Below are 56,196 nucleotides of genomic sequence, written 5' to 3'. Positions count from 1 at the left end.
GCTCACCGAGCTGCTGCCGGACGCCCCGGTGCTGCGCACGGGCGCGGGGCACGACGCGGGCATCCTCGCCGAGTTCGCGCCAAGCGCGATGCTCTTCACCCGCAACCCGAGCGGCATCTCCCACTCCCCCGAGGAGTACGCGGAGGACGCCGACGCCGATCACTCGGCCGTCGCACTGGCGGACGTGCTGGAGGGGATGCTGCGATGAACTCGTTCTGGGCGCCGAAGGCCTGGGTCGGCGGCGGGATCGTCGAACGGGTGCGCATCGACTGCGACGAAGCGGGCAGGATCGCGGCCGTCGCCACGGGGGTCGCCCCCGTCCCCGCCGATCGACGGCTGCGAGGAGTCGTCTTCCCTGGCGCCGTCAACGCGCACTCCCACGCCTTCCACCGGCTGCTGCGGGGCCGCGCCCACGCCGACGGCGGCAGCTTCTGGACCTGGCGCGAACTGATGTATCGGGAGGCGGCGCGCCTCACCCCCGAGAGCTACGAGCGCATCGCCACCGCGGTGTACGGCGAGATGGTGGCGGCCGGGTGGACGTCGGTCGCCGAGTTCCACTACGTGCACCACGCCCCGGGCGGGGTCCCCTACGCGGAACCGCACGCGATGGAACTGGCGCTCGCGCGGGCGGCCCGGGCGACCGGGATCAGACTGACGCTGCTGGACACCTGCTACCTCTCGAGCGGTTTCGGCGCGCCGCTGACCGACGAGCAGGCGCGTTTCGGCGACGGCACGGCCGAGCGGTGGCTGACCCGGTTCGAGTCGCTGCGCAACCGCGTCGCCGAGGAGTTCTCCGCCGACGAGGTGATCGTCGGCGCTGCGCTGCACTCCGTACGCGCCGTGCCCGTCCCCGCACTCAGCCTGATCTCAGAGCGCCTCGACCCGTCTGTGCCGCTGCACGTCCATCTGTCGGAGCAGCCCGCCGAGAACGAGGCGTGCCTCGCGGAGACGGGTCGCACCCCGACCGAGTTGCTCGCGGATCACGACCTGTTGAGCCCCAGGCTCTCAGCGGTGCACGCGACCCACCTGACGTCGCACGACATTGAACTGCTCGGCGACAGCGGCGCCACGATCGTGATGTGCCCCACCACGGAGGCCGACCTCGGCGACGGCATCGGGCCGGCCCGGGAACTGCACGACGCGGGATCGCCGATCGCGCTCGGCACCGATCAGCACGCGGTCGTCGACCCGCTCGTCGAAGCCCGCGCGCTTGAGCACGGAGAACGCCTCGCATCGGGCGAGCGCGGCCGGTTCTCACCGGCCGAGCTCGTCACCGCGATGACGGCCGGGGGGACGGCGAGCACCGGGCGCGAGGCGGGTGCCGCGGGGAGCGCGGGAGGCCGGAGACCAGGGAGCGCAGAAGCGAGGGAGAGCGGAGAGAGCACGGTCGGCGAGATCCGCGCGGGCGCGGTGTGCGACCTGATCGTCGTGGACCCCGACACGGTGCGCACCGCGGGCAGCGAGCCCGCGCAGCTGGTGATGTCGGCCACCGCGGCGGACATCACCGAGGTCGTCATCGGGGGGCGCCTACGCGCCCGGGGCTTCGGCATCGATGTCGGGGGCGGCGTTCACGCAGGGCCCGAGGTGCTGCTCGACGGAGCATTCACCCCGGTTGCGGAGCTGCTGCACGCCGTGACCTCGCGCTGACCGGTCAAGCGCCTCTGACGAGCAGTTCGGAGAGCTCGGAGGCTGCGGCCTTGAGCGCTTCGCCGTGGGCGGCCACCACGTCGTCGGGCATGCGGAACCGCGGGCCGGTCACCTCGAGCACGGCGACGCAGGCGCCGTCGACCGAATAGACGGGCGCGCCGAGCACGACCGAGTCGGGGTCGGCGACGGCGGCGTTCACGACGAAGCCGGTCTCGGGAATCCTGCCCTCGAGCACTTCTTCGACCACCGACCCCGCCATCGGGACGGTGCGCCCCTCCCAGCCGTCGAAGCGGACGTGCCGGATCGGCAGTGGACTCTGCACTTCGCGCAGGAACGTGCAGGTGTTCGCCGGGCCGGCCACCGCCAGATAACTCGACTCCAACGTGACCTGGGTCAACCGCTGCATCACCGCGGCGGAGAGGTCGATCAGATCCTCGGGTCTGGCGCCGTCGGCCGAGACGCGGGACTGCACGAAGCGGCTGCCGGTATCGTAGCGGCCATCCGCGGACCGGAAGACATAGCCCCAGGTCTCGAGCGCCCGCAGCATGCGCATCGTCGTGCTCGTCGGCAGGCCGCTCGCCCGAGCGATGTCGCTCAGCGTCAGCGGGCCGCTGTCGACCACGAGCGTCAGCACCTCGAGCGCGCGGTGCACCGCCTGCGGCCCGTTCGACGCATCGACCTCCGGCCCGCTCGCGGGCGTCGACTTCGCTGCCATTTCCGAGTTCTCCAACTGTTCGGGTGCCCGCGTCGGCGGAGTCCCCGCACCTAGTCTAACGGCGGCCATGCCGCACGACCGGCCGGAGACTCAGGATGCTGCGGCGACTGCGGTGAACGCTCGGACCTCTGCCGCGACCTCGGCGAAACCGTCGAGCAGGCTCTGCGCGACCTCGACGTCACCGCGCAGGTCGCGGTCGGACAGATCTTCGGGCAGCGCGCTCGCCAGTTCCAACAGCCGGCGCACCGCGGGCGACATCCCCTCATCTGAGACATCGCTGAGCCGCAGCGCGCGCACAGCGACCAGGATCTCGCACGCGAGCAGAGTCTCGAACGCCTCGATCGACCGTTCGAGCTTGCCGAGCGCGGTCGTCGCGAACGTGGCGTCGTCCTCCACGCCGCACGAGAGCACCACGCTCTGCACGGAGACCGGCGCAGCGCCCGCGAGGATATCGCCGAGCGCGCTGGCGGCGACGTACTCCGCGATCATCGTGCCCGAGTCACCGCCGCCCGAGGGAGCGAGGAAGCGCGGCAGCCCGGAGAACGCGTCGTCGTTGATGAAGCGCAGCCGCCCGACGACGAGCGGCGCCGACTGCGCGAGCGCGATCGCCGTCGCATCGAGCTCGTGCGCCAGCCAGTTCTCGAGGAACGCGCCGTGGTGCACGACGGTGCCCCGGTCCGTGAAGAAACGCGGATTCTCCTGAGCGCTGCTGCACAGCGTCTCGGCCGATTCGCTCAGCCGGCGCACCGCGCTGGTCGTCACACTCGCGGCCGGCAGGAAGCCGCGGTACGCGAAGGGGTCCTGGATCCTGGCCGGATCCCACACCGCTTCGCCGAGCAACGCGTTCAGCGTCTCGGCGTTCGCGGCCGAGGTCGGGCTCCCGATCGCGAGCGCGGCCTCGGGCGAGAACGCCTCGGGATTCGCGCGCGCGGCGAGCGCCGAAAGCGCGAACGCGGCGAGTCCGGCGCGGGTGAGCGTCTCCAGGCGGGCTGCGGCGAGCGCGGAACCGGCGAGGGTGAGCGCGCTCGAGCTCATGAACGGGAGTGCGCTGTCGGCGCGGATCGGTCCGATCGGCTCGAACCCGTCGACGCTCGTGGGCCGTTCACCGGTCAGCGCGAGCGCCGTGCCGGCCAAGGCTGGCAGGTCGGCGGTGCCGATGCTCCCGAAGCGTCTCACTTCGGGGAGGTGGTTGCCGGCGAGCATGCGTTCGAGTCCGTCGATCAGGATCGGGTCGATGCCCGAGCCGGGCTGCAGCAGTTGGTTCAGTCGCACGGCGAGCATGGCCCTGGTGGTCTCCGCCCCGAAGGGGGCGCCCGCATCGACGGCGTGGCTGCGCAGCAGGTTCATGCCGTGAGTGGTGGGATCGGCGGCCGCTGTGGTCAGGCGGTTCGCGCCGACACCCGTGGAGCGGCCGTAGACGGGCCGGGTCTCGGCGATCGTGTTCGCGGCCCGGTGATGCTCCGCGATGTCGCGCCGGGCGGATGCGCTCACCCGAATCCCGGCACCTCGGGCGATCGCCGCGATGTCGTGAACGGTGAGCTCGGTGGGGAGGGTGTAGGTCATCGTCGGCGCCTTGTCACAGATCGGAATATATTTCACAGCAATCACTAGATTATTACGATATGAAAAACTACACTTCTAACAAGTGAAAATCTAGTGCGGAATGGGTTAGCGTACAAGCACCACCCTCAACGCTGATCCCTCGCCGCCGATGTCCCTCGAAACACCGGATACGACCAGAGATAGAAAGACAAAGATGTCGCCACATCCATCGAGCACCGCACCCGCATCCCACCAGGCCGCTGCTCGCAGCCGGAGCACGCGCCGCAGCCAGAAAGCACATCGCGCATGATCGAGTTCAAGAACGTCGTCAAGACCTACGACAACGGCACCACGGCCGTGGCGGACCTCTCCTTCACGGCTCCCACCGGCAAGATCACCGTGCTCGTCGGCCCCTCGGGCTGCGGCAAGACCACCACGCTGCGCATGGTGAACCGCCTCATCGAGCAGACCTCGGGCACGATCCTGCTCGGCGACGAGGACAATGCCGCGGTCGACACCATCAAGATGCGTCGCAAGATCGGGTACGTCATCCAGAACGCCGGTCTCTTCCCGCACCAGACCGTGCTCGACAACGTGTGCGCTGTGCCCTACCTGAACGGCACCGACAAGCATGCGGCCCGAACCCGCGCGGCCGACCTGATCGAACTGGTGGGCCTCGACCGGGATTACGGCAGCCGCTACCCCTGGCAGCTGTCGGGCGGCCAGCAACAGCGGGTCGGCGTCGCCCGCGCACTCGCGGCCGATCCTCCGTTCATGCTGATGGACGAGCCGTTCAGCGCAGTCGACCCGATTGTGCGCAAGCAGTTGCAGGCGGAATTCCTGCGCATCCAGGCCGACCTCGCCAAGACCATCATCATGGTCACCCACGACATCGACGAGGCGCTGAGGCTCGGCGATCAGATCGTCGTACTCAAAGAGGGCGGCGTCCTCGCCCAGATCGGCTCCCCCGCCGAGATCCTCGCGAGCCCCGCCGATGCGTTCGTCGCCGACTTCCTCGGCGAGTCGCGGGGCTACCACGCGCTCAGCTTCGAGCGCATCGCCTCGCTCGCGCCCCAGCAGACGCCCTCGGCGCGTGTCGGTGAGCCGGTCGGCGCAACCGAAGGGGCCTGGATCGTGGCCCGCGACGAGTTCGACGCGCCGCTCGGCTGGACGCGGACGACCGCGGGCACAGCCTCCAGCGACCGCCTCGTGCCCGCCGCGACGGTCTCGCACAGTCGCGGCAACTACCGCGAATTGCTCGACGCGGCGCTCGCCAGCCCCAGCGGCCGGGCCATCGTGGTCGACGACCGCGGCTACTACCTCGGCACGCTCGGCTCCGACGCCGTGATCCACGGCGCAGTCGAATCGCTCGCAGAGGAGCGGTCTTCATGAGGCTCGACTGGATCGCCAATAACGCCGAGCAGATCGGCCAGCTCACGCTGTCACACCTCTGGCTGACGCTGCTGCCGACGCTGATCGGCCTGATCCTGTCCATCCCGCTCGGCTACCTGGCGTTCAACTACCGGCGGCTGTACACGTTCATCGTCGGCGGCACGAGCCTGTTCTACACGATCCCGTCCCTCGCGCTGTTCATCCTGATGCCGCAGATCCTGGGCACCAAGATCCTCGATCCGCTGAACATCATCGTCGCCCTCGTGATCTACACGATCGCACTGCTGGTGCGCGTCGTCGCCGACGGCCTCGACTCCGTCTCTCCCGACGTCGTGAAGGCGGCAGAGGGCATCGGCTACACGCGGATGCAGACCTTCTTCAAGATCCAGCTGCCCATCTCGGTGCCGACGATCCTCTCGGGTCTGCGAGTGGTGGTGGTCGCGAACATCTCGATCGTCACCATGGCGGCGGTGATCGGCATCGCCCAGCTCGGCACGCTCTTCACGATGGGGTTCACCCGCCGACTGTTCGTGCCCATCATCGTAGGCCTCGTGGTCTGCCTGCTGCTCGCGCTCCTGCTCGACCGGCTGCTCGTACTGCTCGGCAAGACGCTCACGCCGTGGAGCCAGAAGGGGGCCCTGTAATGGATATCTTCGGCTGGCTCACAGACCCCGCGCACTGGAGCGGAGCCGGGTCGATCCCGTATCAGTCGATGATGCACCTGATCTACTCGCTCGTCTCCCTGCTCGTGGCGGCGATCATCGCGGTACCGCTGGGCATCTTCGTCGGGCACACCGGCAAAGGCGAGAGCCTGATCATGGGATCGGTGAATGCGATGCGCGCGCTGCCCACACTGGGTCTGCTGATCCTGCTCGTGCTCATCATCTCTCCCGCATTCGCCAGCAACCTGGCATTCATCATCCCGTCGCTGATCGTGCTGGTACTGCTCGCAGTGCCGCCGATCCTCAGCGGGGTCGCCAGCGGCATCCGCGCGATCGATCGCTCCGTCATCGACGCCGCCCGCGGCATGGGGTTCTCCACCGTCGAGATCATCTTCAAGATCGAGATCCCGTGCGCACTGCCGTTGACGCTCTCGGGCATCCGCGGAGCCACGTTGCAGATCGTCTCCACCGCCACAGTGGCCGCCTACGTCTCGCTGGACGGCCTCGGACGGTTCATCCTCGACGGCCGCGCCGGCAACAACTACGCGGAGATGGCGGGCGGTGCCATCGTGCTCGCCGTGCTGGCGATCCTGCTCGAGGTCGCGTTCGCCCTGCTGGAGCGCCTGCTCGTATCACCCGGCCTCACCCGCCGCGTACGTCAGCAGAGGACCCCCGCAGCGCTCGATACCGAAACCGCTCTGCTGAACCTGGGCCGCGGATAGCCGCGGAGAATCGGACCCCCTCGAAAGGAAATCTCATGCGCAAGAAATTCATCATGACAGGGATCATCGCCGTCTCGGCGCTCGCCCTCACCGCCTGCGGCGGCGGCGGAGACCCGCTCAGCTCCGGCTCCGGCGACGGGGGCGGAAACGGAGGGTCCGACACGGTCATCGTCGGCTCAGCCGACTTCGCGGAGAGCCAACTGCTCGCCACCATCTATTCGCAAGCACTGCAGAACGCCGACATCGAGGTCGAGGAGCAGCTCAACATCGGCAGCCGCGAGATCTACCTCGAAGCGCTGCGCGACGGCTCGATCAACCTGCTGCCCGAGTACAACGGTTCGCTGCTCGCCGAACTCGGCGGCGAGATCGATCCGAGCGACCCCGAGGGGCTGCGCACGCAGCTCGACGAACTGCTCGCCCCCGATGAGCTGATGGTGCTCGACGAGTCCGAGGCGGAGAACGCGGACACGCTCGTCGTCACGCCCGACGTCGCCGAGGAGCACGACCTGAAGACCATCTCGGACCTCGAGCCCGTCGCGGGCGAGCTCGTGCTCGCCGGACCAGCCGAGTGGAAATCCCGTCACGAGGGCGTGCCCGGCCTGCAAGAGGTCTACGGGCTCGAATTCAAGGAGTTCAAGGTGCTCGACGCGGGCGGTCCGCTCACGCTTACCGCACTGCAGAACGGGCAGGCGCAGGTCGGCGACATGTTCAGCTCCGACCCCGCGATCGAGGCGAACGGCCTCGTCGCTCTCGAAGACGACAAGGGGCTGTTCCCTCCGGCCAACATCCTTCCGGTCATCAACGAGAACGTCGCGAGCGACGAGGTGGTCGAGGTGCTCAACTCCATCTCTGCCGCCCTCACCACAGAGAATCTGATGGCGATGAACGACCGTATCGCGAACGGCGACGACATCAATCAGATCGCCACCGACTGGCTCGAGGAGAACGGCATCTGAGCCGCCCTCGAGGAGCTCGCGAAGCGCAGCGGGGCCGGGCGTGCTGAACGCCGGGCCCCGCTGCGCTTCGCGGAGACGCTCTCCACCGCTTCACGCTCCCGGACACGGAATAGAGTCTCACCATGTCGCAGTCGAAGGTTCCCGCACTGGATCACGCCCTGCGGATCCTCGGGCTCCTCGCGTCTGTGCGCGGCCCGCTGCCCGCGAGCGCCATCGCGCAGCAGCTGGAGCTGCCCCGTTCGACGGTCTACCAGCTCCTCGCCACACTGGCCGAGCACGGCTACGTGATGCACCTGCCCGAGGAGCGGCGTTGGGGGCTCGGCCTCGCCACGGTGGAGTTGAGCAGCGCCTATGCGCGGCAGGAGCCCATCTCCCGACTCGGCCGTCCGCTCGTGCGACAACTCGTCGATCGGCTGGGGTTCAGCGGTCACCTCGCGCTGCTGCACGGTCAGAACGTCGTCTACGTGGTGGAGGAGCGCGCTCCCGGAGCACCGTCGATGATCACCGACATCGACGTCCGCCTCCCGGCGCACTCTACCGCGAGCGGCAGGGCGGTCCTCTCGGCCATGCCGAAGGCCCAGGTGAGAGCGCTGTTCCCCAACTCGTCGGCGTTTGCGGTCGGCATCGCCTCATCTGCCGATCCGATGCTCTCAACCGATCGCGCGCAACCGGTCGCGATCGACCGCTACTCGAGGCTCCGCCAGGTGCTCGATGACACCGCCGCCCGCGGCTACGCCCTCGAACAGGCTGCCGTCTCGCCCGGGCTCGCCTCCATCTCGGTCCCGGTGCTCGACCACCGGGGCTGGCCGGTCGCCGCCATGACCGCCACCTTCCCGCATCCGGCTACCGAGGAGGACACGTATCCGGCGATCGCGCGCGAGGTCAGCCGCGCCGCCGAGACGCTGTCGTCCCGGCTGTACAACAGAGGACCCCGGGAGCACTGAGGGGTGGCTTCAGACGACGCGCTCGCCGGCTCGCCACACCGCGGATACGAGCGGTAGACCCGGACGGTATGCGAGATGCGTCGCCGAGGGCGCTTCGAGCAGCTGCAGGTCGGCGCGCGCGCCCGCGCGGACGGCGCCGACCGCGGGCTGCACCGCACCTGCGGGGTCGGTCCAGCCATCCCGATCCATATCGAGGGCCATCGCACCGCCGAGCGTCGCGGCACGCACCGCCTCCTGGATCGTGAGCCCCATCTGCAGCACGGCCGTCGCGACGCAGAACGCCATGGACGAGGTGTATGACGTGCCCGGATTGCAGTTCGACGCGATCGCTACGACCGCGCCGGCGTCGAGCAGCCGGCGAGCGGGGGCGAGCGGCATCCTCGTCGAGAGGTCGCAGGCGGGCAGCACGGTCGCGACGGTGCCGTGCGCACCGCCCTGCGATCCCCTGCCGCCCCGGGCAGCGCTCCGCGATCCCGCACCACTCCACGACCCGGCGAGCGCTTCGATGTCCGCGTCGGAGAGGAAGCCGAGGTGGTCCACGCTCAGCGAGCCGTACTCGACCGCGAGCCGGGCTCCCGGCCCGTGGCCGAGCTGGTTCCCGTGCAAGCGGGTCGCGAGCCCTGCCGCGCGGGCCGCGTCGAGCACGCGCCGCGTCCCGGCCTCGTCGAAGGCGCCCGTCTCGCAGAACACGTCGACGGCGCTGACATACGGGGCGACCGCCGCGAGCATCGGCCCGGTGACGAGGTCGAGGTATTCCGCAGAGTCGGCACCCGCAGGTACGACGTGCGCGCCCAGGAAGGTGACGGCGTCGACCTGACGGCCGGCGAGGCGCGCGGCCCGCACCTCGTCACCGACCGTGAGCCCGTATCCGGTCTTCGTCTCGATCGTCGTGGTGCCGCCGCGGCGGGCCTCGGCGACCAGCCTGGCGAGATTCGCCTCGAGCTCGGGGTCCGACGCCGCGCGAGTCGCGTTCACGGTGACGTTGATCCCGCCCGCCGCATACGGCTCACCCGCCATACGGGCCTCGAACTCCGCCGTGCGGTCGCCGGCGAATACCATGTGCGTGTGAGAGTCGACCCACCCGGGCAGCACCGCGCGGCCGTCGGCGTCGAACCGTTCGTCGGCCGCTGGGGCCGACGACGACGCACCGACCCAGGCGACCCTGCCGCCCTCGACCACGACGGCGGCCTCGCGGATCCGCCCGCCGATCCCCTCGCCGAGTTCCGGGTCGTTCGTGGTCAGTTCGCCGATGTTCTCGATCAGCATGGCTCGTGCGTCCGACGCGGTTGGCTCGCTCATGGGTTCACTCTCTCATCGTGCGGGTCGGGTCGCTCCGAACGTGCGGCGGCGCGGGAGGAGCGGACCGAGCGGACGACCGACGACCTACCAGGCGCGGTCGGTGTTGCGGGTGGTCGGTGCGACGGGGATCCTGACCCCGCGCTCTTCGGCGACCTCGGCGGCGCGCTCGTAGCCGGCGTCGACGTGACGGATGACCCCCATGCCGGGGTCGTTGGTGAGCAGGCGCGAGAGCTTCTCGGCCGCGAGCTCGGTGCCGTCGGCGACCGAGACCTGGCCGGTGTGGATGGAGCGGCCGATCCCGACACCGCCGCCGTGGTGGATCGACACCCACGTCGCGCCGGACGAGGTCGCGGTGAGGGCGTTGAGCAGCGGCCAGTCGGCGATCGCGTCGGAGCCGTCGGCCATGGCCTCGGTCTCACGGTAGGGTGATGCGACCGATCCCGAATCGAGGTGGTCGCGGCCGATCACGATCGGCGCCTTGACCTTGTCCTCGGCGACGAGGCGGTTGAAGAGGAGGCCGGCCCGGTGGCGCTCGCCGTAGCCGAGCCAGCAGATGCGGGCCGGAAGGCCCTCGTACTCGACGCGCTCAGCAGCCGCGTCGAGCCAGTTGTGGAGGTGCGTGTTCTCCGGGAAGAGCTCCTTGAGCGCCTCGTCGGTGACACGGATGTCATCGGGATCGCCCGAGAGAGCGGCCCAGCGGAACGGGCCGAGGCCCTCGCAGAACAGCGGCCGGATGTAGGCCGGGACGAAGCCGGGGAACTCGAAGGAGCGGTCGTAGCCGCCTTTCCGAGCCTCGTCGCGGATCGAGTTGCCGTAGTCGAAGACCTCGGCCCCCGCGTCCTGGAATTCGACCATGGCCTTGACGTGCACGGCCATCGCGGCCTGCGCGTCCTTCGTGAACTGCTCGGGATCGGCCTCGGCCCGCGCGTGCCACTCCTCGACGGTGTAGCGGATGGGCAGGTACGACAGCGGGTCGTGCGCGGAGGTCTGGTCGGTCACGAGGTCGATGGTGATCTCGCCGGCCCGGTGGCGGCGCAGGATCTCGGGGAACACCTCGGCGGCGTTGCCGACGAGGCCGACCGACCAGCCGCGCTGCTCGTCCTTGGCCTGCTGCACCTTGGCGAGGGCCTCGTCGAGGTCTTCGACGACCTCGTCCAGGTAGCGCTTGCCCGCGCGGCGATCGAGGCGGGTCTTGTCGACGTCGACGATGAGGCAGGCGCCGTCGTTCAGGGTGACGGCGAGGGGTTGGGCGCCGCCCATGCCGCCGCAGCCGCCGGTCAGGGTGATCGTGCCGGCGAGCGAGCCCTTGCCCGCGACGCCCTCGATGCGCTTCTGGCCGATGAGCTTCCGGCCGGCGGCGGCGAAGGTTTCATAGGTGCCCTGGAGGATGCCCTGCGTACCGATGTAGATCCACGATCCAGCGGTCATCTGGCCGTACATCATGAGCCCCTCGGCCTCGAGCTTTCGGAACTCGGGCCAGGTCGCCCAGTCGCCGACGAGGTTCGAGTTGGCGATGAGCACGCGCGGCGCCCACGTGTTGGTGCGGAAGACGCCGACCGGCTTACCCGACTGCACGAGCAGGGTCTCGTCCTCCTCGAGGTCGCGGAGGGTGTCGACGATCGCGTCGTACGCCTCCCAGCTGCGGGCAGCGCGACCGGTGCCCCCGTAGACCACGAGGTCGTCGGGGCGCTCGGCGACCTCGGGGTCGAGGTTGTTCATGAGCATGCGGAGCGGGGCTTCCGTCTGCCAGCTTTTCGCGGAGAGTTCAGTGCCGCGAGGCGAGCGGACGGGGCGAGCACCTGGGAGAGCCATCGTTGGACCTTTCATGAAGTGGTGGCGAAGCCGTGCGCGGTGACGAACGGGGGTGAGCAGAGTGCTCCGAGACCGGCCGTCGATGCGTTGCTCCCATCTCACCCTGCCGAGTGCGCTGCGACAATGCCGTTTCCGGATCGACTGTCCGAGATACCGGACCTCGAGGGCGCGCCAGCGCCCTAACTCGGGATCACGAAGAAGCGCACGGCCGCATCGGGGATCGACCGGTGGGGCTGCGGTGTCAGGGCGGTGATCCCGGGGGTCAGCACCAGCACATCCTCCGCCCGGGGATGCTCCTCGGCGTCCACGGCTCGGGTCGCCTCGCCGCACTCGTCGTCGCCACGCAGAACTGCGAGTGCGGCCACAGCCCCCTCGGGCATGCGCCCGGTCTCACTCGCGGCGACGATCCGACCGGGGCGAGGTCCGCGCCCCATCAAGTTGAGCGCGCGGCATGGCCTCGGCAACCACTCCAACACCGCATCGGCGTCGCCCGAGAACTGCAGCGGTTTCCCCGGTTCGAGCTCGTGGACGTCGCCGTCGACGACGAGTGTGAGCGAACCGTCGAGCGGCATGAAGGTTCGCGCGATCCCGGGAAGCGGGGAGAACGGGCCGGGTGCATCGAGCCGCGCGATGCTGAGCCGCCAGGCCTGGGCGCAGTCGGGACTGAGCTCGCTCGAGGCCTCGAAGGAGACGAGCTCGGTCGTGACGCCGCCCCCGTTCGCCCACGGCACGGTCCGCGCGGTGGCGAGCTCTCGGAGAAGATACATGACCTCAGCCTATGAGCATCGCTGCGGTTCCCCTCAGGAGATCTCGGAGGTCCAGGAGATCGGGCTGCATACCCGGGTCTCGTAGACCGCTACGCGCGGAACTCCGCGATCCGCTCGGCGAGGCGCTCCAGCTGCTCGTCGACCCGCGCCCGGGCGGTGCCCCCGGCGCCGACGCGCGAGTTCACCGAGCCCTCGATGGTCAGCACCTCGCGCACGGCCGGGGTCAGGTGCTCGGAGATCGAGGCGAGCTCCTCGTCCGAGGGCTCATGCAGTTCGAGCCCGCGCTCCTCGCAGAAGCGCACCAGCTCGCCCGAGATCTCGTGCGCGTCGCGGAAGATGACCCCCTGCTTCACGAGCCACTCGGCCACGTCGGTCGCGAGCGAGAAGCCCTGCGGGGCGAGCTCCGCCATGCGCGCCGTGTCGAAGCTCATCGTGGCGACCATGCCGGTGAAGGCGGGCAGCAGCACCTCGAGCTGGGCGACCGAGTCGAAGACCGGCTCCTTGTCCTCCTGCAGGTCGCGGTTGTAGGCGAGCGGCAGCGCCTTGAGCGTCGCGAGCAGGCCGGTGAGATTGCCGATGAGGCGGCCCGACTTGCCCCGCGCCAGCTCGGCGATATCGGGGTTCTTCTTCTGCGGCATGATGCTCGAGCCCGTCGAGAAGCCGTCGTGCAGCTTGACGAAGCCGAACTCCTTGGTGTTCCAGAGGATGATCTCCTCGCTGAGGCGCGAGAGGTCGATGCCGATCTGGGCGCAGACGAACGCGAACTCGGCGACGACGTCGCGGGATGACGTGCCGTCGATGGAGTTCTCGAGCGGATCGCCGAGGCCGAGCTCCGCGGCGACGAGCCGGGGGTCGAGACCGAGCGAGGATCCGGCCAGCGCTCCCCCGCCGTAGGGGGATGCGCTCGCGCGCCCCGCCCAGTCGCGCAGGCGTTCGAGATCCCGGATCACGGGCCAGGCGTGCGCCGCCAGCTGGTGCGCGAGCAGCACGGGCTGGGCGTGCTGCAGGTGCGTGCGGCCCGGCAGGATCGCCTCCGGGTGCGCGAGCGCCTGGTTCAGGATCGCCTCGACCAGGTCGAGCAGCAGCTCCCGGAGCACGGCGGCGCGATCGAGCAGGTAGAGGCGCACGAGGGTCGCGATCTGGTCGTTGCGGCTGCGGCCGGCGCGCAGCTTGCCGCCGAGCTGCACCCCCGCGACCTCGATGAGCCCGCGCTCGAGGGCGGAGTGCACGTCCTCGTCCTCCTCGGCCGCGACGAAGCGGCCGTCCGCGACGCGGGCCGCGAGCTCGTCGAGGGCCGCGCGCATCTCGGCGAGCTCATCGGCGGTGAGGTACCCGCCGGCGGCGAGCGCCGACGCGTGCGCCTTGGATCCCCGGATGTCGTACTGCGCGAGCACCCAGTCGAACTGCGTCGACTTGCTCAGCGCCTGCAGCGCCGGCGACGGCCCGCTCGCGAAGCGCCCGCCCCAGAGCGCACCCGCCTCGGCTGCGCGGTTGCCGGTCTCGTCCTGCGTGTTCTCGTTCGCCTCAGTCACCCGACCAGCCTAGCGGTTCGCGCACTCCTCGATTCGGGGACGCTCGAGTGCGCTTCCGCCCTCTGGAACGCACGTACGCGTCCCCGATTTCGGGGGATGGGACACAAGCGAACGGCCGAGTGCTCCGCCCGCCGCGGCATCGCACGGATCAGGCGCGCTCCAGCAGCCACGCCATGAGCGCCTTCTGCGCGTGCACGCGATTCTCGGCCTCGTCCCAGACCACGCTCTGCGGGCCGTCGATGACCTCGGGCGCGACCTCGTACTCGCGGTAGGCGGGCAGGCAGTGCAGGAAGATCGCGTCGCCCGCCGCGTGCGACATGAGCTCGGGGGTGACCCGGTAGGCGCCGAAGGTCTCGATGCGCGAGGCCTTCTCCTCTTCCTGTCCCATCGACACCCAGGTGTCGGTGATGACGGCGTCGGCTCCGTCGACGGCCGCGACGGGGTCGGTCGTGACCGTCACGCTGCCGCCGGTCTCGGTGGCGATGCGCTCCGCGTCCGCGACGATGTCCGCGCGCGGGTGGAACCCCTCGGGGCCGGCGACGCGGATGTGCATGCCCGCGGTCGCGAAGCCGAGCAGGTAGGAGTGGCCCATGTTGTTCGCGGCGTCGCCGACGTACGCGGCAGTGAGGCCGGCGAGATCTCCTCGGCGTTCGCGGATGGTCTGCAGGTCGGCGAGGATCTGACAGGGGTGGAAGTCGTCGGAGAGGGAGTTGATGACGGGCACCGTCGCGTGTTCGGCCATCTCCTCGAGCCCGGAGTGCGCGAAGGTGCGCCACACGATCAGCGACACCATGCGGGAGAGCACCCGGGCGGTGTCGGCGATGGTCTCCTTGACGCCCAGCTGCGCCTCGCCCGGGTTGACGACGATGGGGGAGCCGCCGAGCTCGGCGATGCCCGCGGCGAAGCTGAATCGGGTGCGCGTCGAGGTCTTGTCGAAGAAGACGGCAGCCGACTGCGGCCCCTCGAGCGGGCGGAGACCGAACCGGTCACGCTTCAGGCGCGCGGCGAGGTCGAGCACCTCGCGCTGCTCGTGCGGGCTGAGGTCGTCGTCGCGGAGGAAGTGCCTAGTCACCCGGCCAGTCTACCGGCGGCGGAGCGGCGCCGCCGCGGGCGGTTTTCGCGAGGGACTTGAGTTCATTAACATGTTCACATTAACATGTGAACGAATCGCCGACCGCGACCGACGAGACCGACCGAGACTGACGAGACGACCGAGACCGATGAGGAGAACAGCATGAGGGAGATCGCCGAGATGCTGCCGCTGCAGTTCCTGCAGGCGCGCGAGGTGATGATGCAGCGCTTCCGCCCGATCCTGCACGCCGCCGGGTTCACCGAGACCCAGTGGCGCGTGCTCCGCGTCGTCCACGCGCACGGATCCGTCACCTTCTCGGAGCTCTCCGAGGAGTCCGTGATCTCGAAGCCGAGCCTGTCGCGCATCCTCGCGAACCTGGAGTCCCGGCGCTTCCTGCAGCGCACCAACGGGGAGGAGGACCAGCGGCAGGTGCACCTGTCGCTGACCGCGGCCGGCTCCGAGCTGGTCGCGTCCCTCGGGCCCGACATCGAGCAGGAGTACGAGCGGATCTCCCAGCAGATCGGCGGCGACCCGCTCGTCGAGCTGTCCGAAGCCCTGTCGACGTTCGTCGATTCACTGCGGTCCGCCCACGACGGCTGACGACTGACCCTCACCACCACACATCCGACAAGGAGAAACTCGATGAAGAGACTCATGACACGACGCGGCATCCGAGCCGGCGCCGGCCTCGCACTCGCGCTCGGACTGGTCGGCTCCCTGGCCGCCTGCGCGGGCTCGGGAGACGACGCGGGCGGCGACGGCTCGATCACCCTGGGCTTCCCCGGCGGTATCGGCCCCACCGACGTCCCGGCGATCCTCGCCCTCGAATCGCTGGCGGAGGAGGGCGTCGAGACCGACTACATCGAGTTCGATTCCCCCGACGTGCAGACCCAGGCGCTCCTGCGGGGCGACGTGAACGTGGCCTCGATGGGCCCGGCGACCGTGATGAGCGCCAACATCGCGAAGGCCGACATCAGGATGGTCGCCAACAACAACATGAACGATCTCCAGATCATCGTCGCCCCCGACGTGGGATCGTGCGAGGATCTCGCCGGGCAACCCGTGGCGATCCACTCGGAGGGGTCGACCAGCACCGCCCACCTCAAGCGCTGGTACGCGGACGAGTGCCCCGACGCCGACGAGCCCGAGTGGCTCGTGATCTCGGGCTCCGAGAACCGCGCGACCGCCCTGCTGGAGGGGCAGATCATGGGCACCGTCGTCCGCCTGGAGGACTGGATCGGCGTGACGGGCGGCGAGTCGGATCAGGGCAAGGTGCTCACCTCGCTGAGCGACACCCAGTCGGACCTGCTCACCCAGACCATCGCGGCCACCCAGAAGACGCTCGACGACGACGCCGAGGCGGTCTCGGCGTTCCTCGACGCGCTGGGCGAGCAGTTCGACGCCGTGAACTCGGATCCGCAGACCTTCGCCGAGGAGGCCGCACGGATCCTCGAGGGCGAGCCCGAGAAGTACGCGTCCATCTACGAGGAGCTCGTCGCGGGCGGCGCCTTCCCCGATGCCGTCGGCCTCGATCCGGCCGCCGTCGAGGCGACCATCGCCTTCTACCAGGAGTCCGGCTCCATCCCCGAGGGCGAGCTCACCGTCGAGGACGTCGCCGACACCGAGTTCGCGCACTAGCGACGATGCCGGTTCCCGGGCTCGTCCCGGGAACCGGCCGGAGGGAACACTGTGACCACCAATACGCTTCCGGCCGCCTCGCGGCCGCAGACGAAGCCGATCGAGATCCTGCATCTCGGCCGGACGGTGCGGCCGACGACGACGGTGCTGCTCCGGCTCGCGGCCATCGCCCTGTTCGCGGGGCTGTGGGAGATCGGGGCCCGGTCGGCCGACTCGATCCTGATCCCCACGTTCTCCGACACCATGGTCGGCCTGTTCGACATGATGTTCGTCACGGGCGAGCTCTGGCCGGCCCTCGGCGTCAGCAACCTGGCGCTCGTCATCGGCTACGCGACCGCGGTCGTCATCGCCGTGCCGCTCGGGCTCGCGATGGCCCGCTGGCAGGCCGTCGACCGGCTCCTCTCCCCCATCACCGCGGCCACGATCGCGCTGCCGATCTCCCCACTCATCCCCATCATCCTCGTCGCCTTCGGCCTCGGAATGCTCCCGAAGGTGCTGGTCATCGTCCTGTTCGCCTGGGTGTACATCCTCACCAACGTGCGCGCCGGCGTCCGCACCGTTCCGCGGACCCTCAGCGAGATGGCGCGGAGCTTCGGGGCCGGCGAGGGGCGGGTCTGGGCGAGGATCCTCATCCCCGGCGCGGTGCCCGCGATCTTCTCGGGGCTGCGCATCGGCCTGAGCCGCGCGTTCGCCGGGATGGTGATCGTCGAGCTCATCATGCTCCCCGTCGGCATCGGCCAGAGCATGCTCGACTACCGCGGCACGTTCCAATCCGACCTGCTCTACGCCACGACGATCGCCGTGGTGCTGGAGGCCGTGCTCCTGGCGACGCTGATGCAGACCTTCGAGCGCCGACTCATGAAGTGGAAGAAATAATGATCGAAGTACGGGATCTCACGCACCGCTACGTCACCGAGGGCCGCGGAGAGACGCTCGCGCTGTCGGACGTCAACCTGACGATCGGGAACAACGAGTTCATCACCCTGCTGGGCCCGTCGGGCTGCGGCAAGACCACGCTGATGCGGGCGATCGGCGGGCTCGAGAACCCCACCGAGGGCACCGTCGAGGTCAACGGATCCCGGGTCAAGGGGCCGAACCTCGACTGCTCGGTGGTGTTCCAGAACTTCGCGCTGCTGCCCTGGGCGACCATTCTCGACAACACCGCCTTCGGCCTCGAGATGCGGGGCCGCTCCAAGCGGGAGGCGCGCGAGATCGCGCGGGAGTTCATCGCCAAGGTGGGTCTGACGGGTTTCGAGGACAAGTATCCGAAGGAGCTCTCTGGCGGCATGCAGCAGCGCGTCGGGCTCGCGCGGGCCCTCGCCGTCGACACCCCCGTCATCCTCATGGACGAGCCCTTCGGCGCCCTCGACCAGCAGACCCGCCGCTACATGCAGGAGGAGCTGCTCAAGATCTGGGAGAACGACAAGAAGACGGTGGTCTTCGTCACGCACGACATGGAGGAGGCGGTGCTGCTCGCCGACCGCGTCGTGCTCATGTCGGCTAGGCCGGGCCGGGTCGAGGAGGTCATCCCGGTCGACATCCCCCGCCCCCGCAACCAGGAGGGCATCGAGCGCACGCCGGAGTTCGTCGACCTCAAGGAGCACCTCTGGCAGCGCCTGCGCGACATGTACCGGATGGGCGCGAAATGACCTCCACGCTCACGCGCCAGTTGGCGATCGCCGATCCGGACGCGCCGCGCCCCTCACGTCGGCCGCTGCCGGTCCGGATCCTGCGCGCCGTCGTGCTCGACTGGGGATCGCTGATCCTCCTCGGCATCGTCTGGGAGATCCTCGGCCACGCACTCCGGCTGACCTGGCTGCCCCCGCTCAGCTCCGTCGTCGTCGAGCTCGTCCGCCTCTTCGCCGGCGAGGACTTCCTCGGCTACCTGCTGTCGAGCCTGTCGATGTTCGCGATCGGCCTGGTCCTCGCCGTCGCGGTCGGCCTCGTCGTCGGCACGCTCATGGGCCTGTCGTCGCGGGTCTACGCGGCGCTCGACATCTACGTCAACGCGCTCATGGTGACGCCGTCGCTGATCTTCGCGCCGATCCTGTTCGCGATCTTCGGACTCTCGGACATCACCAGGATCTCGGTGGTCTTCCTCTACGGGGTGTTCGTGATCATCATCAACACCTCGGCCGGGATCCGCACCGTCGACCAGCCGCTGCTCGACATGGCGGCCTCGTACGGAGCGCGACCGTGGGCGACCGTGCGGCGCGTCGTGATCCCCGCGGCGTTCCCCCTCACGGTCGCCGGGCTCCGGCTCGCCGTCGGGCGGTGCGTCAAGGGCATGATCAACGGCGAGATGTTCATCGCGCTCGTCGGCATCGGCGGTGTCGTCTCGACGGCCAGCAAGTCGCACAACTACAGCGCGGTCTGGGCGATCTCCCTGCTGCTCATGCTGATCGCGATCCTGCTCAACCAGGTCGTCAGCCGGGCCGAGAAGAAGTTCACCAGCTGGGTCGGCTGACGGGGGCGCGCCGCCCGGCGCGCCCCCGCGGACCCCGCGCGCATCACCCACACCCGCGTCCATCGGCGCACCCGCATCAGACACCAGAGACTACGGAGGGCCCGGTGCTCGACCAGACCCAGATCCAATCCATCGCCGGCGAGCTCGTGCAGGCGGATCGCGACCGCAGCGTGATCCCGCACCTCACGAGCCGCTACCCCGGCATGACCGTCGACGACTCGTACGCGATCCAGAAGCTGTGGTCGGATCGCCGCGTCCAGGAGGGCGCGAGACTCGTCGGCCACAAGATCGGCCTCACCTCGAAGGTCATGCAGGCGGCGACCGGCATCTCGGAGCCCGACTACGGCGTCATCCACGACGACATGGTCTACGAGTCGGGCGCCACGCTCGAGTTCGACCGCTTCTCGAACGTGCGCATCGAGGTCGAGCTGGCGTTCAAGCTCGCCGAACCGCTCGCGGGCCCCGACGTCACCATCTTCGACGTGCTGAACGCCACCGACTACGTGATGCCCGCCCTCGAAGTGCTGAACTCGCACATCGAGCTCGAGGGGCGCACGATCGTCGACACCATCAGCGACAACGCAGCCCTCGGGGCGATGGTGCTGGGCGGCCGCCCGGTGCGCGTCGACGATCTCGACCTGCGCTGGGCCTCGGCGCTCCTCTACCGCAACCAGACCGTCGAGGACTCCGGCGTCGCCGGCGCCGTCCTCGGCCACCCCGCGATGGGGGTGGCCTGGCTGGCCAACAAGCTGGCCCAGCACGGTCAGTCGCTCGGCGCGGGGGAGATCGTGCTCGCGGGATCGTTCACGAGGCCGATGTGGGTGGAGCGGGGCGACTCCGTGCACGCCGACTACGGCAGGCTGGGGGCGGTGACGTGCCGATTCGCCTAGAGCTCCCCGCGACGATGCGCGAACGGCTCGCGGCGAGCGAGCGGCCGCTGATCGGCCTCTGGGCCTGCGCCGGCAGTCCGATCACCGCCGAGATCGTCGCCGGCAGCGGCTGCGACTGGGTGCTGCTCGACGCCGAGCACTCCCCCAACGGGCTCGAGTCCGTGCTCGCGCAGCTCCACGCGATGTCGGCCTACCCGGTCGCGCCCCTCGTGCGGCCGCCGTCCGGCGACGTCGTGACGATCAAGCGGTTCCTCGACCTCGGCGCCCAGAACCTGCTCGTCCCGATGGTCGACTCCGTCGAGCAGGCGGCCGGGATCGTGCGGGCCGTCCGCTACCCCGACGGGGCGGGGGGCGGTGTGCGCGGCGTGGGCTCCGCGCTCTCGAGGTCGGCCCGGTGGAACCGGGTGGAGGGATACCTCGGCCGCGCGGACGAGACCCTCAGCCTCACCGTGCAGATCGAGTCCGCCGCGGCCGTCGCCGACGTCGAGCGGATCGCGGCCGTCGACGGCGTCGACGCGCTCTTCGCCGGCCCCTCGGATCTCGCCGCCTCGATGGGGCTGCTCGGCCGGCAGGATCACCCCGACGTCGTGGCGGCCGTGCTGCGCACGATCGCCGCCGGGCGCGCGGCGGGCACACCGGTCGGCGTGAACGCGTTCGTCCCGTCAGCCGCCGAGCGGTACCTGGAGGCCGGAGCGGCCTTCGTGGCCGTGGGCGCCGACGTGGCGATCCTCGCCCGTCAGACCGAGGCGCTCGTCGACCGCTTCGCCGCGCTGGCCGGCGGATCCGGATCGGAGGCCGCCCGCGATGACTACTGACCGAGACGAGGAGCCCATGACCTACGGAATCCCCACGCCCGGCAAGATCATCGCCGTGCACCTGAACTACCCGTCGCGCGCCGCCCAGCGCGGGCGCACCCCGGCCTTCCCGTCGTACTTCTTCAAGCCCGCCTCCTCGCTCGCGCCCTCGGGCGCCGGCATCGAACGGCCTGCGGGCGCCGAGCTGCTCGCGTTCGAGGGCGAGATCGCCCTCGTCATCGGCGAGCCGGCGCGCCGGGTCGCGCCCGAGGAGGGGTGGCGGCACGTGGCCGCCGTGACCGCGGCGAACGACTTCGGCCTCTACGACCTGCGCGCCGCCGACAAGGGCTCGAACGTCCGCAGCAAGGGCGGCGACGGCTTCACGCCGATCGGCCCGGCCGCGGTTCCCGCGGAGGGTCTCGGAGCGGGCGACTGGCGGGTGCGCACCTGGGTGAACGGGGCGCTCGTGCAGGAGGACACGTCCGACACCCTCCTCTTCCCGTTCGGCCAGCTCGTCGCCGACCTCTCGCAGCACATGACGCTCGAGCGCGGCGACGTGATCCTCACCGGCACCCCGGCGGGCTCCTCGGTCGTCGTGCCGGGAGACGTCGTCGAGGTCGAGGTCGACGCACCGGACGTGCCCGGGGCCCCCACGACCGGACGCCTCGTCACGACGGTGACGCAGGGCCTCGAACCGTTCGGGGACTTCGGCCACCGGCCGGCCGCCGACGACCGGCAGCGGGCCGAGGCATGGGGCGATGCGCGGGGCGATGAGCCTCCGCACCCGCTCACGCCGGAGGTCCGCGAGCTGCTCGACGGCGTCGCGGTCGCGACGGTCTCCGCGGCGCTGCGCAGGCGCGGCTACGTCGACGTCTTCATCGACGGCGTGCACCCGAACCACGAGGACGGGCGCGTCCTCGGAACGGCGAAGACGCTCCGCTTCATCCCGTTCCGACCCGACCTCTTCGCGGAGCACGGCGGCGGGTTCAACGCGCAGAAGCGCGCCTTCGACACGGTGCGGGAGGGCGAGGTGCTCGTCATCGAGGCCCGCGGCCTGTCCGAGACCGGCACGGTCGGCGACGTGCTCGCCCTTCGAGCGCAGGTGCGCGGCGCCGCCGGCATCGTCACCGACGGAGGGGTGCGCGACTTCGCCGCGGTGCGGGAGTTCGACATCCCCGTCTTCTCGAAGGGCGCGCACCCGAGCGTGCTCGGCCGCCGCCATGTGCCGTGGGAGGTCGACGTCACGGTCGCCTGCGGTGGCGCAGCGGTGCAGCCCGGCGACGTGATCTTCGGAGACCGCGACGGCGTGATCGTGATCCCGCCGTCGCTCGTCGCCGAGGTCGCGGCCGAGGCCGCCGCCCAGGAGCGCGCCGACACCTGGGTCGCCGAGCAGGTCGCCGCGGGCGCCCCGGTCGACGGCCTCTTCCCCATGAACGCCGAGTGGCGAGCGCGCTACGACCGGGAGACCGGCGTCGACCCGCAGCAGCATCGCCCGTCGGGCTCCGCCTGACCGGCCGTACCCATCCGCAATCAGCATCAGGAGGCTTCAGCCATGACCCAGAACGCACCGGCAGGGCTGCCGGATCGGATCCGCCACTTCATCGACGGCGAGTCCGTCGACTCCGTCGGGGGCGAGGAGTTCGACGTGCTCGACCCGACCTCGAACGAGGTCTACATCCGCGCCGCCGCGGGGCAGGCGGCCGACATCGACCGCGCCGTCGCCGCCGCGCGGCGCGCCTTCGCCGAGGGCCCCTGGCCGAGGATGCTGCCGCGCGAGCGCTCCCGCATCCTGCACCGCGTCGCGGACATCGTGGAGTCGCGCGACGCCCGGCTCGCCGAGCTCGAGAGCTTCGACTCGGGCCTGCCCATCACGCAGGCCCGGGGACAGGCCCGCCGCGCCGCCGAGAACTTCCGCTTCTTCGCCGACCTCATCGTGGCGCAGCACGACGACGCATTCCAGGTGCCCGGGCGGCAGATGAACTACGTGAACCGCAAGCCCATCGGCGTCGCCGGGCTCATCACCCCGTGGAACACGCCGTTCATGCTCGAGTCGTGGAAGCTCGGGCCGGCGCTCGCGACGGGCAACACCGTCGTGCTCAAGCCCGCGGAGTTCACGCCCCTGTCGGCGTCGCTGTGGGCGGAGATCTTCCGCGAGGCCGGCGTGCCCGACGGCGTCTTCAACCTCGTCAACGGGCGCGGAGAGGAGGCGGGCGACGCCCTCGTGAAGCACCCCGACGTGCCCCTCATCTCCTTCACCGGAGAGAGCCGCACCGGCCAGATCATCTTCGCGAACGCCGCGCCCCACCTCAAGGGGCTGTCGATGGAGCTCGGCGGCAAGAGCCCCGCGATCGTCTTCGCCGACGCCGACCTCGATGCGGCGCTCGACGCGACCGTCTTCGGCGTGTTCAGCCTGAACGGCGAGCGGTGCACGGCGGGCAGCCGCATCCTCGTGCAGCGCGGGATCTACGACGAGTTCGTCGAGCGCTACGCCGAGCGCGCGAGGAACGTCGTGGTGGGCCCGCCCTCGGATCCCGCCACCGAGGTCGGCGCGCTCGTGCACCCGGAGCACTACGAGAAGGTGATGGGCTACGTCGAGATCGGCAAGGGCGAGGGCCGCCTCGTCGCCGGAGGCGGCAGGCCTGAGGGCTTCCCGACCGGCAACTACGTCGCGCCGACCGTCTTCGCCGACGTCGCGCCCGGCGCCCGCATCTTCCAGGAGGAGATCTTCGGCCCCGTCGTCGCCATCACGCCCTTCGACACCGACGAGGAGGCGCTGGCGCTCGCGAACGACACCAAGTACGGCCTGGCGGCGTACATCTGGACCTCGGACCTCAAGCGCTCGCACAACTTCGCGCAGCAGGTCGAGGCGGGCATGGTGTGGCTGAACTCGAACAACGTGCGCGATCTGCGCACGCCGTTCGGCGGCGTGAAGGCCTCGGGCCTCGGCCACGAGGGCGGGTACCGCTCGATCGACTTCTACACCGACCAGCAGGCCGTGCACGTCACGCTGAACGAGGCCCACTCCCCGAGGTTCGGCGCCGCCGCGGGGGCGTAGCGGCGTCGAACCTCGGCGGCGGGGCGCGGCGGTCTCGCGCCGTCGTCGCGGCGACGCGGAACCTCGGCCGAGCGGCGCCGCCGCGCGGGAGGCGCCTACTTCTGGTTCTTCAGGCGCGACGCCGCGCGCGCCCGGAGCGAGGCCTCGAGCTCCACCTTGCGGATGCGCACGTGCTCGGGGGTGACCTCGACGCACTCGTCCTCGCGGGCGAACTCGAGGCACTCCTCGAGCGTGAGCTGCCGCGGGGGCGTCATCGACTCGAAGGTGTCGGCCGTCGAGGAGCGCATGTTCGTGAGCTTCTTCTCCTTGGTGATGTTCACGTCCATGTCCTCGGAGCGGGAGTTCTCGCCGATGACCATGCCCTCGTACACCTCCTCGGCGGGCTGCACGAAGAACGACATGCGCTCCTGCAGGTTCATGATCGCGAAGGGCGTCGCGACGCCGGCGCGATCCGCCACGATGGAGCCGTTGTTGCGGGTCGTGATGACCCCGGCCCACTCGTCGTAGCCGTGGGAGATGGCGTTCGCGATGCCGGTGCCGCGCGTGATCGTCATGAACTCGGAGCGGAAGCCGATGAGGCCGCGCGAGGGGACGATGAACTCCATGCGCACCCAGCCGGTGCCGTGGTTCGTCATGTTCTCCATGCGGCCCTTGCGCGCGGCGAGCAGCTGGGTGATCGCGCCGAGGTGCTCCTCGGGGGTGTCGATCGTGAGGTGCTCGAAGGGCTCGTGCGTCTTGCCGTTCACCTCGCGGGTCACGACCTGCGGCTTGCCGACCGTCAGCTCGAAGCCCTCGCGGCGCATGTTCTCGACGAGGATCGCGAGCGCGAGCTCGCCGCGGCCCTGCACCTCCCAGGCGTCGGGGCGGCCGGTGTCGAGCACGCGCAGCGACACGTTGCCGATGAGCTCGCGGTCGAGGCGGTCCTTGATCATGCGGGCGGTGAGCTTGTGTCCCTTCACCTTGCCGACGAGCGGCGAGGTGTTCGCGCCGATCGTCATCGAGATCGCGGGCTCGTCGACCGTGATGGTCGGCAGCGGCCGCACGTCCTCGGCGTCGGCGATGGTCTCGCCGATGGTGATGTCCTCGATGCCCGCGATCGCGACGATGTCGCCGGGGCCCGCCTTCTCGGCCGGGTAGCGGGTGAGAGCCTTCGTCAGCATGAGCTCGGTGATGCGCACGTTCTGCACGCTGCCGTCCTGCTTGACCCACGCGACGGTCTCGCCCTTGCGGATCCAGCCGTTGTGCACGCGCAGCAGCGCGATGCGGCCGAGGAACGGCGACGAGTCGAGGTTGGTGACGTGCGCCTGCAGGGGGTGCTCGTCGTCGTACGACGGCGCCGGGACGCGCTCGAGGATCGTCTGGAACAGCGGCTCGAGGTCGGGGTTGTCGGGCAGCTCGCCGTCGGTCGGGCGGGTGTGCGACGCGGCTCCCGCGCGGCCCGAGAGGTAGACGGTGGGCACGTCGAGCACCGCGTCGACGTCGATCTCGGGGTGATCCTCGGAGAGGTCGGAGGCGAGGCCGAGCAGCAGGTCCTGAGCCTCGCCCTCGACCTCCTCGATGCGCGCGTCGGGGCGGTCGGTCTTGTTGACCGCGAGGATCACGGGCAGCTTCGCCTCGAGCGCCTTGCGCAGCACGAAGCGGGTCTGCGGCAGCGGCCCCTCGGAGGCGTCGACGAGCAGCACCACGCCGTCGACCATCGACAGCGCGCGCTCGACCTCGCCGCCGAAATCGGCGTGTCCGGGGGTGTCGACGACGTTGATGACGATGGGGCCGTTCTGCGCGTGCTCGCCCTCGTAGGTGATGGCCGTGTTCTTGGCCAGGATCGTGATGCCCTTCTCGCGCTCGAGGTCGTTCGAGTCCATCACGCGATCGTCGACATCGGCGTGGGCGTCGAACGAGTTCGTCTGCTTCAGCATGGCGTCGACGAGAGTGGTCTTGCCGTGGTCGACGTGTGCGACGATGGCGACGTTACGGAGGTCTTCGCGGGTGGCGAGAGCCATAGAGGTGGAATCCTTACGAGATCGGCGTGAGTGCCGGCGGCGTGGGATGCGGCCGCCGTGCGCGGGCACGACGACGGAAGCCGACGTACCAGTCTAACCGACGCCGCCTGCGAGTGGGCATAATTCGTCTCCCGGCACCGGATCAGGTGGCGCCGGGATCCCTCCGCCACTCCTGGATGACCGTGCGCGGGCCCTCCCAGACGGAGGCGGGCTCGAGGCCCGCGGCGACGAGGGCCGCGAGATCCGGCGCGCGCTGGCCGTCGTCGAGCGCGGTGGGCGAGACGTACCAGACCCGGTCCGCAGCCGCGAGGGCCGGGCCGAGCGAGCCGACCGGTGCGCGCTCATCGAAGAGCGCCGGCCGCTCCCGGTAGGGCGTGACGAGCGCGACGTCGTCGAGCGCCGCCAGCCGATCCGGGTGCACCACCCGCATCAGGCTCGGCCACGTGCGGTAGTCGACCGGCTCGGAGTAGAGAACGGCGTCGCCGGGCTCCGCGCGCGCCGCCAGCTCGGCCGAGGCCAGCGGCCAGTCGGCCCCCTTCGCGGTGAGCTCTCGGTATCCGAGGAAGCTCGGGATGCCGAGCGCCGCGACGAGCACGGCCCCCGCGAGGCTCGTCCAGGATCGGAAGGCACGGCGCAGCAGCTCGGCGAGCAGCACGCAGAACGCGGGCGCGCAGACGACCAGCGCGCGCGGCTGGTAGATCGTCGGGGAGATCCACGAGAAGACCACGACCGCCGCGGTCGGAAGGATCAGCCACGGCAGCACGAGAGCCAGCACCGGCCGGATCCCCGCCGTTGGCGCGAGCTTTGTCCCGGCCGACGCCCGTCGCGCGGCGAGCCCGATGACGGCGACGAGCAGCAGGGCCCAGGCCGCGATCGCCTGGGGCACGTTCCGGTGGAAGAACTCCGACACGAAGACGTGCAGCCACGTGCGCGCGCCGATCTCGAAGGTGCCGCCGAGCTGGCTCCGCTGCGAGACCACCTCGAGCAGCAGCGGCGCGCTGAGCACGCCCGCGGTCGCCATCGCCGCCCACAGCGCCGCGCGCCCGCGCCGCGCCCCGCCGCTCATGGCGACGGACGCGGCGTGCGCCGCGACGACGAGGGCGGTGAATGCGTAGAGGTGGATGCCGAACAGCGCGAGCAGTCCGTAGGCGATCGGCCAACCGCGCCGCTCCGAGCGGAGCGCGCGCACGAGCAGCAGAGTCAGCACCGTTGCGACCAGCGTCGCCAGGGCGAAGGAGCGCGCCTCGGTCTCCATCCAGGAGGTCCGGGCGAGGCCGAGGAACAGCAGCGCCGCCGCGCACGAGGGCAGGCGGGGGCCGAAGCGGCGGGCGAGCAGGTAGACGGCAGCGACCGTGAGCGCGACCGCCGCGGCGGAGGGCGCCCGCAGCGCGAACGGATCCGGCCCGGCGAGCGCCGCGATCGGGTGGAGCAGCAGGTAGAAGAGACCGTGCACGGCGTCGACCTCGCCCGTCATCCGCCACAGCTCCGCCGGAGAACGGACGGCGCCCGAGTAGGTGGCCGCCTCGTCGTACCAGAACGAGGGGACCGCGATCCCGAGGCAGGCGACGAGGAAGGAGCCGAGCGCGAGGGCCGCGGCGATCGTCGTATCGGCGGCGGCCGACGCGGGGCGGGCCGAACCGCCGAACCGCAGGGCCGCCACCTGGCCGATGAAGCGCGCGCCCTGCCGCAGCGAGGCCTTCGAATCCCCGGCCCGGCGCTCGGCGAACCGGAAGGGCACCTCGGCCACCCGCAGCTGCTGCCGCGCCAGGATCTCGAGCAGGATCTTGAAGCCGCGCGGCCGCAGGGCGGCGGCGTCGAAGCGTCGACGGTCCACGAGGAAGAAGCCGGTCATGGGGTCGGAGCAGTCCCGCAGGCGGCCGGGGAACAGCGCCCGGGCGAGGAGCGTCGCCAGGCGCGAGACGCCGACGCGGAGGCGCCCGGCGAGGCCGGCCGCGGCGCCGTCTCCGACGTAGCGGGAGGCCACCACCACGTCGACGTCGCCGCGTCTGAACCGCTCGTGGATGCGCGGCACGTCCTCGGGCGGGTGCTGCAGGTCGCCGTCCATGACGAGGCAGGCGTCGGAGCGCGCCGCGCGGATCCCGTGGAGCACCGCGCCGCCGAGGCCGCCCTCGGGTCGTTCCCGGTGGATGAGGCGCACCGGAAGCGCGGCCTCCGCCGCCGCGGCCTCGATCGCCTGCGGCGTATCGTCCGTCGAGTCGTCGACGAAGACCACCTCGCAGTCGATGCCGCGGCACGCCTCGCCCAGGCGCGCGACGAGCTCGGCCACGTTGGGCGACTCGTTGCAGGTCGGGACGACGATCGTCAGATCCATGTGCGTCAGCTTCTCACGTACGCACCCGTCCCCGTGTGCACCCGTCCCTGCCCGTACGAGGGGCGGCTAGAGACCCAGCTCGATGTGCGCGCCCGGGATCGCCGCGAGCAGGTTCTTCGTGTACTCCTGCTGCGGGTTCTCGAAGACCTCCGAGGTGGTCGCCTGCTCCACGATCCTGCCGCGCTGCATCACGCACACGCGGTCCGCGATGAGGCGCACCACCGCGAGGTCGTGCGTGATGAACAGGTACGTCAGCCCGAGATCGCGCTGCAGCTCGGCGAGCAGCTCGAGGATCTGCGCCTGCACCAGCACATCGAGCGCCGACACGGCCTCGTCGAGCACGAGGATGTCGGGCTTCAGCGCGAGCCCGCGCGCCACGGCGACCCGCTGGCGCTGACCGCCCGAGAGCTCGTTCGGGTAGCGCGATGCGAGCTCCCTCGGCAGCGAGACCTGGTCGAGCAGCTCGTACACGCGGGCCTTCCGGCTCGCCGCATCGCCCACCTTGTGCACGTTCAGGGGCTCCATGATGGTGTTGCCGATGTTGTGCAACGGGTCGAGCGAGCCGTAGGGATCCTGGAACACCGGCTGCAGCGTGCGCCGCAGGTCGAAGAGCTGCCTGGCCCCCAGCTTGGAGGTGTCCTGGCCCTCGATCGTGATCGAGCCCGAGGTCGGCTCCTCGAGGTGGAGCACCATCTTCGCGATGGTCGACTTGCCCGAGCCCGACTCGCCGACGAGCGCCATGGTCTCGCCGCGGTTGATCGTGAACGTGGCGTTCGAGACCGCCGCGAAGTCCTCGTGCCCGAAGTTGCCCTTGCGCAGCTTGTAGACCTTCGTCAGGTCCTTGACCTCGATGAGGGGCTCGCCTCGCCGCTGAGCCTGCGGCTCGGCCTCCGCGATGGCGGCGACGTCGAAGCTCTCGACCGGGGCCTCCGGCAGCACGGCGTCCGAGCCGATGCGACGGGAGGCGAGGCTCGGCGCCGCCGAGACAAGGCGCTTCGTGTAGGGGTGCCGCGGCCGCTGCAGGATCTCGCGGCTCGGCCCCGACTCCACGATGTTGCCCTTGTACATGACGATGAGCTTCTCGGCGCGCTCGGCCGCGAGCCCGAGGTCGTGGGTGATGAACACGACCGCCGTGCCCATCTCGCTCGTGAGCTTCGCGAGATGGTCGAGCACCACCCGCTGCACGGTGACGTCGAGCGCCGAGGTCGGCTCGTCCGCGATGAGCAGGTCGGGGCTCGCCGCGAGGCCGATGCCGATGAGGGCCCGCTGCTTCATGCCGCCCGAGAACTGGTGCGGATACTGCTTCATCCGCTTCTCGGCGTCGCTCAGGCCGGCCTGCTCGAGCACCTCGATCGCGCGCTCCCTGACGGCCTTCCGGCCCTTGGCGAGCCCGTTCGCGCGGACGGCCTCCTCCACCTGGAAGCCGACCGACCACACCGGGTTGAGGTTCGACATCGGATCCTGCGGCACGAGACCGATCTCGCGCCCGCGCACCGCCTCCATGTCGCGGCGGCCGATGCCGACGAGCTCGCGCCCCTTCCACTTCACCGAGCCGCCCGTGATCCGGCCGGTACCGGGCAGAAGGTCGATGACGGCGTGCATGGTGGTCGATTTGCCCGACCCCGACTCGCCGACGATGGCGACCGTCTCTCCCGGGTACACGTCGAAGTCGAGCCCGTGCACGACCTCGTTCATCTCCTTCTTGGCCTTGAACGCGACCTTCAGGTCGCGCACGCTCAGGATCGGCTCGGCGTGAGCGGGAGCCCCCTGGCCGGTGGCCGCCTGGACAGGCGCCGCGTGGTTCGGCGATTCGTGGTTCGGCACTGCACCGGTCTCCTGTGTCTGGTCGTTCATCGGCGCGCCCTCGCCTTCGGGTCGAGCGCGTCGCGCACGACCTCGCCGAGCAGGATGAACCCGAGCACGGTGGCCGTCAGCGCGAGCGACGGATAGATGAGCGGCATGGGGTCGGTGCGCAGCGACAGCTGGGCCGCGCTGATGTCGTTGCCCCAGCTGATGTAGTCGCCCGGGGGCAGGCCCACGCCGAGGAACGAGAGCGTGGCCTCCGCGACGATCGCCGAGGCGAGCGACAGGGTGGTCACCACGATCGCCGGCGCGAGCGCGTTCGGCAGCACGTGGCGCACCAGCGTCGCGAGGCGCGAGAGGCCGAGCGACTCGGCGGCCATGACGAAGTCGGCGTTCTTCACCCTGAGGATCTCGCTGCGGACGATGCGAGCGGTGATGGGCCACTGGAAGCCGCCGATCGCGAAGGCGATCACGAGCGGATTGCGGTAGTCCTGCATCACGCTCATCACGACGACCGCCGCGAGGATGTAGGGGATCGAGAAGAAGATGTCGCCGATGCGCGAGAGCACGGTGTCGACGCTGCCGCCGAAGAACCCGGCGAGCGCCCCCATCACGGTGCCGAGCACGAAGGTGATGACGATCACGATGAGGCCGACCGACACCGAGGTGGACGCACCGTAGACGATGCGGGCGTAGACGTCGTACCCCTGCTTGCTGAAGCCGAGCGGGTGGCCGGGGGCCGGCGCGCCGTTCGAGTTGGCCAGCGAGCTCGCGCGCGGATCCACCTGGGTGAAGAGTCCCGGGAAGAGCGCGACGAGCGCGACGACCAGGATGATGGCGACCGAGATCCAGAACATGGGCCGACGGCGCATGTCGCGCCAGGCGTCGAGCCACAGGTTGGATTTCTGCTCCTTGACGCGCACCGCGTCGACGGCGGCGACCGGCGTCTCGTCGAACGGGGCGACGAAGTGCTCGGCCCGGGGCCGCGGTGCGGGGGTCGGGGCGTGGGAGGGTGTGCGTGAATCAGGCATAGCGGATCCTCGGGTCGAGCACGGCGTACAGCAGATCGACGACCAGGTTGACGCCGAGATAGATGAGCACCATCAGCGTGACGAACGACACCACGGTCGAGTTCTCGCCCTTCAGGATCGCCTGGAAGAGCACGTTGCCGACGCCCGGCACGTTGAAGATGCCCTCCGTGACGGTCGCGCCGACCATGAGCACGCCGAAGTCGGTGGCCGTGTTGGTGATGGTCGGGATGAGCGAGTTGCGCAGCACGTGCACCGGGATCACGCGGCTGCGGCTGAGGCCCTTGGCGTAGGCCGTGCGCACGAAGTCCTGGTTCAGGGTGTCGATCACCGAGGATCGGGTGAGGCGCATGCTGGTCGCGTACAGGCTGACGCCGAGCACGATCGCCGGCAGCAGCAGATCCTGGACCGGGGCGCCCGCGCCCACCGTCGGCTTGAACCAGCCGAGCTTCAGCCCGAGGCCGAACTGCGCGAGGAACGCGATCACGAAGATCGGGATGCTCAGGAAGAGCAGGCCGATGATGAGGTTGACGTTGTCGAACAGCTTGCCCTTGCGGAGCCCCGAGAACAGGCCGATGATCACCGCGAGCACGAGCTCGATGGCGATCGCCATGGCGGCGAGCTTGATTGTGACCGGGAAGGTGCGGCCCAGGATCTGCGAGACCGGCTCGCCCGAGAAGCTGATGCCGAAGTCGCCGACGAAGATGCCCTTGAGGTAGAGCAGGTACTGCACGAAGAAGGGCTTGTCGAGGTTGTACTGCTCGCGCACCCGCTCGAGCACGGCCGGGCTCGGCTGCTTGTCGCCGAACATCGCGGCGACCGGATCGCCCGGCATGGCGAAGACCATGAAGTAGATGAGGAACGTGGTGCCCAGCAGGACGGGCACCACCTGGAGGATGCGGAAGAGGACGTATCTCAGCATGCGCCGCTCCTCCCCCGCACGATGTAGGTAGACATGTTGCGTATTCTCTCGCAGTTGTGGCGCGAAGCGAACCCGGCGGACGGCGTCGTCCGCGGTTCGGAGGTCGGGACCGCCCGGCGACGGTGGGCGCCGAGACGGGAGCGAGGCCCCGGATGATGATCCGGGGCCTCGCCGAGGGGGCTTACTTCTCGGTGATCTCGTTGAAGATCGGCACCGAGTTCCAGCCGAACGCGACGTTGTCGACGCTCTCGCTGAATCCGCCGGTGGTGCCCTGGTACCAGAGCGGGATCGACGGCATGTCCTCGAGCAGGATCTCCTGCGCCTCGTTCAGCTTCTCGTTCCGGGCGTCGTGATCGCTCTCCGTGACGGCGTCGTCGAGCAGCGCGTCGAACTCGGGGTTCGAGTAGAAGCCGTGGTTGGAACTGGCGTTCGTGTAGTAGAGCGGCTGCATGTAGTTGTACGCGCCCGGGTAGTCGCCCTGCCAGCCCGCGCGGAACGGACCGCCGACGACGTCGGCCTCGCGGTCGTCGAGGAACGCCGCGAAGGTCGGGTACAGCTTCGGCGCGGCCGTGATGCCGAGGTTCTCGGCCCACTGGTTCGCCACGGCCTCGACCCACACCTGGTGCGGGCCGTCCGAGTTGGTCGCGACCTCGAGCGTGCCCTCGAACGGGCTGATCGCGTCGGCCTCGGCCCACAGCTTCTGGGCCTCCTCGAGGTTGAAGTCGAGCTTCTCGGAGCCCTCGAGACCCTCGGCGTAGCCGTCGACGACGGGCGAGGTGAAGTCCTCGGCCGGCACGTTGGTGCCCTCGAAGATCACGTCGATGATCTCCTCGCGGTCGACCGCCATGGAGAGCGCGGCGCGGCGCAGCTTGCCCTCCTCGTCCATGCCGAAGTGCTCGAGGTTCACCGAGATGGCGAGCGTGGTGGTCAGGGCGCCGGCCTGGTTGATGGCGCGGTCGCCCAGCTCGTCCTGGAACACCGCGAACGAGGTGTCCGGGATCTGGTCGAGCACGTCGAGGTTGCCCGCGAGCAGGTCGGTGTAGGCGGCGTCGAGCGAGGCGTAGACCTTGAACTCGATGCCCTCGTTGTGCACCTCGCGGGGGCCGACGTAGGTGTCGTTCTTCACGAGGCTGATCGACTCGTCGTGCTTCCAGGCGCCCTCGCCGTCGAACTTGTAGAGTCCGTTGCCGATCGGGCTCTGGCCGAAGGCCTCCATGTCCTCGAAGGCGACATCGGGCAGCGGGTAGAACGCGGCGTAGCCGAGGCGATCCGGGAAGTCGGGCGAGGCCTCGACCGTGAAGGTGTGGTCGTCGACGACCTGCAGGCCCTCCATGGCCTCGACGGGATCGGTCTCGCTGAAGCCCTTGATCGAGCTGAAGAAGTACTGGTTGTCCAGCGCGTTCTCGACGTTCGCCGAGTAGTTCCAGGCATCGACGAAGTTATGCGCGAGCACGGGCGTGCCGTCGGAGAACACCGCGTCGTCGCGGAGCTTGATCTCCCAGCTCGTCTGCTCGGCGTTGGTCGGCTCGATCGACTCGGCGACGCCCATCTGCGTCACGCCGTCGACGTCGTAGTACACGAGGCCCTCCCAGAGCGCGTCGACGACCTTGCCGCCGCCGACCTCCGAGGTGCCCGCGGGGATGAGGGCCTTCTGCGGCTCGGTGTTGTTCACCGTGATGATGCCGTCCCCGTCGCCGCCACCGCCGCCGTTGTCGCCGCCGCCCGAAGCGCAGCCGGCGAGTGCGAGTGATCCCGAGGCCGCCAGGGCGATGAGCCCGAGGCCGATCCTTGATCGCTTCACTGTTCCTCCTTATGAGAGTCGAACCGCGGCGGGCCCTTCTGCACGCCGAAAGATCCCCCGCGGTGAGTAATCCCCAGAATCCTACCCACGCGGATCGGCCGGTCCCGCCAAACGGCGACATCGCGGCGGAGTCGTGATATTTCTCCGTGATTCCCTACGGGTTTCCCCCTGCTCGATCGAATTTTCTTGTGGGGTTCCGCCAGTCCGTCGAGCGGCGCAGCGCTACGCTACCCCTGTGACCGATCCCCGCTCCGCCGCCCGTCTCCGCTGGGAGCTCGGCATCGTCCTCGCCCTCTCCTTCGGCGCATCGGCCGTGTACGCGATCGTCGCGATCGTCGAGCTGGTGACCCGCGAGGCGGCGCTGTCGTCGCAGACCGCGACGATCAACCGCTCCCTCGCGGACCGCCCGGCCTTCGACCTCGTCTACCAGCTGCTCGGCTTCGCGTTCGGGCTCGCCCCCGTCGCCCTCGTCGTGTTCCTGCTGTGGCGCGAGCGGCCCCCGCACCTCGGGGCGCTCGGGCTCGGGCGTCCCTCGGCGAACCCGGCGGCGACGAACCCCGCCATGCCGGGCCCCGCGGCCCCGATCCGCTCGGGGGCCGGTTCGCGGCTGTGGTGGCTCCGGGAATCCGGCTGGGGCGTCCTGCTCGCCGCGGCGATAGGGATCCCGGGCCTCGGCTTCTACCTGCTGGCGAAGGCGATCGGGATCAACGCGACCGTCGTCCCCGCGGCCCTCGACGCGTTCTGGTGGACGGTGCCCGTGCTCGTCCTGCAGGCCCTGCGCGCCGCGCTCGGGGAGGAGCTGATCGTCGTCGCCTACCTGTTCGAGCGCCTGCGCAGACTCGGTGTCGGCCCGGCGGCGACGATCGTCTCGAGCGCTCTGCTGCGCGGGAGCTACCACCTCTACCAGGGCTTCGGCGGCTTCATCGGCAACGTCATCATGGGCCTCGTCTTCGGCTGGTGCTACCACCGCTTCGGCCGGTCGCTCCCCCTCGTCGTGGCCCACTGGATCCTCGACATCGTCAGCTTCGCCGGCTACGCGCTGGCGCTCGCGTGGTGGCCCGGCCTCTTCGGCGCCCCCGCGGAATAGCGCGGAACAGCCCGGGCGCGCTCCGGCCCGTGGCCGGCCGGCCTCAGCGGATGCTCTCGGCCATCGCCGCGGTCAGTCCCCAGAGCTCGTCGTACACCTCGGGCGCGGCCTCGCAGCGCTCGGCGGGCTTGAGCACCTCGTACTCGCCCGCCGGGGTGCGGGTGATGCCCCACTGCGAGCGCATCTCGGCGCACGAGTCGGGCAGCGAGTCGATGAGCGGGGAGCTCAGCACCAGATTCTCCCCCTGCAGGTCGTACCAGATCGAGCCGAACTTCTGCGAGGCCTGCGCGGTCACGCCCCAGGCGCCGATGGGCACGTCGAAGGTGTCTCCGACGTCGACGCTCGGCACGCTCTCCTCGTCGGGGGCGTCCGTCTCCTCGGGCTCCTCGGTGGCGGGGGCCTCCGTCTGCGTCGGGGTCCTGCCCCCGTCGGACGCGGCGCCCTCGCCGCTGCGGGCCACCGTCACGATGACGATCGAGATGATCAGCGCGACGACCGCGATGATGCCGACGACGATCCAGGGCACCATGTGGGGGCTGCGCTGACGCGGCGCCTTCTCGAAGAAGCTGTCCTCATTCACGGTGCACAGCCTAGCGAGTCGAGGTGGATGCCCCGTCCGAGGTCGGAGCGCCGGCCTCGCGGAGCCCGTGACGGATGCCCGCGATGCGCGACTCGAATCCGCGCAGCTGCGCCGCGTGCCGCTCGGGGATCCCCGCGGCCTGGATGGCGAGGGTGCCGGGATCGCCGCGCTCGATGCCGACGCGCCACCGCTCGGCGGTCAGGCGCATCCGCGCGTCGACGGCGTCGAGCAGCGCCTCCGGGGAGACGTCGCCGTAGGCGTCGGCGGCGACCCGGAGCCGGCCAGCCGCGCGCGGGGTCGGGATCTCGCGCATCAGCGGCACGCCGCTCCAGCAGAGGAACGCCAGGTCGTCGAGCGGCCGGCCCGGCCCGGCCCGATCCCAGTCGATCATCCCGACGAAGGATCCGCGCTCGTCGACGACCCAGTTGTACAAGCCCGTGTCGTTGTGGCAGATCACCTCGCCGGGTCCGAGCGCGAAGACGCCCTGCCGCCACTCCACCGGACCCGGATCGAAATCCGCCACCGCGGTGTGGAAGCTCCGCAGCCAGGCCGCGGCCGTCGCGAGGGCCTCGTCGTCCACGGTCTCGCGGCTCGGGTCCGGCGTGCGCCCCGGGAGGTAGCTGAGCACCTCGCGCCCCTCGGCGTCGATGCCCTCGACGTGCGGGATCCCGCCCAGTCCGGCCGCCTCGAGGTGCGCGAGCAGGGCGTGCACGGCGGGTGTCCAGGGTCCCGTCGGGCGATGCACCCGGATCGCGCCGTCCTCGCCGCGCACCCGCCACACGCCGCCGGATCCTCCCGGGAGATGCTCGCCGTCCACCTCTCGACCGTACCGCCCCCGGCCGGGCTCCCGTGCTCCCACCTCAGGCGCGGGATCGCTCGGCGATCGCGGCGATGTGGGGAACGTCGGTTCCGCAGCAGCCGCCGAGGGTCGTGACGGCGGGAAGCCGCTCCAGCAGTTCGAGCACCGCCGCGGCGAAGGCCTCCGGGGCGTCGCCGGTCTCCTCGCCGTGGCGGGCGGCGTTCAGCCTGAGCCCCGCGATCCGCGACAGCTCCGGTTCTCCGCCGAGCCCGCGGCGCAGCTCCTCCGGATGCGCGCAGTTGACGAGGAAGGCGTCGGCCGATGCGCCGGTCGCCGCGTCGACGGCGGCGATCGCCTCCGCGAGGGCGCTGCCGTCGGCGAGGCGCCCGTCCGATCCGACCGCGAACGACACCGCGGCGGGGATCCTGGCGGCCTCGGCGGCGCGGACGACGCCGACGGCCTCCGCCGCGTCGAGGGCGGTGACCGCGGTGATCCGGTCGGCTCCCGCCTCGGCGAGGGCGCGCACCTGCGGGGCGTGGTAGCGCTCGGCCTCGTCGGCGGTCATCCGGTCCGCCGCGACGTAGTCGTCGGACCGGGGGCCGACGCAACCGTTCACCGTCGCCTCGGCTCCGGGCGCCACGGCCTCGACCAGCGTGCGGACGAGGGCGACCGCGTCGGCGTTCGCGCGTGCCAGGGCCTCCTCGTCGTAGCCGAGCCGAGCGCCCCAGTCGGCGCTCGCACGCCACGTCGGGGTGTCGAGCACGATCCGCATCCCCCGGCTCGCGGCCAGCTCGACGAACGGGCGGTAGTAGTCGCGCAGCGCGTCGCGCCCTCGCGCCGTGTCGAGCAGCACGAACGCCGCGAACTCCGGCAGCTCCTGCCCGAGCCGTTCGATGAGCGCGGTCTCGATGCCGCCGTCGGCGAGCGCGATCGCTCCGGTACCCTCTGCCATCCGGCGCCTCCCTCCGGTTCTGCGGCGAGCGCCGCGTTCCCAGTCTGGCACGGCGTCTCTGCTCAGCTCGGATCTCAGGAGCTCGGGCGGGCCGTGTGCAGGTAGAGGTCGCGCAGCAGGCAGACCTCGGCCAGGTGGTGGATCAGCTCGCGGTTGATGTGCAGCACCAGCGCCGCCATCGGCAGCTCGGCGTAGTGCCCCTCCGCCTCGCCGCAGGGGCGCGCGAGACCCTCCTCGCCGAGCGAGGAGACCCCGTCGCGCCAGCGCGCGTACTCGTCGTCGAGTCTGCGGAGCGCCTCCGCGGCGGTCTCCGGGTAGTCGTAGGAGAAGTAGTCGGTCGGTTCGCGGCCGAAGTGCGAGGCGTTGCGCATCCCGAGCACCCCGACGAGCACGTGCCCGAGCCTCCACGCGATCGTGGTGAGGGGAGCGGGATCGGGCTCGGGCATCGCGAAGTCGATCCTCAGAGCCCCGGATCCTCCCTGCACCGGCGCCGCGCCCGTGCCCCGGGGGCGCAGGCTCCAGCACTCCGGCGCCGGCTCCCAGAAGTACTCGTCATCGGTCAGCCCCTCGAGGCGGGCGCGGAGCTGGTGGTTCCAGTGCCAGTCGATCTGATCGAGCAGCAGCGCGTTCCAGCCCTGCGGTGCATCGCGGTCCTTCATGGTCGCTCCTCTCGACGGCGTTGTCGGCACCTCCATGATGACCCCATCGCCCGGGATCCGCATCCTGTTCCGCGCTTCCGCGCTTCCGTGCGTCCGCATCTCCGGCTTCCGTGCGTCCCGCGCGAGCCGACCCCGGCTCTGCCGCCGCCGAGCCCTGTACAGGGGCGGAGCCGCGGCCTACACTGCAGGGCATGACCACTTCGATCCGGGCGAAGAAGCACGTCTTCGTACTCGACTGCCCCGACGCCGGCGCACTCGCCGCGTTCTACGCCCGACTGCTCGGCTGGAGCGCGCAGGCCTCGTCCGACTCCGCCGACTGGGTCGACGTGGTGCCGCCCGAGGGCGAGGCCGGCGGGCTCGCCCTGGCGTGCCAGCAGGTCGACGACTACCGCGCGCCCGAGTGGCCCGACGGCCCGATCCCCCAGCAGGCCCACCTCGACTTCACCGTGTCGTCGATCGAGCGCACGGCCCCGATCGCGGAGTCCGCCGGGGCGACGAGGCACCCGCACCAGCCGAGCGAGGACGGCACGTTCACGGTGTTCCTCGACCCCGCCGGTCACCCCTTCTGCCTCTGCGAGGAGTGAGCTCGCCGAGCCCGGGCCCGGGGCCGGACCCCGCGGAGACGCGTCCGTCCGCCGGCTTCCGGCCGCGCGCGCTCAGCCTTCCCGGTCGACAAGCAGGAAGGTGCGCAGTGCGGCGATGACGGCGTCGGGCTTCTCGGAGTGCACCCAGTGACCCGCGCCGCGCACCGTCATGCGCACGGTGCGCGGGAAGAGCGATCGCATCGTCTGCTCGTCGTCGTCCGTGATGTACCCGGAGCGGTCCCCGCCCATCCACAGCACCGGCCCCGTGAACCGGGAGCCGCTCAGGTCGGGAAAGCCCATGATCGTCTCCAGGCCGGCGCGGAGCAGTCCGAGGTTCGGCTCCCAGCGGAATCCGCTGTCATCCCGCGCCAGGTTCTGCAGCAGGAATCCGCGCACCCCGTCCTCCGGTATCTCCTCGCGCAGCGCGGCATCGGCGTCGGACCGACGCCGCAGGGCGCCGAGGTCGACGCCCGCGAGCGCGTCGAGCAGGTGCTGGAACTCGCCGCGCCCCGCCCCGGAGGCGACGGGGGCGATGTCGATGACGACCAGGCGCCGCACCAGGTCGGGGTGCCGCAGCGCCAGCACCATCGCGACCTTGCCCCCCATGGAGTGGCCGACGACGTCGACGGGCCCCTCCTGCGCGAAGTCCCGACGCAGATGGTCCGCCACGATGTCGGCGAGCTGCGCGTACCCGAGCTCCTCGGTCCAGCCCGACCTGCCGTGGTTCGGCAGGTCGACGAGCAGGCTCTCGGCCTCGGGCTCGAGGCCGGAGGCGATGCGCGTGAAGTTCTTGCCCCGGCCGAAGAGACCGTGCAGGAACACGACGCGCCGGTCGGTCTCGTCGCCGTCGGGCCCGCCGACGACGACGGAGTGCAGGGGGGCGGAGAGCTGTGCGGTCACCCTTCCAACCTACCCGGCGGGGCGTCGGTGCCTACGCCCCGCCGTGCTCGGCGCGGAAGACATGGACGAGCGCGTTCGCGTGACCGTGCCCCATGCCCTGCTCCTTGAGGTAGGCCACCTGCTCCATGTGCTTGGCTCCCGCGAGCGGCCGCAGCTCCGAGATCCACGCGTCGATGGTCTTGCCGTACTTCGCCTCGATGCTCGGGAAGTAGGATTTCGGTCCTTTGACCTGCTCGTTCATGGCGCCGATCCCGCGCCCTCAGTCGTTCTCGCAGGAGAAGGCCCACATCACGCCGAAACGGTCGAAGACCTGACCGTACCAGTCGCCCCAGGGCGCCTTCTCGAACGGCATGCCGACGGTGCCGCCGCCGTCGAGCATCTTCTGGATGTAGCCCCGCGCCTCGTCGGCAGTATCGGTGGTGTACAGCAGGGAGTAGGCGGTGCCCTGCACCGGGTAGTCGTTCTCGCTGTCCATGGCGTCGCCGCCGGCGATGATGCCGGCGGGGGTGGTGAGCGTGGCGTGCGCGACCGCCTGCGGATCGGGTTCGAACGGCATGCCCTCCATGGGTGGCGCGTCGCCGTAGCGCATGATGTTCAGGTCTCCCCCGAACACCTCGTGCCAGTGCTCCATGGCCTCCGCGGTGGTTCCGGGAAGCGCGATGTAGGTTGCGATCGAGTGGACCATGAGAGGGACTCCTTCGACGTTGAGGTTCCGACGGTCTCAGTATGACTCTCCGGCGCCCCGTCCGCCAGCGATTCGCGCCCTCGGGGACGATGGCGGCGCGCCACCGCTCACGGCACGAGGGCGACGAAGTAGTCACCGAGCCTGCGGGGCGCCGCACCGGTTGCGAAGCTCGCCGCGAACTTCTCGTCGTTCTCGTCGGGGTGGCTGTCCGAGGAACAGCTCGAGGGCCGGGCTGAGATCGAGGTCGTCGAAGCTCCGCGTGCGGTCCGCGTGCAGCGCGATGACATCGGCCCAGGACCAGCGCGGATCGATGCCGGGCACCGGGTTGTCAGGCGTCACTCACCCGTCGTGCTCTGCGGCGAGCGCCTCCCGGCAGCGCCAGCGATCGGAGGTTGGAGAGCAGCAGGAACCCGCAGCGCCTGGCGTCGGAGCGTCAGACGTTGAAGCGCCACTCGCAGACGTCACCGCGGAAGCCCTGAACTCTCACGTGCGAAACATCTTGGACGTCAATGCATCTTCAGGCCGCCCGCAGCGGAGCGATCTCGGCGATCTGATCGGCAACGCGATCCTCGGCCAGGTCGAGGTCGTAGCGCACCTGGAGGTTCAGCCAGAACTGCGCGGACACGCCGAAGAACTTTCCCAGACGAAGGGCCGTATCTGCCGTGATCGCGCGCTTGCCGTGCACGATCTCGTTGATGCGCCGCGGCGGCACGCCGATCGACACCGCGAGCTTGTGCTGCGTGATCCCGAACCCTTCGATGAAGTCTTCCATCAGCACTTCTCCCGGGTGAATCGGGGGAATCTGGTCAGTGATAGTCAACGATCTCCACCTCCTCTGGACCAGAGTCGGTCCACACGAAGCAGATCCGCCACTGGTCGTTGATCCTGATGCTGTGCTGGCCGACTCGATCGCCTTTCAGCGATTCAAGTCAATTACCGGGCGGAACACGGAGATCTTCAATCGTATCTGCGGCTCCCACCTGACGAAGCTTGCGCAATGCGGTCGAATGGATCCGAGGATCGATCGAGCGGACACGTTCACGACGCCACAATCGCTCGGTGTCCTTGTTTCCGAACGATCTGATCACAGGATCATTCTATAACGTGACGCGTTAATAACGCTAAGCGTTAATCATTCTCCAGCGGGTTCGGGTTCAGACACACTGCGCATCCCGAACTCGTCAGGGTCACCGGCCGGTTCGCCGGTGACGACGGCTCAGACGTCAGCCCCCACAGGGCAAGCTCTCAACGGCGATGTCCTCTGCGATCTCGACGTCCCGACGGTCAATGAACCAGACATCGCGTTCAGCGCGCATGCCGGTACCTCGCCGCTAGACGTTGAATCGCCACTCGCAGACGTCGCCATCCTGCATCACGTAGTCCTTGCCCTCCATGCGGGCCTTGCCCTTGGCGCGTGCCTCGGCGACCGAGCCGCACTCGACGAGGTCGTCGAACGAGATGATCTCGCCCTTGATGAAGCCCTTCTCGAAGTCGGTGTGGATCGCACCCGCGGCCTGCGGAGCCGTCGCGCCCTTCGGGATCGTCCAGGCCCGCGCCTCCTTGGGGCCCGCCGTGAGGTACGTCTGCAGGCCGAGGGTGTCGAAGCCGACGCGGGCCAGCTGATCCAGCCCGCTCTCCTCCTGGCCGGTCGAGGCCAGCAGCTCGGCGGCGTCCTCGGGATCGAGGTCGATGAGCTCGCTCTCGATCTTCGCGTCGAGGAAGATCGCCTTCGCGGGCGCCACGAGCGCGGCCAGCTCGTCGAGCTTCGCGCGATCCTGCAGCACCTCCTCGTCGACGTTGAAGACGTAGAGGAACGGCTTGGCGGTGAGCAGACCCAGCTCTCGGATCGGCTCGAGATCGATGTCGGTGAGCGAGAGCAGTTTGCCGTCGTTCAGCGCCTGCTGCGCGGCCTTCGCGGTCTCGACGACGCTCGCGTCGATCTTCTTCGACTTGAGCTCCTTCTCGTAGCGCACCAGCGCCTTCTCGACGGTCTGGAGGTCGGCGATGATCAGCTCGGTGTTGATCGTCTCCATGTCGCTCGACGGGTTCACCGCCCCCTCGACGTGCACCACATCGGGATCCGAGAAGCCCCGCACCACCTGGGCGATCGCGTCGGCCTCCCGGATGTTCGCGAGGAACTGGTTGCCGAGCCCCTCCCCCTCGCTGGCGCCGCGCACGATGCCGGCGATGTCGACGAAGCTGACGGGTGCGGGCAGGATCCGCTCGGAGCCGAAGATCTCGGCGAGCTTGTCGAGCCGGGGGTCCGGCAGGTTCACGACGCCGATGTTCGGCTCGATGGTCGCGAACGGGTAGTTCGCGGCGAGCGCGTCATTTCGGGTGAGCGCGTTGAAGAGGGTCGACTTGCCCACGTTGGGGAGACCGACGATGCCGATAGTAAGAGCCACGGGGGTCGAGTCTACCGTCCGCGGGCGCCAGGGGCGTCACGGGCCGGCCCGGGCCTCGGCGACCGGCCGATCCGGCGCAGAGCGACTGCAGCCACGCGGTGACTCGGAAGGCGGCTCAGTCCGTCAGGTCCACCACTTCGAACTCGAGCAGATCGGCGCCCATGGCGACGGGCCTGCGCGGTTGCTCGCCCCCTTCTCTCGCGTGCGCGTCGGCGTTGCCGCGCGAGTCGCGCCACGCGACGAAGTGCTCCTCGGTCTCCCACTGAGTGACGACGAAGTACCGATCCTCGCCCTGCACGGGGCGCAGCAGTTGGAAGCCCTGGAATCCGGGCGACGCGTCGACCGCGTGCTTGCGGGCCGCGAACCGCGCCTCCAGCTCGGGCCCCTGGCCCTCCGGCACGGAGATGGCGTTGATCTTGACGACGGACATGGGACCACCGGCCTTTCGCTCTACGCCTCGACTCGCGTGAGGGGTCCCGTCCACCGTATCGCGCGGCGGCGCCCCGCGCATCGGTCGCCGGCGCCCCCGGCCCCGAGCACCGCCGCCGGCTGACAGCGCGGCCACGGCCTGCTACCCTGGCGCGCATGGGTACTCTGTGCAGCGCGCTCGGTCAGCGCGCCTTCGTCCGGGATCGTCGCGCCTGACGGCGCGATTCCGAGCCGCTCCCCCGATGTGATCCGCGGGCGTGATCCGATGGATCGCGCTCGTCGCGGAACGGGGAGCTCGACGCGCCGACCTCCGAGCCCACCGCGCTCGGAGCGCCGTTGCTCGCGCACGCCTCCGGGCGCTTCACCCTTCCTCGGATGGAGCGCATCATGCATGCCCGCCCTCACTCAGGCCACCGCCCTCATTCAGACCACCGCCCTCATTCAGCCCACCGCCCTCACTCGGACCACCGCTCTCGACCCGATCGCTTCGGCGAGGGTCGATCCCGCTCCGACGACGGCCGATCCCGCTTCGGCGGCCGGCATGAGCTCGGCCAGAACTTCCTGCACCACCGCCCGACGATCGAGCGGATCGTCGACCTCGCTCGCGCGACGGAGGGTCCGATCCTCGAGATCGGCCCCGGCGACGGCGCACTGACCACGGGCCTCGCGCGACTCGGGCGGCGGCTGACGCTCGTGGAGCTCGACGAGCACCGCGTGGGCGGCCTTCGGCAGCGCTTCCCCCGCACGACGGTCGTGCACGCGGATGCCCTGCACACGGACTTCGACGCACCGGTCGTCGTCGGCAACCTCCCCTTCCATCTCACGACGCCGCTGCTGCGCAAGCTCCTGCGATCCAGCGACTGGGAGCGCGCGATCCTCGTCACTCAGTGGGAGGTGGCGAGGAAGCGAGCGGGGGTGGGCGGCGGCACCCTCCTCACCGGCCAGTCGGCGCCGTGGTTCGACTTCCAGCTGCGAGGCCGGGTGCCGGCCCGGGCCTTCCGGCCGGTGCCGGGGGCGGACGGCGGACTGCTCGACATCTCGCGTCGGTGCTCGCCGCTGGTGCCGCCGTCGGAGCGGGCGGCGTACGAGCGGTTCGTGCGACGGGTCTTCACCGCGCGCGGTCGGGGGATCGGGCAGATCCTGCAGCGGGGGCTCGGGCTCACCCGTTCGGCGAGCACCGCGGCGCTGCGGCGGGCCGCCCTCTCCCCCGCGGCGCTGCCTCGCGATCTCGCCCCGCAGCAGTGGGCGAGCCTGTGGCGGAGCACTGGATCGGGGCGCGGGTAGTAGGGAGGAGGGCCGAGCGGCACCGGCCGGCCATGAAGGTCAGACGCGTGTGACACTCTAGATGCGTGCCCGTCGACTTCACCGCGATAGATTTCGAGACCGCCAACAGCCACCCCTCCTCGGCCTGCTCCGTCGGCCTGGTCCGGGTGCGCGACGGCGCCGTCGTCGAGCGCGCCAACTGGCTCATCCGCCCTCCGGCGAGCCACGCCGAGTTCCAGCCGTTCAACGTGCGGATCCACGGGATCACCCCCGCGATGGTGGAGAACGAGCGCGAGTGGGGCGAGCAGCTGCAGGAGCTCGGCGCGTTCATCGGCGGCGACATCGCCGTGGCGCACAACGCGGGCTTCGACATGGGGGTCATCCGGGGCGCCTGCGCCGAGACCGTCACGCCGATCCCGCGTCTGCGCTACCTCTGCAGCGTGCAGGTCTCGCGGAAGACCTACGAGCTCCCCTCGCACCGGCTCCCGCTCGCGGCGGAGGCGGCGGGCTTCGGCGAGTTCTCGCACCACGACGCGCTCGCCGACGCCGAGGCCTGCGCGGCCATCGTGATCGACGCCTCCCGACGGCACGGCGCGAGCGACGTGCCGGCCCTGGCGAAGCTGATCGGGCTCCGCATCCAGCAGCTCAAGGCGATCCCGCTCAAGCTCTGAGAGGACCCGGCGCCGATCCCGTCGCCCATCGCCTCGGGAGGCCGCGGACGAGCCTCCGCCACGATGTCGGAGGTCGGTGCCACCATGGCTGCATGACACCGATCACCGTCCTCCTCCTCGCACTCGCCGTCGCCGCCCTCTCGGGCACCGCGGGCTTCGCGCTGGGTCACCAGGTCGCGGATCGCGCGGGCCGCCGGCGCGCCGATGAACTCGCGGCGAACCTGCAGCGCGAGCAGGCGCTCGCGGTGCAGCAGGCGAGACTCGACGCCGAATCGGGGGCGCGGTTGCTGCGCGAGGAGCTGGCGGCCGCGGAGACGCGAGCCCAGGGGCTCGAAGAGCGGCTGCACGACGCCCAGATCGCGCAGCAGCGGCGGGCCGAGGCCGAGCGCGAGGAGCAGCGGGTGCTGCAGCAGCTCGCCCCGCTCCGCGACAGCCTCGGCAAGCTCGAGCGCACGGTGTCGGGCATCGAGCAACAGCGAGCCGAGCAGCACGGAGAGCTCGCGGAGCAGCTGCGGCAGGCCGCTCGCGCGGAGGAGAAGCTGCGCGGCACCGCCGAGACGCTGGCGTCGGCCCTGCGCTCGAACAACACCCGCGGGCTGTGGGGCGAGACCCAGCTGCGACGCATCATCGAGGCGGCCGGTATGCTCGAGCACGTCGACTTCTCCGTGCAGCAGCGACTCAGCACCGAGCACGGCGGTGCGCGCCCCGACATGGTGGTCCACCTCCCCGGCGGCAAGTCCATCGCCATCGATGCCAAGGTGCCCTTCGACGCGCACCTCGAGGCGCAGCACCTGGGCGAGGCGGATCCGCAGCGCGCAGCCCTCCTCGCCAAGCACGCCAAGGCGCTGCGGGATCACATCGTGGCGCTGAGCGCCCGCGACTACTGGACGGCCCTTCCCGACTCCCCCGAGCTCGTGGTCGCGTTCGTACCGAGCGAGTCGCTCCTGTCGAGCGCGCTCGACACCGACCCGCTGCTGCTCGAGTACGCCTTCGAGCGCCGGGTGGCGCTCGCGTCGCCGGTGAGCCTGTGGTCCATCCTCAAATCGATCGCGCACAGCTGGCGGCAGGATTCACTCACCGCCGAGGCCCGCACCCTCTTCGACCTCAGCCGCGAGCTGCACACGAGGCTCGGGCGCACCGCCTCGCACCTCGACAAACTCGGCCGCACGCTCGCGCGCGGGGTGCAGGACTACAACGCCTATGTCGGCTCGCTCGAGCGTCAGGTGCTCCCCACCGCGCGCAAGATCGGTGCGCTCAACGGCGAGAAGATCGGATCCGAACCCGCGCAGCTCGAGGACGCCGTACGTCCTCTCGTGGCGCCCGAGCTGCGCACCGCGGATCCGGAACCCCGACCCGGCTCCGAGGGGCGCACCGCGGAGACCGGGGAGGGAGCCGCCCGGGGCTGACGTCCCGCCCGGAGGCCTGGGAAGGCCAGAGGCTCCGAGCGTGGAAGCGCCTCCGGTCCCCGCCGCGACCTACGCCCAGCGGTCGGCGCGCATATCGCTGACGACGTGGCGGATCGTGCCCGAGTGCGAGCGCATCACGATGCTCTCGGCTCGGACGATGCCGTTCTGCCGCTGCACGCCGTCGACGAAGTCCGAGTCGGTGATGCCGGTCGCCACGAAGTAGCAGTTGTCGCTCGCCACGAGGTCATTCGACTCGAGCACGCGATCCAGGTCGTGCCCGGCGTCGATCGCCTTCTGGCGCTCCTCGTCGTCCTTCGGCCACAGCCTGCCCTGGATCATGCCGCCGAGCGCCTTCACCGCGCATGCCGTGATGATGCCCTCGGGCGTGCCGCCCACCCCGACGCACAGGTCGATGCGCGAGTCCCAGCGGGCCGCGTTCACACCGCCGGCGACGTCGCCGTCCATCAGCAGCCGCGTACCGGCGCCCGCCTCGCGGATCTCGGCGATGAGCTGCTCGTGGCGGGGCCGGTCGAGCACCGCGACGCGGATGTCGGACACGTCGACGTCCTTCGCCTTCGCGAGCGCGCGGATGTTCTCCCCGATCGGCTTGCGGATGTCGACGACGCCGACCCCGTCGGGTCCGCAGACGAGCTTGTCCATGTAGAACACCGCCGAAGGATCGTACATGCTGCCGCGATCCGCCACCGCGATGACCGAGATCGCACCCGGGCGGCCCTCGGCCGTGAGGCGCGTGCCGTCGATCGGGTCGACCGCAACATCGCACTCGGCGCCCATGCCGTTGCCCACCCGCTCGCCGTTGTAGAGCCAGGGGGCGTCATCCTTCTCGCCCTCGCCGATCACGACCGTGCCGCTCATCGAGACGGTGGAGAGGAAGCGGCGCATCGCGTCCACGGCGGCTCCGTCGGCGGCGTTCTTGTCGCCGCGACCGATGAACGGGGTCGCTCGGATCGCGGCGGCCTCGGTGGCGCGGACGAGCTCCATCGCCAGGTTGCGATCGGGCTGCCAGGTGCGAAGCGAGTGGGGTTCGGTCATGGTGGATCTCCGTATCCGTCAGACATTCCGTAGACGTTGCGTTTCGCGAGCGAACTGCCCTGTAGCGCGCGTCACGCCCCTGAATTCAAGCCCAGCCTAGCGCCCCGCGGACGACACGGGGATCTCCCCATGTCACAGCCTCTCGCCCTAGACTTGTGCGTGCACAGTTCGGCCGAGACCGAGACGTCTACAGCAAGGAGCACCGATGCCCGTCGCCACCCCGGAACAGTACGCACACATGCTCGACACCGCGAAGCAGGGCGGCTTCGCCTTCCCGGCGGTCAACGTCTCCAGCTCGCAGACGCTCAACGCGGCGCTCCAGGGCTTCGCGGAGGCCGGGTCCGACGGCATCATCCAGGTGACCACCGGCGGCGCCGACTACTTCGCCGGCCACACCGTGAAGAACCGCGCGGGCGGCGCGATCGCCTTCGCCGCCTACGCCGAGGAGGTCGCGAAGGCCTACGACGTGACCGTCGCGCTGCACACCGACCACTGCCCGAAGACCGCGCTCGACGACTTCCTGCTCCCGCTGATCGCGGCGAGCGAGGAGCGCGTCAAGAACGGCGGGCTCCCCTACTTCCAGTCGCACATGTGGGACGGCTCGGCGGTTCCGCTCGACGAGAACCTGCGCATCGGTCAGGAGATCCTGCCCCGACTGCACGCCATCGACGTGGTGCTCGAGGTCGAGATCGGCGTCGTCGGCGGCGAGGAGGACGGTGTGAGCCACGAGATCAACGACCAGCTCTACACCACGCTCGAGGACGCGGTCGCGACCGTCGAGGCGCTCGGTCTCGGCGAGCAGGGCCGCTACATGACCGCGCTCACCTTCGGCAACGTCCACGGCGTGTACAAGCCCGGCAACGTGAAGCTGCGCCCGGCGCTGCTCGGCGAGATCCAGCAGGGGCTCGCGGCGAAGTACGGCACCGGCGAGAAGCCGCTCGACCTCGTCTTCCACGGCGGCTCGGGCTCGACTCCCGAGGAGATCGCCGAGGCCGTCGCCAACGGCGTCATCAAGATGAACATCGACACCGACACGCAGTACGCGTTCACCCGCTCGATCGCCGGCTCGATGTTCCGCAACTACGACGGCGTGCTCAAGGTCGACGGCGAGGTCGGCAACAAGAAGCAGTACGACCCCCGCGCCTGGGGCAAGGTCGCGGAGACGGCGATGGCGGCCCGCCTGGTCGAGGCGGCCGAGCAGCTCGGCTCCGCCGGGAAGTCGGTGAGCGCCTAAATGGCGGACGCGCGGAACGGCGAGGGGCCCGAGCTGGATCCCACGGGGACGACGGGCCAGGAGCCGCCCGCGTCGGCTCCGCGGCCGGAGCGGCCGCGGCCGGCGTACGGCGAGTACGCGCCCGAGGGGTGGACCTGGTCGCCGGAGGGCGCGGAGCCCGGTTCCTCCGGATCGGGAGCCTCGGGTTCGGGTGCGGCGGATGCCGCGGCCCGCCCGGCCTCCTCCTCGGCGCAGCCGGCCGGAGCCGGCGTTCCCGAATCGTCCGCGGGGCCGTCCGCGGGGCCGGTGCCCGGGGTGCCGCACAACCTCGGGGCGGGCGCCGCGGGTGCGTCCGCACCGGCGGCGGGGCCCCGGAGCCGGCCGGCGCCGGGTGCCGATCGCGCGCCCGGCGCACCCACCGGTGGCACCCGGCAGGACTCCCGGGATCCCGAACCGTACCGCGCAGCCGCGCCGGAGCCGGCGCCGAACCCGCAGAAGCCCCTCTCGGGCGGGCGTCTCGCGGATCGCATCGTGACGATCGCCCTGCTCCTGCTCGGGGCCTACGGCACCCTCCAGTTCGCGGCCGCGCTCTTCCAGATGCAGAGCTTCGTCGCGCTCTACGCGGAGCTGTTCGAGGTCGACGACTTCTCGGTGCCGTCCTGGGTGCCCACGCTGGGAACCGTGAGCGCCCTCGTCATGCTGACGCTCTTCGCGGTGACGCTGATCTTCTCGATCCAGCGCCTCCGAGCCAGGAAGATCACGTTCTACATCCCCCTCATCGCCGGGGCGATCGCGTTCATCCTCTTCTTCGTCGTGCTCATGATCACGGTCTTCTCGGTGCCCGAGCTGGTGCAGCAGATGTCCGATCCGGGTGCGCTGAACAGGCTCATGGAGAACAGCTCAGAGCTGCGCTGACCGCTCGCCGGCCCCCGCCCTGACAGGCGAGGTCGATGCGGACGGTTCGGCGACCGTCTCCTCCAGGCGTTCGCCGTCCGAGCTCTCCGCCGCCGTCTCCGAGGCGACGGGCTCGAGCACCTTCATGACCATCTCGCGCTGCTCGGCCGCGAGCAGCGCGTCGGCCGAGCGGCGCACCGTGGTGTCGCGGTCGCCTCCGCGGATCGCGATGTGCAGCCACTCCATGCTCGCGTCGAGCTGCCCCGCCTGCTCGGCCGCGTCGCGCAGCCCCTCGAGCAGGCGGGCCGGCACCTCGCGGTCGTACTTGTAGTAGATCTTGTGCTCGAGGCTCGCCCAGAAATCCATGGCGATCGTGCGGATCTGCACCTCGACGAGGGTGTCGACGGGACCGTTCGAGAGGAAGACGGGCAGCTCGAGGATGACGTGCAGGCTGCGGTAGCCGTTCTTCTTCGGCTTGGCGATGTAGTCCTTCACCGTGTGCACGCGCACGTCCCGCTGGGCCGTCAGCAGTTCGAAGACGCGGTACACGTCGGAGATGAAGCTGCACACGATCCTCACGCCGGCGATGTCGGTGATCGTCTCGCGCACGCTCGCGAGATCGTGGAGCTGCACGCCGCGGCGGCGCGTCTTCTCGACGATGCTCTCGGGATCCTTGAGCCGGCCCGAGAAGTGCTCGATGGGGTTGTACTCCCCCGTGTGGGTGAACTCCTCCTGCAGGATCTGCAGCTTCGTCATGATCTCGTCGATCGCGAACTTGTAGGGCATGAGGAAGCGCTTGAGTTCGTCGCGCAGCTGCAGCTGCTCCCCGACCAGGGTCAGATCGGGCTGGGAAGCCCCGTTCTGCGGCCCCTCTCCCGTCGCGTCGATCCAGGCGTGGAGCAACGGGTCGGGCAGTGCACGGGGCTCGGAGTCGCGGTCTTCGTCGGTCACCCTCCGACGCTATCCGACCAAGGTGTACGTTCCGTGTGCGGGTCGCGACACGGGGACGTCCGCGCTCGGAACGCTCGGAGCGCTCAGCGCACCCGCCCGCCGAGCGCGCGCTCGTCGCGCTTGCCGTTCGCGTCCTGGCGCAGCTCCTTGGGCAGCGAGAACACGAGGTCCTCCTCGGCCGTGACGGTCGCCTCGACGTCGGAGTAGCCGGCATCGGCGAGGTCGTCGAGCAGCTCCTGCACGAGCACCTCGGGCACCGAGGCGCCGCTCGTCACGCCGACGGTGCGCACCCCCTCGAGCCACTCCTGCCGCACCTCGCTCGCGAAGTCGACCCGGAACGCGGCCTTCGCGCCGTACTCGAGCGCCACCTCCTTGAGCCGCACCGAGTTCGAGGAGTTCGACGACCCGACCACGATCACGAGATCGGCCTGCGGCGCGATCTTCTTGATCGCGACCTGCCGGTTCTGGGTCGCGTAGCAGATGTCGTCGCTCGGCGGATCCTGCAGCTTCGGGAAGCGCTCGCGCAACCTGCGCACCGTCTCCATCGTCTCGTCGACCGAGAGCGTGGTCTGGGACAGCCACACGAGCCGCTCGGGATCCCGGACCTCGAGCGTGTCGACGTCGTCGGGGGAGTTCACGATCGTGATGTGATCGGGCGCCTCGCCGCTCGTGCCCTCGACCTCCTCGTGGCCGGTGTGACCGATGAGCAGGATCTCCATGTCCTGCTTCGCGAAGCGCACGGCCTCGCGGTGCACCTTGGTGACGAGGGGGCAGGTCGCGTCGATGGCGTGCAGCCCGCGCTCCTCGGCGGCGCCCACGACCGCCGGGGAGACCCCGTGCGCCGAGAAGACGACGTTGGCGCCCTCCGGCACCTCGTCGACCTCGTCGACGAAGATCGCGCCCATCTTCTCGAGCGTCTTCACGACGTGGACGTTGTGCACGATCTGCTTGCGCACGTAGACGGGAGCGCCGTAGCGATCCAGCGCCTTCTCGACGGCGACGACCGCCCGATCCACTCCCGCGCAGTAGCCGCGGGGAGCCGCGAGCAGCACCTTCTTCGCCCCGTCGACGGGACGATCCTTCAGCCGCCCGGTCTCCCGCCGCAGGCGCGGCATCGCGAGGCTCACCACGGGCGCGCCGATCGTGCGCTGGTTCGGAATCTGCTGCGCGGTGCCCGTCTGCTGCGCTGTGTCACTCATGGCCCCGATTCTACCCGCCGCACCTGGGGGATCCCGGGGCTCGGCGGGAGCGGGCGGGATAGGGTCGAGGCATGTCAGATGCAGGATCCGGCGCATCCGCGAGCAGCCCCGCGAACACGCCGGCGACCCGGGAGTCGCCGTGGCCCGTCGGCCTGATGAGCGAGAAGATCGCCGCGTGGATCGACCGGCTCGGCACCGTCTGGATCGAGGGCGAGATCACCCAGTGGCAGCTGCGCGGCGGCCATGTCTACGGCAAGCTGCGCGACCTGACGCAGGACGCGACGGTGAGCTTCACGGTGTGGCGATCCGTCGCGCAGCGGCTGACGGGCGAGTTCTCGCAGGGCGACCGGGTGGTGGCGCTCGTGAAGCCGAACTTTTGGGTCAAGGGCGGCTCGCTCACGGTGCAGGTGCTCGAGATCTCGCACGTCGGCCTCGGCGAGCTGCTGCAGCGGCTGGAGCGGCTGCGGAGGCAGCTCCAGACCGAGGGCCTGTTCGACACGAGCCGCAAGCGCGCGCTCCCGTTCCTGCCGTCGCTCATCGGCCTCGTGACCGGGCGCGACTCCGACGCCGAGAAGGACGTGATCCGCAACGCCACGCTGCGCTGGCCGGGCGTGCGGTTCCAGGTGCACTACGCGGCGGTGCAGGGGGATCGCGCCGCGGCCGAGGTGGCCGCGGGCATCGAGGCGCTGGATCGGCACCCCGACGTCGACGTGATCGTCGTCGCCCGCGGCGGCGGCGACTTCCAGAACCTGCTGCCCTTCAGCGACGAGCGCGTGGTGCGGGCCGCGGCGGCGGCGACCACCCCCGTGGTGAGCGCGGTCGGCCACGAGGCGGATCGCCCGCTGCTCGACGAGGTCGCGGATCTGCGGGCCTCGACGCCGACCGACGCGGCGAAGCGCGTGGTGCCCGACGTGGGCGAGGAGCTGGCGGGACTGGATCAGGCGCGCAGCCGTATGAGCGCGCGGATCGGCCAGGTGCTCGCCTCCGAGACGGAGCGGATCGCGCAACTCCGATCCCGCCCCGTGCTCGCGATGCCGGAGCGCATCGTCGACGAGCGGGCCGAGGAGCTGGTGCGCTGGATCGCGCGCGGCACCGAGCTGGCGGAGCGCACGGTGGAGGATCGGACGCGCGAGCTGGACCGGACCCGCGCTCGCCTCACCGCGCTCTCGCCGCGCGCGACGCTCGAGCGCGGGTACGCGATCGCGCAGCTCGTCGCGCCTGGCGGCGTGCCCGGTGCGGTGCTGCGCGATCCGGCGGATGCGCCAGCGGGCGCCGCGATCCGGATCTCCCTCGCGGGCGGCGGCCTCGACGCCACCTCGAACGGCGCGTAGCGGCAGCACGGCCGCCCACCGGCAGCACGGGCACCCAGCGGCAGAAGGTAAGGTAAGGGTCATGTCTCTCCCTGCCATTCAGGATCCGGCTGCGCTCAGCTATGAGGAGGCGCGCGACGAACTCATCGCCGTGGTGAACCGGCTCGAGCAGGGCGGCACCACCCTCGAGGAGTCGCTCCAGCTGTGGGAGCGCGGCGAGGCGCTCGCCGCGCGCTGCGAGGAGTGGCTGCTCGGGGCCCGGCAGCGGCTCGAGGCGGCCAGACAGGGCGACGGCTCTCCCGCCGATGGCGCCTCCGTCGACGGCTCCTCCGGCGGCGCCGACACGACCGTCGGAGGCGACGCCTGAGCATGGCCCGCAAGCAGAAGCAGCCGGCCGTCGTGGCGGAGCTCGGCCGCCCAGAGACGCCCGCCGAGACGGCCGCCCGCAAAGCCAACGACAGCCGCCTCTACCGGCAGCGCAAGACCGTCAACAACCTCGTCTTCTCGCTGCTCGTCAGCCTCGGGCTCGTGCTCGTCATGGTGCTCGTGGTGCCCCGCGGCACGGGAGGGTTCGAGGACCGGTCGGTGGACGTCGCCGAGCTCGCGGAGCAGTACGCGCCGACGGCCGGCCGCGCGCTGCTGACGCCCGACGTGCCCGAGGGGTGGAAGGCTCGGCAGGCCGAGGTGCGCGGCTCCGACGGCGTCACCTACTGGCAGATCAACTACACGACCGCCGACGAGCAGTACGCGGCCGTCGTGCAGGCGTTCACCGCGGACGGCTCGCCGGTGAACGAGACGTGGATCGCCGAGCAGCTCGAGCGCCGCGACGCGACCGGCGCCGAGGGCCTCGGCGGCCTCGAGTGGACGGTCTACGATCACTCGGACCGCAACCCCGACGAGACGAACGTGCTGTTCGGCATGCAGGGCGTCTCGGGAGAGAACACCCTGCTCGTCTACGGCACCGACGCGCCGGGCACGCTGCGCGCCCTCGCCGCCGAGGTGGCCGCGCAGGCGGAGGCTCTGCCCCGTGCCGCAGCCGATCCCACCGACCCGACCCCGACGGAGGAGACACCATGACCGCACCCCGTGTGACCCCGCAGCAGGCGTGGGACGCCTTCATCGCGGGCAACGAGCGCTTCGTGGGAGGCATCTCGCGGCACCCGAACCAGGATGTCGAGCGCCGCACCGAGCTCGTGAACCAGCAGGCGCCCGACGTGGCGCTCTTCGGCTGCTCGGACTCGCGTCTCGCGGCGGAGATCATCTTCGACTGCGGCCTCGGCGATCTCTTCATCGCCCGGAACATGGGGCACGTCGTCGCCGAGTCGATCACGGCCTCGATGGAGTACGCGGTCACGGCACTCGGCTCCGCGCTCATCGTCGTGCTCGCCCATGACTCCTGCGGCGCCGTCGCCGCGGCCATCGACCAGTCGAGCCGCGAGCCCTCCCGCGTCACCGACTCGGTGCGGAACACGCTGGCGCCGATCCAGCCCTCCGTGCAGCAGCTGTGGCACCGGGATCACCACGAGACCCCCTACGCCGAGGCGGACGGGATCGACCCGAACGCCGTCGGGCGCATCCACCTCGCCGCGACCGTCAACGAGCTGCTCCGCAACTCCCGCGCCATCAGCGACGCGGTGGATCGCGGCGAGCTCGCCGTCGTCGGCTGCCAGTACCGGCTCACCGAGGGCCGCGCCGTGCCGTACACGGCGGTGGGCCCGCTGTCGATCGAGCTCGCCCCGCTCGGCTGAGCCGCCCCGGCCCGAGCCGGCCATCGACCCGCGGGCCCGTCGAGGCGCCCGCCGCGAATCCGACCCGGCCCCCTTCGACCGGCGCAGGGGGCGCCACCAGCACCAACAGCAAAGGACGACCGTGACCGAAGAGATCGAGTACCGCATCGAGCACGACACGATGGGCGAGGTCCGCGTTCCCCAGAACGCGCTCTACGCCGCGCAGACCCAGCGCGCCGTCGAGAACTTCCCCATCTCCGGCCACGGGCTGGAGCCGGCGCAGATCGTCGCCCTGGCCCGCATCAAGCGCGCTGCCGCGATCGCCAACAAGGACCTGGGGATCCTCGACGCCCCGGTCGCCGACGCCATCGTCGCCGCCGCCGACGAGATCATCGGCGGCGATCACCACGACCAGTTCCCCGTCGACACCTATCAGACGGGATCCGGCACCTCCTCGAACATGAACATGAACGAGGTGCTGGCGACGCTCGCGACGAAGCACCTCGGCTCCCCCGTGCACCCCAACGATCACGTCAACGCCTCGCAGTCGTCGAACGACGTCTTCCCCACCTCCGTGCACATCGCCGTGACCGGCGCGCTCATCGAGCAGCTGAAGCCCGCCCTCGCGCACCTCGCGGAGTCGCTCGAGAAGAAGGCCTCGGAGTGGGCCGAGGCCGTGAAGCCCGGCCGCACCCACCTCATGGACGCCACGCCCGTCACGCTCGGCCAGGAGTTCGGCGGCTATGCCGCGCAGATCCGGTACGGCATCGAGCGCGTCGAGGCGGCCCTCCCCCGCGTCGCCGAGGTGCCGCAGGGCGGCACCGCGGTCGGCACCGGCATCAACACCCCGCTCGGCTTCCCCGAGAAGGTCATCGCCGAGATCGCGCAGTCGAGCGGTCTGCCGATCACCGAGGCGCGCAACCACTTCGAGGCTCAGGCGAACCGCGACGGCCTCGTCGAGGCATCGGGCGCGCTGCGCACGATCGCCGTCTCGCTGACGAAGATCAACAACGACCTGCGCTGGATGGGATCGGGCCCGAACACGGGCCTCGGGGAGCTGCACATCCCCGACCTGCAGCCGGGCTCCTCGATCATGCCGGGCAAGGTGAACCCCGTCGTGCCGGAGGCCGTGCTCATGGTCTGCGCGCGGGTCATCGGCAACGACGCGACGATCGCGTGGGCCGGGGCCTCCGGCTCGTTCGAGCTCAACGTGCAGATCCCCGTCATGGGCACCGCGCTGCTCGAGTCGATCCGCCTGCTCTCCAACGCCTCCCGCGTGCTCGCCGACAAGACCGTCGCGGGCCTGGAGGCGAACATCGACCGGGCGGCGGCGCTCGCCGGCATGAGCCCCTCGACCGTCACCCCGCTCAACCGTCTCATCGGATACGAGGCGGCCGCGAAGATCGCGAAGCACTCGGTCGCCAAGGGCATCACGGTGCGCGAGGCCGTCGTCGACCTCGGCTACGTCGAGCGGGGCGAGGTGAGCGAGGCCGACCTCGACCAGGCGCTCGATCTGCTCTCGATGACGCACCCCGGCGTAGCGAAGTAGCGCGTCCCAGAGAAGGGGGGGGGGGGGGGGGGGGGGGCGGGCCCGCCGAGCACCGGGTGGGAAAGGGAGATCTCTCAGGCAGTGCACT

55 protein-coding genes and 1 pseudogene (1 of these 56 only partly in view) are annotated in these 56,196 nt (G+C 70.5%); 28 read left to right on the top strand and 28 right to left on the bottom strand.

Features of this window, described 5'->3' with window-relative positions:
* Together JD276_RS02475 and JD276_RS02470 are read left to right on the top strand one after the other, a co-directional pair.
* Positions 1–208: the final stretch of an allantoate amidohydrolase gene (locus tag JD276_RS02475; protein WP_200113588.1), read on the top strand. Its footprint begins 992 nt before the window's first position; the window shows 208 of its 1,200 coding nt (coding positions 993–1,200); its start codon lies beyond the left edge, outside the window; it ends in the stop codon at positions 206–208.
* Positions 205–1,647, top strand: coding sequence for a formimidoylglutamate deiminase (locus tag JD276_RS02470; protein WP_200113586.1), 1,443 nt, complete (start codon positions 205–207; stop codon positions 1,645–1,647). The genes JD276_RS02475 and JD276_RS02470 overlap by 4 nt, the downstream gene beginning before the upstream one ends.
* A 4-nt stretch (positions 1,648–1,651) precedes the next feature.
* Here JD276_RS02470 and JD276_RS02465 read toward each other — a convergent pair whose 3' ends face one another.
* Positions 1,652–2,362: an IclR family transcriptional regulator gene (locus JD276_RS02465; protein WP_200113585.1), complete on the bottom strand. Its 711-nt coding sequence runs from the start codon at positions 2,360–2,362 to the stop codon at positions 1,652–1,654.
* 90 nt (positions 2,363–2,452) lie between these two features.
* Positions 2,453–3,925, bottom strand: a complete 1,473-nt coding sequence (locus tag JD276_RS02460) for an aromatic amino acid ammonia-lyase (RefSeq protein ID WP_200113584.1) — start codon at positions 3,923–3,925, stop codon at positions 2,453–2,455.
* A 285-nt stretch (positions 3,926–4,210) separates the two neighbouring features.
* On the opposite strand from JD276_RS02460, the gene JD276_RS02455 reads away from it, so the two are divergent.
* From JD276_RS02455 to JD276_RS02435, 5 genes are all read left to right on the top strand, one after another.
* On the top strand, positions 4,211–5,296 hold the full coding sequence (locus JD276_RS02455; RefSeq protein ID WP_200113583.1) for an ABC transporter ATP-binding protein: 1,086 nt from the start codon (positions 4,211–4,213) through the stop codon (positions 5,294–5,296).
* The gene (locus JD276_RS02450) at positions 5,293–5,940 is read left to right on the top strand and encodes an ABC transporter permease (protein ID WP_200113581.1); all 648 of its coding nucleotides are present in this window, start codon (positions 5,293–5,295) and stop codon (positions 5,938–5,940) included. Before JD276_RS02455 ends, JD276_RS02450 begins: the two co-directional genes overlap by 4 nt.
* Positions 5,940–6,680 (top strand): ABC transporter permease, encoded by a 741-nt coding sequence (locus tag JD276_RS02445; protein WP_200113579.1) that lies wholly within the window; start codon positions 5,940–5,942, stop codon positions 6,678–6,680. The genes JD276_RS02450 and JD276_RS02445 overlap by 1 nt, the downstream gene beginning before the upstream one ends.
* Before the next feature lie 35 nt (positions 6,681–6,715).
* Positions 6,716–7,636 (top strand): ABC transporter substrate-binding protein, encoded by a 921-nt coding sequence (locus JD276_RS02440; RefSeq protein ID WP_200113577.1) that lies wholly within the window; start codon positions 6,716–6,718, stop codon positions 7,634–7,636.
* A 122-nt stretch (positions 7,637–7,758) separates the two neighbouring features.
* Positions 7,759–8,580: an IclR family transcriptional regulator gene (locus JD276_RS02435; RefSeq protein ID WP_200113576.1), complete on the top strand. Its 822-nt coding sequence runs from the start codon at positions 7,759–7,761 to the stop codon at positions 8,578–8,580.
* Positions 8,581–8,589: 9 nt separating this feature from the next.
* On the opposite strand, the gene JD276_RS02430 is transcribed toward JD276_RS02435, so the two are convergent.
* The 5 genes from JD276_RS02430 to argF form a co-directional block, all read right to left on the bottom strand.
* The gene (locus JD276_RS02430) at positions 8,590–9,879 is read right to left on the bottom strand and encodes an amidohydrolase family protein (protein WP_200113575.1); all 1,290 of its coding nucleotides are present in this window, start codon (positions 9,877–9,879) and stop codon (positions 8,590–8,592) included.
* Positions 9,880–9,963: 84 nt separating this feature from the next.
* Positions 9,964–11,691: a urocanate hydratase gene (gene hutU, locus JD276_RS02425; protein ID WP_200113574.1), complete on the bottom strand. Its 1,728-nt coding sequence runs from the start codon at positions 11,689–11,691 to the stop codon at positions 9,964–9,966.
* A gap of 179 nt (positions 11,692–11,870) precedes the next feature.
* Complete coding sequence (locus tag JD276_RS02420; RefSeq protein ID WP_200113573.1) at positions 11,871–12,458, bottom strand: HutD/Ves family protein; 588 nt, start codon at positions 12,456–12,458, stop codon at positions 11,871–11,873.
* Positions 12,459–12,547: 89 nt separating this feature from the next.
* Positions 12,548–13,990, bottom strand: coding sequence for an argininosuccinate lyase (gene argH / locus JD276_RS02415; RefSeq protein ID WP_200113572.1), 1,443 nt, complete (start codon positions 13,988–13,990; stop codon positions 12,548–12,550).
* A gap of 148 nt (positions 13,991–14,138) precedes the next feature.
* Positions 14,139–15,062: an ornithine carbamoyltransferase gene (gene argF / locus JD276_RS02410; protein WP_200113571.1), complete on the bottom strand. Its 924-nt coding sequence runs from the start codon at positions 15,060–15,062 to the stop codon at positions 14,139–14,141.
* 162 nt (positions 15,063–15,224) lie between these two features.
* Here argF and hpaR point away from each other — a divergent pair, with 162 nt between their 5' ends.
* The 9 genes from hpaR to hpaE all read left to right on the top strand — a co-directional run bounded on the left by hpaR (position 15,225) and on the right by hpaE (position 23,906).
* Positions 15,225–15,662: a homoprotocatechuate degradation operon regulator HpaR gene (hpaR, locus tag JD276_RS02405; protein ID WP_200113569.1), complete on the top strand. Its 438-nt coding sequence runs from the start codon at positions 15,225–15,227 to the stop codon at positions 15,660–15,662.
* 42 nt (positions 15,663–15,704) lie between these two features.
* Positions 15,705–16,700 (top strand): ABC transporter substrate-binding protein, encoded by a 996-nt coding sequence (locus JD276_RS02400; protein WP_200113568.1) that lies wholly within the window; start codon positions 15,705–15,707, stop codon positions 16,698–16,700.
* Positions 16,701–16,751: 51 nt separating this feature from the next.
* Positions 16,752–17,576, top strand: coding sequence for an ABC transporter permease (locus JD276_RS15800; RefSeq protein ID WP_200113567.1), 825 nt, complete (start codon positions 16,752–16,754; stop codon positions 17,574–17,576).
* Positions 17,576–18,349, top strand: a complete 774-nt coding sequence (locus JD276_RS02390; protein ID WP_200113566.1) for an ABC transporter ATP-binding protein — start codon at positions 17,576–17,578, stop codon at positions 18,347–18,349. The genes JD276_RS15800 and JD276_RS02390 overlap by 1 nt, the downstream gene beginning before the upstream one ends.
* Positions 18,346–19,167 carry an ABC transporter permease gene (locus JD276_RS02385; RefSeq protein WP_200113565.1) on the top strand — a complete coding sequence of 274 codons (822 nt, stop codon included), beginning with the start codon at positions 18,346–18,348 and terminating at the stop codon, positions 19,165–19,167. The genes JD276_RS02390 and JD276_RS02385 overlap by 4 nt, the downstream gene beginning before the upstream one ends.
* A gap of 104 nt (positions 19,168–19,271) precedes the next feature.
* Positions 19,272–20,057: a 2-oxo-hept-4-ene-1,7-dioate hydratase gene (hpaH, locus tag JD276_RS02380; RefSeq protein WP_200113564.1), complete on the top strand. Its 786-nt coding sequence runs from the start codon at positions 19,272–19,274 to the stop codon at positions 20,055–20,057.
* On the top strand, positions 20,042–20,872 hold the full coding sequence (locus tag JD276_RS02375; protein WP_200113563.1) for an HpcH/HpaI aldolase family protein: 831 nt from the start codon (positions 20,042–20,044) through the stop codon (positions 20,870–20,872). The genes hpaH and JD276_RS02375 overlap by 16 nt, the downstream gene beginning before the upstream one ends.
* 16 nt (positions 20,873–20,888) lie before the next feature.
* Positions 20,889–22,361 (top strand): fumarylacetoacetate hydrolase family protein, encoded by a 1,473-nt coding sequence (locus JD276_RS02370; RefSeq protein ID WP_200113653.1) that lies wholly within the window; start codon positions 20,889–20,891, stop codon positions 22,359–22,361.
* Between the two features lie 42 nt (positions 22,362–22,403).
* Positions 22,404–23,906: a 5-carboxymethyl-2-hydroxymuconate semialdehyde dehydrogenase gene (gene hpaE / locus JD276_RS02365; protein WP_200113562.1), complete on the top strand. Its 1,503-nt coding sequence runs from the start codon at positions 22,404–22,406 to the stop codon at positions 23,904–23,906.
* A gap of 95 nt (positions 23,907–24,001) precedes the next feature.
* On the opposite strand, the gene typA is transcribed toward hpaE, so the two are convergent.
* The 6 genes from typA to JD276_RS02335 form a co-directional block, all read right to left on the bottom strand.
* Positions 24,002–25,906 (bottom strand): translational GTPase TypA, encoded by a 1,905-nt coding sequence (gene typA / locus JD276_RS02360; RefSeq protein WP_200113560.1) that lies wholly within the window; start codon positions 25,904–25,906, stop codon positions 24,002–24,004.
* Positions 25,907–26,048: 142 nt separating this feature from the next.
* Positions 26,049–28,238, bottom strand: a complete 2,190-nt coding sequence (locus JD276_RS16395) for a glycosyltransferase (protein WP_200113558.1) — start codon at positions 28,236–28,238, stop codon at positions 26,049–26,051.
* Between the two features lie 66 nt (positions 28,239–28,304).
* Positions 28,305–30,092 (bottom strand): dipeptide ABC transporter ATP-binding protein, encoded by a 1,788-nt coding sequence (locus tag JD276_RS02350; protein ID WP_200113557.1) that lies wholly within the window; start codon positions 30,090–30,092, stop codon positions 28,305–28,307.
* Positions 30,089–31,072: an ABC transporter permease gene (locus tag JD276_RS02345; RefSeq protein ID WP_200113555.1), complete on the bottom strand. Its 984-nt coding sequence runs from the start codon at positions 31,070–31,072 to the stop codon at positions 30,089–30,091. Before JD276_RS02345 ends, JD276_RS02350 begins: the two co-directional genes overlap by 4 nt.
* Positions 31,065–31,991, bottom strand: a complete 927-nt coding sequence (locus tag JD276_RS02340) for an ABC transporter permease (protein ID WP_200113553.1) — start codon at positions 31,989–31,991, stop codon at positions 31,065–31,067. Before JD276_RS02340 ends, JD276_RS02345 begins: the two co-directional genes overlap by 8 nt.
* A 181-nt stretch (positions 31,992–32,172) precedes the next feature.
* On the bottom strand, positions 32,173–33,792 hold the full coding sequence (locus tag JD276_RS02335; RefSeq protein WP_200113552.1) for a peptide ABC transporter substrate-binding protein: 1,620 nt from the start codon (positions 33,790–33,792) through the stop codon (positions 32,173–32,175).
* 235 nt (positions 33,793–34,027) lie between these two features.
* On the opposite strand from JD276_RS02335, the gene JD276_RS02330 reads away from it, so the two are divergent.
* Positions 34,028–34,879: a CPBP family intramembrane glutamic endopeptidase gene (locus JD276_RS02330; RefSeq protein WP_200113551.1), complete on the top strand. Its 852-nt coding sequence runs from the start codon at positions 34,028–34,030 to the stop codon at positions 34,877–34,879.
* A gap of 43 nt (positions 34,880–34,922) precedes the next feature.
* On the opposite strand, the gene JD276_RS02325 is transcribed toward JD276_RS02330, so the two are convergent.
* From JD276_RS02325 to JD276_RS02310, 4 genes are all read right to left on the bottom strand, one after another.
* Entirely contained in the window at positions 34,923–35,459 is a 537-nt protein-coding gene (locus JD276_RS02325; RefSeq protein WP_200113550.1) for a hypothetical protein, read from the bottom strand.
* 10 nt (positions 35,460–35,469) lie between these two features.
* Positions 35,470–36,276 (bottom strand): phosphotransferase, encoded by an 807-nt coding sequence (locus tag JD276_RS15785; RefSeq protein WP_200113549.1) that lies wholly within the window; start codon positions 36,274–36,276, stop codon positions 35,470–35,472.
* Between the two features lie 43 nt (positions 36,277–36,319).
* A complete protein-coding gene (locus JD276_RS02315; RefSeq protein WP_200113547.1) occupies positions 36,320–37,210 on the bottom strand; it encodes a homocysteine S-methyltransferase family protein in 891 nt (296 codons plus the stop codon).
* A gap of 74 nt (positions 37,211–37,284) precedes the next feature.
* The gene (locus JD276_RS02310; RefSeq protein ID WP_200113544.1) at positions 37,285–37,869 is read right to left on the bottom strand and encodes a DinB family protein; all 585 of its coding nucleotides are present in this window, start codon (positions 37,867–37,869) and stop codon (positions 37,285–37,287) included.
* A 191-nt stretch (positions 37,870–38,060) separates the two neighbouring features.
* Here JD276_RS02310 and JD276_RS02305 point away from each other — a divergent pair, with 191 nt between their 5' ends.
* Positions 38,061–38,453 (top strand): VOC family protein, encoded by a 393-nt coding sequence (locus tag JD276_RS02305; RefSeq protein ID WP_200113542.1) that lies wholly within the window; start codon positions 38,061–38,063, stop codon positions 38,451–38,453.
* A 72-nt stretch (positions 38,454–38,525) separates the two neighbouring features.
* Here the strand turns inward: JD276_RS02305 and JD276_RS02300 are convergent, their stop codons facing one another.
* The 8 genes and pseudogenes from JD276_RS02300 to JD276_RS02265 form a co-directional block, all read right to left on the bottom strand.
* On the bottom strand, positions 38,526–39,353 hold the full coding sequence (locus JD276_RS02300) for an alpha/beta fold hydrolase (RefSeq protein ID WP_307866409.1): 828 nt from the start codon (positions 39,351–39,353) through the stop codon (positions 38,526–38,528).
* 31 nt (positions 39,354–39,384) lie between these two features.
* Positions 39,385–39,594: a DUF4287 domain-containing protein gene (locus tag JD276_RS02295; protein ID WP_200113536.1), complete on the bottom strand. Its 210-nt coding sequence runs from the start codon at positions 39,592–39,594 to the stop codon at positions 39,385–39,387.
* An 18-nt stretch (positions 39,595–39,612) separates the two neighbouring features.
* On the bottom strand, positions 39,613–40,038 hold the full coding sequence (locus JD276_RS02290; protein ID WP_200113534.1) for a VOC family protein: 426 nt from the start codon (positions 40,036–40,038) through the stop codon (positions 39,613–39,615).
* Between the two features lie 132 nt (positions 40,039–40,170).
* On the bottom strand, positions 40,171–40,377 hold the full coding sequence (locus JD276_RS02285) for a hypothetical protein (protein WP_200113532.1): 207 nt from the start codon (positions 40,375–40,377) through the stop codon (positions 40,171–40,173).
* Positions 40,378–40,555: 178 nt separating this feature from the next.
* The gene (locus JD276_RS02280; RefSeq protein ID WP_200113530.1) at positions 40,556–40,858 is read right to left on the bottom strand and encodes a HigA family addiction module antitoxin; all 303 of its coding nucleotides are present in this window, start codon (positions 40,856–40,858) and stop codon (positions 40,556–40,558) included.
* Positions 40,845–41,126 (bottom strand): annotated as a pseudogene (locus tag JD276_RS02275) (type II toxin-antitoxin system RelE/ParE family toxin). Before JD276_RS02275 ends, JD276_RS02280 begins: the two are co-directional and overlap by 14 nt.
* Positions 41,127–41,369: 243 nt before the next feature.
* Positions 41,370–42,443 (bottom strand): redox-regulated ATPase YchF, encoded by a 1,074-nt coding sequence (gene ychF, locus JD276_RS02270; RefSeq protein WP_200113529.1) that lies wholly within the window; start codon positions 42,441–42,443, stop codon positions 41,370–41,372.
* A 115-nt stretch (positions 42,444–42,558) separates the two neighbouring features.
* On the bottom strand, positions 42,559–42,873 hold the full coding sequence (locus JD276_RS02265) for an antibiotic biosynthesis monooxygenase family protein (protein ID WP_200113527.1): 315 nt from the start codon (positions 42,871–42,873) through the stop codon (positions 42,559–42,561).
* Between the two features lie 386 nt (positions 42,874–43,259).
* Here JD276_RS02265 and erm point away from each other — a divergent pair, with 386 nt between their 5' ends.
* The 3 genes from erm to JD276_RS02250 all read left to right on the top strand — a co-directional run bounded on the left by erm (position 43,260) and on the right by JD276_RS02250 (position 46,212).
* Complete coding sequence (gene erm / locus JD276_RS02260; protein WP_200113525.1) at positions 43,260–44,156, top strand: 23S ribosomal RNA methyltransferase Erm; 897 nt, start codon at positions 43,260–43,262, stop codon at positions 44,154–44,156.
* A gap of 65 nt (positions 44,157–44,221) precedes the next feature.
* Complete coding sequence (locus JD276_RS02255) at positions 44,222–44,806, top strand: 3'-5' exonuclease (protein WP_200113524.1); 585 nt, start codon at positions 44,222–44,224, stop codon at positions 44,804–44,806.
* Between the two features lie 92 nt (positions 44,807–44,898).
* Positions 44,899–46,212 carry a DNA recombination protein RmuC gene (locus JD276_RS02250; protein ID WP_200113523.1) on the top strand — a complete coding sequence of 438 codons (1,314 nt, stop codon included), beginning with the start codon at positions 44,899–44,901 and terminating at the stop codon, positions 46,210–46,212.
* 69 nt (positions 46,213–46,281) lie between these two features.
* Here the strand turns inward: JD276_RS02250 and glpX are convergent, their stop codons facing one another.
* Complete coding sequence (gene glpX / locus JD276_RS02245; protein WP_200113518.1) at positions 46,282–47,265, bottom strand: class II fructose-bisphosphatase; 984 nt, start codon at positions 47,263–47,265, stop codon at positions 46,282–46,284.
* 205 nt (positions 47,266–47,470) lie between these two features.
* Here glpX and fbaA point away from each other — a divergent pair, with 205 nt between their 5' ends.
* Complete coding sequence (gene fbaA, locus JD276_RS02240) at positions 47,471–48,499, top strand: class II fructose-bisphosphate aldolase (protein WP_200113516.1); 1,029 nt, start codon at positions 47,471–47,473, stop codon at positions 48,497–48,499.
* Complete coding sequence (locus JD276_RS02235; protein ID WP_200113515.1) at positions 48,500–49,393, top strand: DUF6264 family protein; 894 nt, start codon at positions 48,500–48,502, stop codon at positions 49,391–49,393. It abuts the gene before it with no gap.
* On the opposite strand, the gene JD276_RS16280 is transcribed toward JD276_RS02235, so the two are convergent.
* Positions 49,379–50,323 carry a GTP pyrophosphokinase gene (locus JD276_RS16280; protein WP_307866408.1) on the bottom strand — a complete coding sequence of 315 codons (945 nt, stop codon included), beginning with the start codon at positions 50,321–50,323 and terminating at the stop codon, positions 49,379–49,381. The two genes, JD276_RS02235 and JD276_RS16280, sit on opposite strands and share 15 nt — an antisense overlap.
* An 83-nt stretch (positions 50,324–50,406) precedes the next feature.
* Positions 50,407–51,438, bottom strand: a complete 1,032-nt coding sequence (locus tag JD276_RS02225; RefSeq protein WP_200113643.1) for a 4-hydroxy-3-methylbut-2-enyl diphosphate reductase — start codon at positions 51,436–51,438, stop codon at positions 50,407–50,409.
* A 155-nt stretch (positions 51,439–51,593) separates the two neighbouring features.
* Between JD276_RS02225 and xseA the strand changes: the two genes are divergently transcribed.
* The 5 genes from xseA to JD276_RS02200 all read left to right on the top strand — a co-directional run bounded on the left by xseA (position 51,594) and on the right by JD276_RS02200 (position 56,108).
* The gene (gene xseA / locus JD276_RS02220; RefSeq protein ID WP_200113514.1) at positions 51,594–52,853 is read left to right on the top strand and encodes an exodeoxyribonuclease VII large subunit; all 1,260 of its coding nucleotides are present in this window, start codon (positions 51,594–51,596) and stop codon (positions 52,851–52,853) included.
* A gap of 61 nt (positions 52,854–52,914) precedes the next feature.
* Complete coding sequence (locus JD276_RS02215; RefSeq protein WP_200113512.1) at positions 52,915–53,199, top strand: exodeoxyribonuclease VII small subunit; 285 nt, start codon at positions 52,915–52,917, stop codon at positions 53,197–53,199.
* Positions 53,200–53,201: 2 nt separating this feature from the next.
* The gene (locus JD276_RS02210) at positions 53,202–53,909 is read left to right on the top strand and encodes a DUF4245 family protein (RefSeq protein WP_200113510.1); all 708 of its coding nucleotides are present in this window, start codon (positions 53,202–53,204) and stop codon (positions 53,907–53,909) included.
* Positions 53,906–54,580, top strand: coding sequence for a carbonic anhydrase (locus tag JD276_RS02205; protein WP_200113508.1), 675 nt, complete (start codon positions 53,906–53,908; stop codon positions 54,578–54,580). Before JD276_RS02210 ends, JD276_RS02205 begins: the two co-directional genes overlap by 4 nt.
* A gap of 121 nt (positions 54,581–54,701) precedes the next feature.
* Positions 54,702–56,108, top strand: a complete 1,407-nt coding sequence (locus JD276_RS02200; protein ID WP_200113506.1) for a class II fumarate hydratase — start codon at positions 54,702–54,704, stop codon at positions 56,106–56,108.
* Positions 56,109–56,196: the final 88 nt, after the last annotated feature.

Source organism: Leucobacter chromiisoli (assembly GCF_016522505.1).
In the GTDB taxonomy this organism is placed as follows: domain Bacteria; phylum Actinomycetota; class Actinomycetes; order Actinomycetales; family Microbacteriaceae; genus Leucobacter; species Leucobacter chromiisoli.
Note: the sequence above shows the minus strand (reverse complement) of the source record. Positions and strands in the feature narration are given on the sequence as shown.

Excerpts from the sequence above, each read along its gene's own strand:
- JD276_RS02470 (WP_200113586.1), top strand. The coding sequence starts at position 205 with ATGAACTCGTTCTGGGCGCCGAAGGCCTGGGTCGGCGGCGGGATCGTC.
- JD276_RS02465 (WP_200113585.1), bottom strand. The coding sequence starts at position 2,362 with ATGGCAGCGAAGTCGACGCCCGCGAGCGGGCCGGAGGTCGATGCGTCG.
- JD276_RS02460 (WP_200113584.1), bottom strand. The coding sequence starts at position 3,925 with ATGACCTACACCCTCCCCACCGAGCTCACCGTTCACGACATCGCGGCG.
- JD276_RS02455 (WP_200113583.1), top strand. The coding sequence starts at position 4,211 with ATGATCGAGTTCAAGAACGTCGTCAAGACCTACGACAACGGCACCACG.
- JD276_RS02450 (WP_200113581.1), top strand. The coding sequence starts at position 5,293 with ATGAGGCTCGACTGGATCGCCAATAACGCCGAGCAGATCGGCCAGCTC.
- JD276_RS02445 (WP_200113579.1), top strand. The coding sequence starts at position 5,940 with ATGGATATCTTCGGCTGGCTCACAGACCCCGCGCACTGGAGCGGAGCC.
- JD276_RS02440 (WP_200113577.1), top strand. The coding sequence starts at position 6,716 with ATGCGCAAGAAATTCATCATGACAGGGATCATCGCCGTCTCGGCGCTC.
- JD276_RS02435 (WP_200113576.1), top strand. The coding sequence starts at position 7,759 with ATGTCGCAGTCGAAGGTTCCCGCACTGGATCACGCCCTGCGGATCCTC.
- JD276_RS02430 (WP_200113575.1), bottom strand. The coding sequence starts at position 9,879 with ATGAGCGAGCCAACCGCGTCGGACGCACGAGCCATGCTGATCGAGAAC.
- hutU (WP_200113574.1), bottom strand. The coding sequence starts at position 11,691 with ATGGCTCTCCCAGGTGCTCGCCCCGTCCGCTCGCCTCGCGGCACTGAA.
- JD276_RS02420 (WP_200113573.1), bottom strand. The coding sequence starts at position 12,458 with ATGTATCTTCTCCGAGAGCTCGCCACCGCGCGGACCGTGCCGTGGGCG.
- hpaR (WP_200113569.1), top strand. The coding sequence starts at position 15,225 with ATGAGGGAGATCGCCGAGATGCTGCCGCTGCAGTTCCTGCAGGCGCGC.
- JD276_RS02400 (WP_200113568.1), top strand. The coding sequence starts at position 15,705 with ATGAAGAGACTCATGACACGACGCGGCATCCGAGCCGGCGCCGGCCTC.
- JD276_RS02390 (WP_200113566.1), top strand. The coding sequence starts at position 17,576 with ATGATCGAAGTACGGGATCTCACGCACCGCTACGTCACCGAGGGCCGC.
- JD276_RS02385 (WP_200113565.1), top strand. The coding sequence starts at position 18,346 with ATGACCTCCACGCTCACGCGCCAGTTGGCGATCGCCGATCCGGACGCG.
- JD276_RS02370 (WP_200113653.1), top strand. The coding sequence starts at position 20,889 with ATGACCTACGGAATCCCCACGCCCGGCAAGATCATCGCCGTGCACCTG.
- hpaE (WP_200113562.1), top strand. The coding sequence starts at position 22,404 with ATGACCCAGAACGCACCGGCAGGGCTGCCGGATCGGATCCGCCACTTC.
- typA (WP_200113560.1), bottom strand. The coding sequence starts at position 25,906 with ATGGCTCTCGCCACCCGCGAAGACCTCCGTAACGTCGCCATCGTCGCA.
- JD276_RS16395 (WP_200113558.1), bottom strand. The coding sequence starts at position 28,238 with ATGGATCTGACGATCGTCGTCCCGACCTGCAACGAGTCGCCCAACGTG.
- JD276_RS02350 (WP_200113557.1), bottom strand. The coding sequence starts at position 30,092 with ATGAACGACCAGACACAGGAGACCGGTGCAGTGCCGAACCACGAATCG.
- JD276_RS02345 (WP_200113555.1), bottom strand. The coding sequence starts at position 31,072 with ATGCCTGATTCACGCACACCCTCCCACGCCCCGACCCCCGCACCGCGG.
- JD276_RS02340 (WP_200113553.1), bottom strand. The coding sequence starts at position 31,991 with ATGCTGAGATACGTCCTCTTCCGCATCCTCCAGGTGGTGCCCGTCCTG.
- JD276_RS02315 (WP_200113547.1), bottom strand. The coding sequence starts at position 37,210 with ATGGCAGAGGGTACCGGAGCGATCGCGCTCGCCGACGGCGGCATCGAG.
- JD276_RS02310 (WP_200113544.1), bottom strand. The coding sequence starts at position 37,869 with ATGAAGGACCGCGATGCACCGCAGGGCTGGAACGCGCTGCTGCTCGAT.
- JD276_RS02305 (WP_200113542.1), top strand. The coding sequence starts at position 38,061 with ATGACCACTTCGATCCGGGCGAAGAAGCACGTCTTCGTACTCGACTGC.
- JD276_RS02295 (WP_200113536.1), bottom strand. The coding sequence starts at position 39,594 with ATGAACGAGCAGGTCAAAGGACCGAAATCCTACTTCCCGAGCATCGAG.
- JD276_RS02290 (WP_200113534.1), bottom strand. The coding sequence starts at position 40,038 with ATGGTCCACTCGATCGCAACCTACATCGCGCTTCCCGGAACCACCGCG.
- JD276_RS02265 (WP_200113527.1), bottom strand. The coding sequence starts at position 42,873 with ATGTCCGTCGTCAAGATCAACGCCATCTCCGTGCCGGAGGGCCAGGGG.
- erm (WP_200113525.1), top strand. The coding sequence starts at position 43,260 with ATGCATGCCCGCCCTCACTCAGGCCACCGCCCTCATTCAGACCACCGC.
- JD276_RS02250 (WP_200113523.1), top strand. The coding sequence starts at position 44,899 with ATGACACCGATCACCGTCCTCCTCCTCGCACTCGCCGTCGCCGCCCTC.
- glpX (WP_200113518.1), bottom strand. The coding sequence starts at position 47,265 with ATGACCGAACCCCACTCGCTTCGCACCTGGCAGCCCGATCGCAACCTG.
- fbaA (WP_200113516.1), top strand. The coding sequence starts at position 47,471 with ATGCCCGTCGCCACCCCGGAACAGTACGCACACATGCTCGACACCGCG.
- JD276_RS02235 (WP_200113515.1), top strand. The coding sequence starts at position 48,500 with ATGGCGGACGCGCGGAACGGCGAGGGGCCCGAGCTGGATCCCACGGGG.
- JD276_RS02225 (WP_200113643.1), bottom strand. The coding sequence starts at position 51,438 with ATGCCGCGCCTGCGGCGGGAGACCGGGCGGCTGAAGGATCGTCCCGTC.
- xseA (WP_200113514.1), top strand. The coding sequence starts at position 51,594 with ATGTCAGATGCAGGATCCGGCGCATCCGCGAGCAGCCCCGCGAACACG.
- JD276_RS02215 (WP_200113512.1), top strand. The coding sequence starts at position 52,915 with ATGTCTCTCCCTGCCATTCAGGATCCGGCTGCGCTCAGCTATGAGGAG.
- JD276_RS02210 (WP_200113510.1), top strand. The coding sequence starts at position 53,202 with ATGGCCCGCAAGCAGAAGCAGCCGGCCGTCGTGGCGGAGCTCGGCCGC.
- JD276_RS02205 (WP_200113508.1), top strand. The coding sequence starts at position 53,906 with ATGACCGCACCCCGTGTGACCCCGCAGCAGGCGTGGGACGCCTTCATC.